This is a genomic window from Clostridium sp. BNL1100 (genome assembly GCF_000244875.1).
In the GTDB taxonomy this organism is placed as follows: Bacteria; Bacillota; Clostridia; order Acetivibrionales; family DSM-1351; genus Ruminiclostridium.
Genome location: NC_016791.1, coordinates 1,865,001 through 1,922,671 on the forward strand (window position 1 = coordinate 1,865,001; position 57,671 = coordinate 1,922,671).

The following is a 57,671-nucleotide window of genomic DNA, read 5'->3' on the forward strand; positions in this document are numbered from 1 at the left end:
ATCAAACTCCGAATGCCGTAATGATGTTACTTGGGAGTCAGACTATGAGAGATAAGTCCCATGGTCAAAAGGGAAACAGCCCAGACCATCAGCTAAGGTCCCAAAATCACAGTTAAGTGGAAAAGGATGTGGGCTTGCTAAGACAACTAGGATGTTGGCTTAGAAGCAGCCACTCATTCAAAGAGTGCGTAATAGCTCACTAGTCGAGTGAGCCTGCGCCGAAAATTACCGGGGCTAAACTGTGTACCGAAGCTATGGATCAGCGTACATCCAATAGTATTGCTAAATAAATTAAGAAGCGATGAGGTAATTTCACGAAATGTAACATATCAAAAATGATTCAAAACATTTCGTCAAATTCCCACAGCTAAACTTGTGCCGTTAGCAGTAGTATTGGATGTACGAGGGTGGTAGGGGAGCTTACTGTTGTAGGTTGAAGCAAGATCGAAAGGACTTGTGGACGAAGCAGTAGTGAGAATGCCGGAATAAGTAGCGAGAGTAAAGTGAGAATCTTTACCGTCGAAAACCTAAGGTTTCCTGGGGAAGGTTCGTCCGCCCAGGGTAAGTCTGGACCTAAGCTGAGGCCGAAAGGCGTAAGTGATGGACAACAGGTTGAAATTCCTGTACTACCGTTAATCGATATGAGAGAGGTGGGGACGCAGGAGGATAAGTCAAGCGATCAGCTGGAAAAGATCGTGCAAGCGAGGTAGATAGTCCGGTAGGCAAATCCGCCGGATGTTTCGAAGACGTGATGCGGAGGGAAAACAAGTACCGAAGTGACAGATTCCACACTGACGAGAAAAACCACTATCCAGATTAAAGGTACCAGTACCGCAAACCGACACAGGTAGGTGAGGAGAGAATCCTAAGACGAGCGGGAGAAGCGTTGTTAAGGAACTCGGCAAATTGACCCCGTAAGTTAGCGAAAAGGGGTGCCTCAAGAGATTGAGGCCGCAGAGAATAGGCCCAAGCAACTGTTTATCAAAAACACAGGTCTCTGCTAAATCGAAAGATGAAGTATAGGGGCTGACGCCTGCCCGGTGCTGGAAGGTTACGGGAATTGCTTAGCGCAAGCGAAGGCATGAACTTAAGCCCCAGTAAACGGCGGCCGTAACTATAACGGTCCTAAGGTAGCGAAATTCCTTGTCAGGTAAGTTCTGACCCGCACGAATGGCGTAATGACTTGGGCACTGTCTCAACAACGTACCCGGCGAAATTGTAGTACTTGTGAAGATGCAAGTTACCCGCGACTAGACGGAAAGACCCCATGGAGCTTCACTGTAGCTTGATATTGGGTTTCGGTATTTTTTGTACAGGATAGGTGGGAGACTGAGAAGTGGTGGCGCCAGCCATCATGGAGTCGACGTTGGGATACCACTCTAAAAGTACTGGAACTCTAACCTGAGACCATAAGCTGGTCTAGGGACACTGTCAGGTGGGCAGTTTGACTGGGGCGGTCGCCTCCCAAAGAGTAACGGAGGCGTCCAAAGGTTACCTCAGCGCGGTTGGAAATCGCGCAACGAGTGCAAAGGCATAAGGTAGCCTGACTGCGAGAGAGACACCTCGAGCAGGTACGAAAGTAGGGCTTAGTGATCCGGTGGTATGAAAGTGGAATTGCCATCGCTCAACGGATAAAAGCTACCCTGGGGATAACAGGCTTATCTCCCCCAAGAGTCCACATCGACGGGGAGGTTTGGCACCTCGATGTCGGCTCATCGCATCCTGGAGCTGTAGCAGGTTCCAAGGGTTTGGCTGTTCGCCAATTAAAGCGGTACGCGAGCTGGGTTCAGAACGTCGTGAGACAGTTCGGTCCCTATCTGTCGCGGGCGCAGGATATTTGAGAGGATCTGTCCTTAGTACGAGAGGACCGGGATGGACGAACCTCTAGTGCACCAGTTGTCATACCAATGGCACAGCTGGGTAGCCAAGTTCGGCAGGGATAAACGCTGAAGGCATCTAAGCGTGAAACCCACCTCAAGATGAGATATCCCACTAGCAATAGGTAAGACCCCATGTAGACTACATGGTTGATAGGTCAGGAGTGTAAGCATAGTAATGTGTTAAGCTGACTGATACTAATAGGTCGAGGGTTTGACCCAAAGAAAACAGGTATTCAAAAGTAGAAGGTCTTAAAACTAGACAATGAGAGAGCTTCACATCTTTTTAAAGGATAACATTAATCAGTTCTGAAGGTACAAAAGTACCTAATAAATCTTCTGGTGGAAATGACGAGATGGCCACACCCGTTCCCATACCGAACACGGCAGTTAAGCATCTCAGTGCCGATAATACTTGGCTGGAAACGGCCCGGGAAAGTAGGTCTCTGCCAGATTTATATGAAAACCTCAAGCTCATAGCTTGAGGTTTTTTTTTGTTGTACGAGCATCGTGCCAGTGTAAGTCTGGCTAAAGATTATCGGAAAGCCGTGTTCGATAAATCCCACGCAAGGTTTGATGCAGAGAAAAGTGCGAAAAAATTAATTTATGTTTACTAGTGCTTCAAGATCTAAAAGAGGAAAATTATATATAGCAAATAGTGGTGGCATGGAGTTTTTATAAAAATACAATGCGAATTATGTAAATAAATAATATTTAATTGTGAATAATCAAGTATTATGTCAAAAAATAAAATTAATTGTAAAATATAAGATATGATATAAAATTTGCCAAAACTATTGATTTATGGGACTTTCAGTGCTATAATAGTTTTTGTAGTTTTCATTTCTGTTCGATGATTAAGTTTAATCAATCTTAGAATGACATCCTCCTCGCAACAAAAATTTTTCTTGTTTTACGGTAGTATAGACATCCAGAAATTAAAATTTGGATAGGTAGTATTAGTATAGTTATGTTCACTTGACCTTCCATAACCTTGTCCTTTTGTGTCCTGCAAAAAATATCCCGACAAGCATAATATTCAAGTAGAGACGTGACAGATTCTAGCTTTACTACCGTAAACAGAAAAAATTAGCCATTTACTTAAAATCAAGAGTATTCCAAATTATCAAAAAAATTTAATATCTTTTTTTTGAAATATGGTCATTTTAATTATTTTTCTTCTGGTACGAGATGTCGTGTAACAAAGTAATACAGAGAAAAATTTAATTGAGGTGGCCTATTTTTCATAAATTCTTTAAACTGTTAACTCGGAATATACATAAATTATAGTTAATAGCAATGATTATGGAAATTAAATTTGAAATTAATACATATAAATGGTAAATTATTGGTATTGCAGCTAAAAATATGAAAGGGTTTGGTAATGTTGAAAAAGGCAGTAGTTTTATTATCAGGAGGTATGGACTCCACAACAGCTTTATACATAGCAAAATCTGAAGGATACGAAGTATATGCTATATCTTTTAATTATGGACAGAGGCATTATAAAGAGATTGAATACGCCAAGATAATTTCAGAAAAAGCTGGCGTTAAAGAACATATTATTGTCAATACAAATATGAATGCATGGGGTGGGTCTGCACTGACAGACACTAATATTAGTGTACCCGATAGCAACATAAATAAGGATAAAATTCCAATAACGTATGTTCCTGCACGAAATATGATATTCTTATCCTTTGCAGCATCATACGCAGAGGTAATCGGTGCTCAGGATATATTTATCGGGGTAAGTGAAGTTGACTATTCGGGATATGTAGATTGCAGACAAGAGTTTATTGATGCTATGGAAAATGCTATTAACTTTGGTACAGTATGTGCTGTAGAAAAAGGTAAAAAAATCAAAATTCATGCTCCTCTGGTATGTATGACTAAATCAGATGAGATAAAGTTAGGTATTAAATTAGGAGTAGATTATAGTCTTACATGGACATGCTATCGTGGTGAAGAATTGGCTTGCGGGACATGTGACAGTTGTTCTCTGAGATTAAAGGCATTTAGAGAGGCCGGAGAAAAAGACCCGATAAAATATAAAGGGCTTTAGGTGAAGGATTGGACATATGATATTATGTTAAAGTTAGGAGAGAAATGATTGGGAAAATATCAATAACTGAAGAATTTTCTTAGGATATGGCGCACATGTTATCAAACCACAGAGGCTTGTGCAGTAACCTACTGGTCATACATATAGAATGCAGGTTCAGATATCGAGAAAAAATAAAGGAGTACTTGAAGACACTCTTCACTCAGACGGAATGGTAATGGACTTTTCTGACCTTAAAGAAATAGTTCAGAGAAAAATAATTGAGCCTTTTCTGGTGCGATACGAATGATTCTGTAGAACGTCAGATAGCAGAATTATTAAAGAGTAGCGGCAAAAAAGTTGCAACAGTTAAATATAGACCTACTGCTGAGGAATGGCAGCAAGTTTTTTTGATGATCTGACTCAAGAACTAGTCGGTAGTGATATTGTGGTTGATAAAGTAAAAATATGGGAAACTACGACTAGCTTTGCTGAAGTTATCAGAGAGGTATAATATGAATGTACAGCTATTTTAACAGTGTTTCCGGCGAGGGTATATCTGCAGGTGCAGTTATGACATTTGTATGGGTGGCTGGCTGTAATTTGAGGTGTGATTATTGTGATACTAAGTATGTCACAACGAGTTTGGAAATGGTATTCAAGTAGTTAAAACAAATGAAATTGTTAATAAACTAGACAACTATAATTGCAAGAATGTTTTGTGCACTGGCGGAGAGCCTCTTGAATTAGATAAAGTCAAGAGGTAGCTTCCTTTATATCTAGCTTCAAAAGGATTTAAGGTAAGAATTGGACTAACGGAAGCTGCCAATTGTAAGTGATACCGTATTAAATGATTTTGTAGAAGATACTAACTTTTTAAAGCTAAACTATGCTTTAGATGTCAGAAATTAAATTTATAGTTGGAAGTCGGAGAGATTTAGAATTCACATTTGAATCTATTAAAGAACATAGAAATATTCTATCTCAAACAGGCGTTACTATTAATTTCTCGACTGTTTTTGGGAAACTGGATAGTATTGAAATAGTTAATATGTTAAAAGAAAATAATGCCTACTTTGAGGAATACAAATTAAATGTGAGGTTGAGCCTTCAAATTCACAAATTTATTTGGCCTCCGGAGGCAAGGAGAGTTTGAAGTATACAGTATTAATCTTCAATATTTCCCAGTATAAAAAATTAAGAATTATGCAAATAAATACTAAAAGCCTAGTACTTTTACAGTACTGAGCTTTTATGTTGTCTATAATAATAAAAAAACACTTAGAAGAATAAATCTTCTAAGTGTTTCCTTTTGGCAGGGGAGACAGGACTTGAACCCGCAGCCGACGGTTTTGGAGTGCGTGCCAGAGCTTTATATAAGTTTTTATAAAATCATATAATCGTTGATATAAGCACGTTTTGTGGAATTGGTGTTTTATAACTTTTTATAAGTTTTAGCGGAATTTGATAACTTATTCCGCTAAAATTCCGCTAGAAAAGAGTTGAATTAGTATACTAACTAATCAATTTATTTTTAATTTAATTTATACTATGGATATATTTACCTGTAATTATTTGTGTTATTATTATATTGTCATATATTTTAGAATTATAAATATTGGAAGGTGACCTATGCAGTTTCTAGATGAAAAGTTATTTGAATTTTTGAAATCAGAGAATTTATTAAACATTAATTTTTATTCTGATTCAGAAAAAATTGTATTTCATGATACAAAAATAAATAAGAAATTCTTATTAGTAAATAATTCTTTTCAAAAATTCTTTTCACAAAGTTTAGAAGAATACGGAAGAAAAATTGACAGGTATAATACACTAAAGGATTACATATTAGAATATTCACGACTCTGCGGGTTTATAGATGGTAATGACAAGCTTAAGATGTATAAAAACATGGGTTTCTTCCAGAATAGCTATGCAGAATTTGTTATTATTCAGAGGGATTATCAGATTGATATCGGTAACTTGGGTGAATTTTTTATTGGAAAGCAAAAGATTGAGATAAGTAATGCAAGTAGTATGTTTAAAGTTATTTTTAAATATTTGGAGGAAAATAATGATTTTAGATAATAATGTTAAAACTATAAAACTATTTAATATTGTCGAAGAAAATGTAAATGATTATTTGCAGGAGGTATTATTTCTATTAGAATACTATAATCCATGGGTATTTCAATTAGGGCATATATCTTCATTTGAATATATGTATGATAAGAATTTAATTAAAAAATTTAAATCTAAAGTAATTAAGCATTCAAAATATACTGAGCCGATATATTTCTTTAATGAAGCAATAAAAAGGTATTATTCAAATCCCGAAGATGAAACTGTTTTTCTTTATTTTTATAAAGTCATAGAATATTTCTTTTTTATTAATCGTAAAGCTGAAATCATCAAAATAATAAGTGATAATATTAGTGATATGGATAAGCTATTAAAGGGAATGAATGATATATATAAAACAGAAGAGCGGAGATGCCTTACTTATGTTTTAAGAAATGAATTAGTAGAGACTAATATTAACAAAATACTCTTGAAAGCTAAAAAAAACAAATTAATTTTAAAAAAAAATTCTGAATCACTTGCAAAAGGTATATATGATTACCGGAATTCTATTGTTCATGGTAAGGGAGATTCTAATTTAAAATTAAGAATACCCTGGTCTTTAGATGAGGATATAATACTAGTACTCTGGAATCAGATTATTAAGGAGTTAGCTATAGTCTGTATTTCTGTATTTTGCTATGACAATGTATTATTAACAAGTTAGTCCTAAAAATTATATAATCATTCAAATAATTATTCGCCTTTTTTTAACTTTTTGTTATTTGATAATAATGATTTTTCCAATAAATCAGCAGCCATATTATCAACGCTTTCCAAGCTTTTAATATAAATATCCATTGTCGTGCTTGTACGGGAATGGCCTAGCCTTTTGCTTATACTTGCTATTGGAAGTCCTGATGCTGACAGTAGTGTTGCACAGGTATGTCTTAGGCCGTGGGGAGTAATATGGGGTAGGTTATGCCTAGAAAGAAACTCAGGAAACCATTTAGTTAGTTCGTAAGTATATGCCGGTTCACCGTTCCATTTTACAAATAAATGATTAGAATTTTCTATCCATTGATCCCCGCATTTTACTTGCTGTTCAAGCCACCATTTTCGATAAGTCTTAAGTGCTTCAATAATTGCCTTAGGTACAGTCATTTTTCTATTTGAAGATTCGTTTTTAGTACTTTTTTCAAAAATACCGAGTGAAGGAAGGTACTGGCTTGCTTTATTTACTGTTATTATGCATGATTTAAAGTCTACATCATCCCAAGTCAACCCCATTAATTCCCCAATTCGTAACCCGGTAAATATGTCAAGCAACACCATTGTTTTATGTTTTATATCCTCTGTTTCAAGAGCAGCCAGTAAATCTTTTGTCTGCTCCTCTGTATAGTAGCTTATTTTCTTATTTTTAGTTTTAGGAGCTTTCATTCTGGAACATGGATTGGTAAGTATAACCTGGGATTGTACGGCATGGGTTAAGATAGAGCTTATTAGCCTATGATGATGAAGTATTGTTCTGTCTGATAATGCTTTTGGTTCACCTGAAAGAGTAAAATAATCATTTAACTTTAATCCCAGATTATCACATAAGGTATTGGCTGTTTTGGCTGAAACAGGATTTTTGGCAATTAGGCTTTCAATAGTTCTTAAAGCTACACAAGACTTTTCTGATATTTCTTGCTTTTTGTAAACTTTTAATGCAGAAATAAATTTATCTTTTGCGACATATTTATTATCTAGCCTTATTCCATCCTCTTTAAGATTTTTATAAAATTCCTCAAGGTGCAAAAGTTTAAGTTCCTTCAATTTTATATGGCCTATTGCCGGAATTATTCTGGTATTTAACATTTCCTTATATCTGTATAGTGTTTTGGGTTCTAAGTCCTGCAAAGGTATCCACCTATCAACGTAAGCTGCAAATGTTATTTTATTATCCAATACTAAACCATTTTTGACTTGGTCTTCAAATAGGGCTACTTTCGATTGTAGCTCTTTTTCCGCTTTTTGAGTGTTAGGTTTACTTTCAAGCTTTATTGTTGCAAATTTACGTAGTTTTTTGCCCTTAGAATCGACCCCAGTTAAGACCTCAACCTTGTACGTGGTATCGTTTATTTTGGTTACGGTAGCCATAATTATTAATCCCTTCTATTTATTTGTTTCATTTTCATTCAACACTAAAACTTCACTAAGTCCTTCAATCATAGCCTCCATGGCTGACTTATCATCATAAATAGATGTCTGTGCAATAACACTTTTGAGGTATGAACTATCAGAATCACCAATAAAACTAAACCTATCTGAAGTTTTTTCAAGGTCAGAACAGATTTTCTCTATGTGCGGTTTTATTTCTGAAAGATGTAATATTGCGGAATTATAATATGCTAAAAGTTGAAACAGATTATTGATAATGAATTTTCTTTCAGTTAAATTAAACCGATTATAAATATAATCTATAAATCGGAAAATCTCACTATTTAAAGCATACTCATTTTCTAATAATTCAATTAATTTGTTATAATTTTCATTTCTTTTCTTAATTTGATCATTATTTTTATGATCACTTACTCCAAGTAAATAATCAGTTGATACATTAAAATATTTAGCAAGTTTTATAAGCATATCATAGTTTGGTTCTCTACCATTAAAATAATAAGATAAAGTTTGAGGGGTTATTTCTAATTCACTAGCTATTTCAGCTTGTGTCTTCCCACATATCTCCTTTAAAAGTTTTAATCTCTCACGAAAAATACTCATATATTTATTTCTCCTTTTAGTATGGTAATTAAATTATACAACATAAGCAAACACAAATCAACACTTTGTTAATATGTACATTGACAAATCAATAAAAAGTGGATAATATTAATATAAACAATACGTTGATGTAAAATTATAAAATCAACAAAATATTTACAAAGGAGGTGTTTAAATTGACAACTATAGTGCCAAAGGGAAAGCAAATTAAAGAGTTAAGAATCAAAAGAGGGCTTAGCTTAAGGGGATTAGCAATTAAATCAAATACTCATTATTCTACAATATCCAATGTAGAAAATGCTAAATGTAACACTACACCTAAAACAGCTAAAGCAATATGTGATGCTTTAGGAAAAGCTTTTGATGATTTATTTGAGATAAAAGGGGAGGTTTAATATGCTAGAAAAAGTAAGAATGAGAACGGTCGATCAGCTGGTAGCAGATGCAAAAGCTAAAGACCCACAGACTGCAATAAATCCAACAATGATAAGAAGGCTTATAAAAGAAAATAGAATTAAGTATGTACAAATTGGAGCTAAATACTTGATTAATGTGGATTGGTTTGAAGAATGGCTTTTGAACCCTGTTGACATTAGTGAAAAACCAAAAACTACTGGGGTACTAAGAAAAATAATGTAGCCAAGCTCGTTTGAACTTTTAAATAGTAAGCAATTTATTAGGGGTGAGAGAGTGAGCGACAATAAAAAATACTATTATCTCAAAGTTAAAGAAAATTTTTTTGACAGTGAAGAAATGATAATTCTTGAATCAATGCCGGACGGTTATTTATACAGCAATATCCTTCTGAAATTATATCTAAGAAGCCTTAAAAATGAGGGTAAATTGATGTTTAATGACAGAATACCATATAACTCAACTATACTTTCCCAAGTAGTAAGGCATCCAGTTGGAGTGGTTGAAAAAGCTATTCAGATTTTTAAAGATTTTGGTTTGATAGATATTCTTAATAATGGTGCTATTTATATGCTTGACATTCAAAATTACATAGGTCAAAGCAGTACGGAAGCAGACAGACAAAGGGATTATCAGAAAAGAATAGCACAAGACAAAGGAATATTACCACTACCAGAATGTAAGAAATCTAACAGAAAATCTAATAAGAAATCTGACAATAAATCTAACAGGAAAACTACACCAGAGATAGAGTTAGAGATAGAGAAAGATATAGATATAGAGTTAAAGAAAAAATCAAAGACCGCACTTGAAAGTGCTATTGATGATTTTAAAGACTATAGAAAAAAAATTAGAAAGCCAATGACTGATAGAGCCGTTCAGTTATTAATTATTGAACTCAATAAACTGGCATCTGACGATGAAACTAAAATTCAAATACTAAATCAGTCAATAGTAAATGGTTGGCAAGGGGTATTTGAACTTAAGAAAAAAAATGAGGGCACTGTTAGCAATGCAACTGTTAAGGAATTTCCTGTATTCGATAAATCGAAATTCCTAGCTAAATAATTTAAGGAGGTATTACATATATGACAATGGGATTGTGTATGACAACTGATGATGGAATATATATGGCAGCAGACAAAAGGGCAAGTTATTATAGGCCGGATGGCACGTTTGAAAGGGTAGTATCTGACAACGAAAAGAAAATAATTATCCTTGGAGAACGTACGGCTTTATTTCTCGGAGGGTTAACAGCCATCACGGAAAAAATTAAAAGTGAACTTTTATCTATTCAGTATAATTCTTGTGATGAAATAGAACAAAGGGTTATGGAGCTATGCCGGGAAGGATATGAACAGCATAAGGATATGGCTAAAAACTTAAGTATAGGTAGTATTATAGCTATCCTTGCTACTTTCAAAAATGGCAGGCCAGTACAAATAGGGTTTATGTCAGAGTTTGATTTTAGACCTGTAGAGTATTACGACAATAATTATCTTAATCTTAAAAGCAGCAATGATAATCTGGCTGCAAATGTGATTCAGCAAGTTAATAAGGCTATGATTATAGGTGGTAAAGTTGATTCATTACAGCTTTTAAAAAGAACGTTTCAATTAGTTTCTATGTTTGAGAATTCTGTCAGCTCAGCTTGTGATATATATAAAATTTCTTCAACTGGAATAACTGAATTAACAAAAGGTACAGAGCAAGGTTTGATTGAATCCCACTTGATAACAGCCGGAATACTAAAAGGAATTTCAGTTCAACAGGTTTCCAATGACGGAAAGCTCTTAGCTGAGTTATATAAGGATTCTTATGGTGGAGTGTTAAAAGTATACGACATAAACGGCTTTCTAAATGCCAAAATAGGTGTTGAATCCGGGGTATCTGATAATCAGGCAGGTACTTTGATATTGTACAATGACAGTCCATATAGTTCGACACCGGGAAGTATTCCATATCAGAGGGTAGAGCTAGGCATCGTATCAGGAAATGGTGTACAGAACCTCAGAGACTTAAACGGTAAGGGCAGAATTTCATTCTATGCTGATAGTTCCAATCCATATATAGGTGTAAGAAATTCAAACGAGAGTTTAACAACATATCTTACAGCTGATGCCGGTTATATTAATTCCGTGCCAATAGCTACCATGAGTGATTTAGTACAAGCTTTTAATTCCCACATTCAACAGTACCATAGCCAACCATAGGAGGAAATACATTTATGAGTAAAAAGGAATGGGTTGACTACCCAATAAAAACGGTATCTTTCAGCGGATCTGATAAAAAGGAAGGTGAAGAAAGTAGTGGAGACAAACAAACAAATGCAGGACAGGAAGCAGGAAACAAACAAACATCAATATAAGTGTGATTTATGTCAGGACACAGAGTTTATATATATTGCCGAAACGAATACATGTCGTGAATGTAAATGCAAGCAAACAAATGCCTACAGGCATTTATATGATAAGTCAGGAATAACAAGGCTATTCACAACTAAAACCTTTGAGAGCTTTAAAACTGAGGGCAAGTCCAGAGAGGTACATAATGCAAAACGAGTAGCAGAAAATTATACAAACAAATTCTCCGGAGTTGAAAGCCTTGCATTTCTTGGGGAATCAGGAGCAGGTAAAACACATCTGTGTATTGCAGTTTCAAATGAACTACTTAAGCAGAATATAGGCGTTTTATATATGCAGTATAGAGATGTATTAACAAAAATGAAACAACACTTTGTTGCCACTGATGGCTATGGTGATTCTATTTATCAAAAAGAGATTCAAAAATATAAAGAAGCCCCGGTTTTATATATAGACGACCTTTACAAGGGGAAAATTTCTGAAACTGATATAAACATCATGTTTGAGCTAATCAACCACAGGTATATAAATATGTTTCCTATTATTGTTTCGAGTGAAATGTCATGTGAGAGATTGCTACAAGTAGATAAGGCTATAGGCGGTAGAATCCTTGAAATGTGTAGGGGGAATATAGTTGAGTTTGAAGGTATTTCACTAAATTACAGACTAATATAAAAAAAGAGCCTTTTCGGCTCGGAATACCCAAATACATTATACCGAGAAGGCTTTTAATATTACAACAGAGTTATTTTAATTCTGATTATATAAAGAGAAAAATTAAAAGGGGTGTTATTTATGAATTATGTAGAGCCAATAAGGGACTCGGAAACTGTAAGGAATATAGCTGATTACTTAAAAGCGAACAATACTAGAAACTTCATCATGTTTTTTATAGGTATTTACTCAGGCTTAAGGATATCAGACATATTAAAACTCAGGGTATCTGATGTTAAAGGTAAAGATCGCATCAACATAAGGGAAAAGAAAACAAATAAACAGAAGAACCTTTCCATCAATCCAGTATTAAAAAGAGAGATCAATATTTACTGTGAGGGAAAGAAGCAAAACGAATATTTAATTCCAAGTAGGGAAGGAATAAACAAACCATTAGGTAGATGTCAAGCCTACCTCATTATGAAAGAAATAGGCAAGAAGTTTAATATACCTGATTTAGGTACACATACCTTAAGAAAAACATTTGGGTACCATTACTACAAAAAATATAAAGATGTTGCAATGTTACAAGAGATATTTAACCATTCAAGCCCATCAATTACTTTAAAGTATATTGGTATAAACCAGGAAAGCATTGATAAAAGTTTTAAAGATTTTAAAATATTCTAATATTAATTAAACATAATTAATCAATGTTCAATTAATATTTAGAAAACCTTAAAACACTTTCATATAAAGGATTGCAAGATATAAAATAATTAAACACAATATAAGATAAGTTAAACTAAATATTTATACATTTTTAGTAAATTTCAAAGAAAAATATAAAATAAATAATATAAAAAGTCGCATAAATAAAGTGTTTGGAAGAATGTATATTTATAAATTTTTGTTTTGAATTGTGATAATTTTAAAAAACATCTTAGAGCTAATTTCAACCATAAGCTTGTACTTACTGATAGTAGGTGAGTGCATACCATTTAATCATATATACCCCCCATCAAATAAAAACGTATTTTAATTTGACTACTCTTGACTCGGGGATGGTCACGACAAAAGATATTTTTTTGAAATTCACGTGAGGGGGGTGGTATTAAAATACAATTGTTGTCCAGTATCAGGTTAATAAAAAAATATAAGGAGGATTTTCAAATGCAATTTCTAAAAAGAAGGAATGACAAAAAAAATGAACAGGCTACTGTTCATGATATGCCGAAGAAGAGGGGAGAGAAATTTTCATATGAAAACATTATTACCAAGAAGTACAAAGAGAAAGTTCGAAACCTTGAAAAGGAAGTTAATGAATTGAAGAAAAGCGAAAAGGAAGTAATAGAAAGTATCGAACAAGTTCGAGAAGTGGGGGGAGGAGATGGCGAACTGATTTCTATCATAAGAAAAATAAGAGGAGAAATAAATGCAAGCCAAATTCAGCTTGCAAATGCAAGAGAAGAATTTGAAAAACAGACTTTAGGGTTAAGACTATTGGCAATTAACCTAGACAATATTGATAGGAACAATACGCTAGTAGATCTTTATCAGTTTTTAGGAGTCAGAGTAAATGAAATGCTTGCAGTATTAAATAAGATCGAGATCGTATCAGGTGGAAACTACTACGCTCCTGCTAGTTGTGCAATGATAAAAGATGCGACTATAAAATATATTATTCCAAATTTAAATATTGAGTTATCCAAGTTGCATAAAACGGATGAGAAAAGCAAAAAGGAGCTTACAGATAAGTTTCACAAAGAAATAGAGCGTGTAGATGCCGAAATCGAAAAAACAAAAACTGTAAGTGAGAAATATAAGACTTTCTTAAATAAATAGGAGCAAAACGAAAGGGGATTAACGATGAGAAAGAGATTCATTGAAAGCAAGCAAGAAATGGAAAATATATTAGCAAAAAAAAGTGTTCAAACATTTTTTCAGAAAATATACGATGTAAGGAAAGGTAATGGAAATAATGTTGAAGCACCGGAAGACATATACACTATAATAATGGATACCGTTGAGTCATATTCAAAACTTTATCCACTTATAGAATATTTCTTCCCTATAGGAAATGTACCGGGGAAAATCATAATTGGTAAAGATGTAACAGCAGCAGAATTTAAGCCTGATAATGTTGCCTTAAGTGCTGAAAATTTTGCAATCAACGTTGAATTTGAATATGGTAATGGCTTTAAGGTTGCAAAAGTTATATTTATTTCTAATAATATGATTGATGCACAACCCGATCAGTACGAAGCATACATAGTAAAAGAACTTGCAAGAGCTATTGCTTTAGCACTCGATGATGCTATTTTGAATGGTCAAGGGAAAGATAGCTATCAATTGGAGGGTATTATAAAAAACTTGCCTGAACAAAATATAATTGGTATTACCCTTACGGAACTGAGTGATATTCTGGAGCCTATAAACTTGGTAGACAGTGGAGAGTATAACGACAATGAAATAGTGGCCATAGTGAACAGAAACACTTATTACAAAAAATTGTTAAAGCACGTGATAAGCTGCAGCAATCCAGGAGCATTACCCAAATTTATTTTTTGCTATGCTATGCAGGAAGATAAAATTCTGTATGCTGACTTATCAAAATATATTCTAATTCAAAGAGGTGGATTTTCTTTGGAAAGTTCAAAGAATGTCAGATTTATTGGGGATGAAACAGGCTATAAGGGAAAAATGTATTTTGAGGGTAAACCAGGAAGAGCCGAAGCTTTTGCACTTGTGAACCTACAATAACGGATTGTAAAGGATAATATTGCGAACCAAAAGGGAGTCATTAATTTGGCTCTCTTTTTGTTTTACAAAAATACATCATTGGGGAGGCTTGATAAATGGAAGTTAATTAGTAGCTATTAGTGTGGCAGGAACTATGAGTGCTATTATATTTAGAACATTGGCTATCGGAACGGGTTAAAAAAAGAAAGTACAGATACAGGTAAGAATTCCGGAACCTTGAAGAGCCAATCAAACCAAACCGGGTGTGTGGATCGGAGTTATTAAAACACTAAAATACTTTGACAGCTTTATTATGAACATAGTTAACAAGATGGGAGGTAGGTCATAGTGAAAGACTTTTTTATAAACAATTGGTTTGTTATTTTATTTCTTCTTTGTTTTTCCGGTTATATAGTCTATTTAATTGTAAAACACCGCTGGGCAAATCTCCGGGAAATGGCTTATGATTTAATACGTCAGGCGGAAAAGGCTGTTACAGGAACGAAGAAAGGGCAGGAGAGATTCGATATCGTACTAACCCAACTTTACAATCTAGTACCGGCGTGGCTAAGATTATTTATACCTCGTACATATTTCGAACAAAAGCTTCAAGAGTGGTTTGCATTGATTAAGGACAGTTTGGATGATGGAGAGGTGAATAATTGGACTAAGTTTCCAAAAATAAAATAAACTAAGCCTTTTGAACGGCCGATTTGGACAAGAGAACAAGCTTAGCTAACGCCATGAGCTACGATGTAGAGCTCTGTGTAAAACGTAGATGGATAACTTAAAAATGGTATCTAGGCGTGTTAGGAGCGGCATAAATTTATGCAATTTAATACTTCATATTTCTAAACCTCTTTGTTTATAAGGACTATAAGGTTTTCCGCTTATTTTTAGAAATAAGTTAAACATTTATTTTATTAATATAGTAACTTTTTACAATTAAATCATATAATGATAATAAAAGAGAGAGGGGCTAGCGAAGGATACTAGCCCCCAAAAATAAAGATTAGAGTTTAAGAGTTTAATAGGGAAAAAATTAAATATACTATTGCTTCGATAAATAATGCAATTGCATTATTTAAGTGAGGCTTATTCATCACATTCCCCTCCATTTTAATTTCATATTATAGGTTATGAAATATAATGCGAAATGTGATTATTTTATTGAGTCAAATTTACCTCCAGGGAGAAATCCTTGGGGGTACAATTTTTCCTTACAACATATTTTTGCATAATACGGAGGAATTTAACAAAAAGTGAAGAATATAGTTTTGTATAAAAAATAAGGAGTGTGGTAAGGATGGGTTCTTCAACAAGGAAAATTCAAGCTAAAATTAAGAAAATCTTAAGCCCTGGTAGTCATGATGATAGTTATACAGTTGAGCTAGATAAGGCAATTCCATTAGTAATGATTGAAACATTAAGAATGAGAAAAACAAGAAAATACTTTGGTGATAAAGATTTTTTAAATTTAATGACAGGTGGTGTTCAGAGTGTACAAGCTTTAGGCGGTGGAAAAGTTAAAGAATTTTTTAGTGACGAAGATTTTGATTTTAGTAAAGACATCGGTAATGATTTAGAAACTGAAAGAGTTTTAGAATCTATTCTTAATAAAATTGAAAATGATATCGAAGATATAGATTCTTCTTTATTATTAAAGGCATTTAAAATAACTATGACAAAAATATTGATGGAAAAGAATTTTGATTTGTATTACTTTGTTAATGATTTTTGTGTAAATGCTTTATTTCTTATTGTTATGGAAAACATTAATGAATCTGTAATAGATACATATGATGAAAAACAAGTTAAAGATTATGATTCTAAAATAAAATTAAAAGCAAACCAGTGGGTAGATAAAAACTTGAAAGATACAATACTAGAATATATTAACGAAAAAATTACTATAAATGAGCTTATAGATACCTTAACAAAAAAAGTTGAAAACTCAAAAGGGGATTTTGATGAATAACTTATTTATTAACACATTTAACTGCTACCCATATGAGTATTTTTTTGAGAATTCGGACAATATGCCTAAAATAGATAATTATATTGCATTTGATTTTTTTAACATCTTTTGTTCGATTTATTATTCAGATATAATGACATCAATTAGTGGGTCTGATGGAGGACATAGAAATATAAAAATAGATATACCCGTTTCTGATTTACAAACTTGGAATGATAATAAATCAATTATAGAAAAAATAGCAAAATTTATGTCTGAAGATAATTGGGACGTTACATTTTTGCAAGGAAATTATTCTTTTAAAGAATGTTTAAATATTAAAAAACCATTAGATTATAAAAATGTTTCTCTATACTCTGGAGGCTTGGATTCTCTGGCTGGAGCATATAATAATTTCGTAAATAACAAAAAAACAATTTATTGTGGATATAAGCTTAATACACATGAACAGCATTACCAACAAGAAACTATTAGTTATCTACAAGGCGATTTTGATAAGTTTTTATTTAATAAAATTAGTGGAAGAAAAATAACTCCAACCCAAAGAACCAGGTCTTTATTATTTTTTTGTCTTGCAACTTTAACGGCAATTTCATACAATATAAAAATCATATATTTGTATGAAAATGGTGTTTTGTCTCTTAATCCTGAGGGTTATTCCAGACAGACTACAAAAACTACACACCCTAAGACAGTATATTTATTTAATATGTTACTTAAGAATATTGGATTTGATGTAAAGATAGAACACCCCTTTTTATTTAAAACAAAGGGTGAAATAATAAAAATGCTCGATACTAATTATAAAAATATTATTAAACTTACATATACATGTGGAATGTCAAGATTAAATAGAAATTATAAATCAAGTTTACATTGTGGAGTTTGTATTCCTTGTACTTTAAGGAAAATATCACTAGCTGCATATGATTTGGAAGAATATGATCGCGAGTATGAAATTCCATATGGTATAAATGTCAATGAAACAAAGTACATTCATAGAGGTGAGTATAAATCATCCAATGAATATTTTAGATTAATAAAAAGAAAAATAGATAATAGAGAAATATTTAACGAAATCGATTTAAGACCTGAATATTATGAGGACTCAGACTACTTATCGTTGACTAAAGAGCTTCTTACAAGGTTTAGTGAAGAAGTAGATGTTTATTACAGTAAATATAATATTATTTAAAAGGTGGTGAAAAACAAATGGCATTTATTGATTTCCATGTTCATATTGATTTCTATGATAATCCATGGAAAATAATTAATGCCTACGAAGATAGGGGCATCTATGCATTATTTGTAACTAATTTGCCGGAAATATACGAAAAACATTTAGCCAATTACGGTAATTTTAAATACGTAAAATTGGCTCTAGGATATCATCCAGAAATTATTAGTGAATATCCGCTTAATGAGGAATGTTTTTATAAAAACCTTAGATATACTAACTATATAGGTGAGGTAGGGTTGGATTTTACAGGGTGTAATGAATTAGATAAAAAAAAACAAGTTCAGTACTTTAAATCAATTTGTGAAATTGTAAAAGGAAAATCAAAAATCTTGTCCATTCATTCTAGAAAAGCAGAAAATATTGTTTTGCAAATTTTGAAAGATAACGATATTGAATTTGCAGTATTCCATTGGTATTCAGGAAGTATTAGCCTTATTAAGTCAATAATTGATAATGGATATTACTTTTCAGTTAATTATGGCATGCTAAATAGTAAATCTGGACGAAATATTTTAAGTCATATTCCTAAAAATAAAATTTTGTTTGAGACGGATGGACCTTTTATCAGGAAGGATAAAAAAGTGGTTTCACCCGATGATATCCCCCAAATTTATAAAGAGTTTAATGAATTTTATGGAATTAATGATTTTGGAGATATTGTATATTACAACTTCAAAAAATTACTTCATGATAGAATGATCAAAGAAACTAAATCTAAATTTCTAATTGAAAACTAATTAAATAAAAACATATGTCAATCTAAGGGCATATGTTTTTATTTAATATAATCTAGGTTAAATGAAAAAGTAAATTCCAGTATGCCTTAAACGAATTTAATCTTGCAATCTGGACGTTAATCTTACACAACCGGAATTTACTTTTTCATTTTTATTAGTGATTTCTAAATATTTAGATCGCAATTGCCTGATTATACGAAACAGTAATCTGATTGCCTATTTTTTCATCAAGTTTGTCGACGTTTGTTTCAGGTTTCTTATCAGTTCGAAACTTTCCTGAAGTTACGGAGACAAAGATAGATACAGTTAAAGTTTTTAGCTCTAAATATATATTTACGAATTCTTGATATAGGATGAACTTGCAATCAACAGACTATCAAATTGATAGTCTGTTTTGTTCAATTCAGGTACAAGTGATACAATAAAATCAAATCACGAACTCGTGAAAAGTGTTCACTAACTCCTGAATAGAGATAAAGTGTCTTTGCATTTTTGGCTGAACCTAAATCAATTTGAGTTAGGTTAATAAATCCAGTTTTCGCTTCGCTTTCAAGAAACTGTCACTCCTATTACTTTATGATATTTATTTTATAACCCATCCAATATTAAATTGGGTAGGCAGTTTTTGTATCGGAAATTTATTTGATAATTTTGGATACTTATTATTGACATGTGTAGATACGTTGTGATATAGTTATATATGAAAGGAGGTTGTCTAATGGGTATTGATATGTTACCAGAAGTTTTAACGCCAAAACAACTTGCTGAATTTTTACAAGTTAGTGACCAAACAATTAAAAGAGCAATTAAGGCCGGAAAGTTGAATGCTTTTAAGGTGGGTAAGGATTGGAGAATTGAAAAGGAAGCAGTAAAACAATGGCTCACAGAAAAATAAACCGTACAATTGTAGTAGCCCCTGCAACCGTCCAAAGTCAGCAGGAGCTACAAGTGTAAACATATCCTTTTAAGGATAGCTCATATCTATTATACTATTTCTTGAGCTTCCTTCAAGGGCAAATAAAAAGGAGGAATATCTATGTTAGATGAAAGTATTTTAAATTGTATTTGAAGTTATTCACTTGTGTATACATTTTGTTTCTGTCTGCTTTTGAAGGCTGGACTGTGAGTCCGACCTTCGTATCTATAAAAAATAATAGGCATTAAACTAATGAGGAACTTATAAAATTACAAAAGCATAAGCAGGACAACCTGAATTAAATAAATTAATAAAAAATTTGAGGGGGCTTATGTATGTTAAATAATGAATGTAATATAGAACAGGCAATAATAACTTTAAGTGACGAAATAGTGGAAATTCAAGACAATGTAGAAAAAGTGTGTTTACTAACACAAACATTGGCGGATGAATACTTTGGAAAGTTTAATGAAAAGAAAGAAGAGGATAAATTGTGTATATGGTGGGAATTCCCAAGGTATGCAACTTATGCAGGAATAATTAGGGATTATATTTATAAAGTAAAAGATACAATTGATAAGCTATCAGAAATAGAGGATAAAGCTTATGAGCGTAGAAAAATAGAACGAATGAATAATTCAGAAGAAACCTTTGTATTACCCGAACTTTCGGAAATGATTAAGGAACAATCAAAGGAAAATCAAGAAATGTTATTAGCATTGGCAAAAGGGTTAATGAAAAATCAAAATATAGATTAAAAGTATAAAAGCAACGAAAAGGAGAAAAACACCCGATTTTGGCAACTAGTATTAGAAAAATAGTATTCCGCTAAAATTCCGCTTTTACATAACAATAGCCACTTCCGAGAAACCTCGAAAGTGGCTATTTACTTGGCAGGGGAGACAGGACTTGAACCCGCAGCCGACGGTTTTGGAGACCGCTACTCTACCAATTGCGCTACTCCCCTAAGACGAATATTAGTATACAATAGACTATATAATTTTGTCAATGAAAAAGTTAAAAAATAAGTAAAAATGTTTTTTCCTTGAAAAAACTGTGTATAAAAAGTAAAATTATATAAAGAGGGAACCAAGGAGAAAATAATAAAGTATACAAAAGAGGCTATAATGAAGGTAAAAGACAATTTTATTATTCTATTTATCATATTTGCCATTTTTGGTATGCTAGTTACAGTACAAATAAGAAGTACTGTCAGCATGCAAAAACAGTCTGCTCTTACACTTGATTATAATAGGCTAAAAAGTCAACTGGATACAAGAGTTAAGGAAGGAGAGCAGTATAAGGCACAGATAGAAGAACTGGAACATAAAAAGGAAGATTTTCTGAAAGCTTCTCCTGAAACGAATTCCAGTAACAGTTTAAAAAATGAGCTGGATTATCTTAAATTCATATCAGGATTAACAGATGTGACCGGGGATGGTGTAATAATAACCTTAAATGATGCAGAAAACCCAGACCCTTCAAGTCAAATGAATTATATAATTCACGATTACGAGGTTTACGGTATTATAAATGATTTGAGAGATGCCGGAGCACAGGCCATAGCAATAAATGATGAAAGGCTTATTGCAACCAGTGAGCAGATTTGTGCAGGCCCTACCATAAAAATAAATAAAAACAGGTATGCAGTTCCGTTTGAAATAAAGGCAATTGGCGACCCTGACAAGTTGTATTCTGCAATAAAGGATAGTGACGTGGTAAGTGGACTTATTCAATATAAAAAGCGTGTTACTGTAGAACAGAAAAATAACATTGTTATACCAAAATTCATGAATGACATCAATGGATTGATTTCCAAGCTGGAGGTAGCAGAGAATGAAAGCAAAAAGGAGCAGTAGAAACATATCCATAGCATTAGTATGTGTAATTCTTGGACTTGCACTGTCATGGCAGTTTCAAAGTATACGAAATAATGCAAAGGTAATGACATTGGAAAATCAGAAGAAAGATGATCTGGTCGTAAAAATACTAAATGAGCAGAAAAATAATGAAAATTTAAGAGCAAAGCTTAATGAATTACAAACCCAATTATCCAAGTTTGAGAATGCAAGAGGTAATTCAGATGAAAATCTAAAACTTTTGTCGGATGAAATACAAAAGCTGAAAACAGTTGCAGGGTTATCCATGGTTAAAGGAAGAGGGGTTGTTGTTACCTTCAGCAAAGATGATGCTTTAAGCGTTGAGGATGATGATCTTCTATTCGTGTTAAATGAGCTGAGAGCTACAGATGCCCAGGCACTTGCAATAAATGACCAAAGAATAATTGATACAAGTGAAGTCAGAGGAGCAGGCGGATACATAAATGTTAATGGCAGGCATGTACTTCCACCATATGTTATAAAGGCTATTGTTGATCCTGATGACGCAGTGAATGCGTTAAATATGGTCGGTGGGGTTTTTGAACAAATTAAAGTATTCGTCGACGTCAGTGTTCAGAAATCAGATAATGTTGAAATTCCTCCAATAGGTGAAGAATTAATAAAGACAGATAAACTTAAAATAGTAGAAAATAGTAAATAGACATAAGACTCACATTGTAAGAATCCTTAGAGAGTGATGTAACTCACTTCTTTGAGGATTTTTTTGTTATAGGTAAAAGTTGTTCTAAAAAGATAGACGAACTATATATAAATATATGAGAAACATTTTATTTCGGATTTTAGAACAACTGCGATGACGGAGGTAATAAGATTGAAAAAAAATAAGGCGATTACCGTAATGGCTTTAATAGTAGGCGTAGCTTTGATTTTTGTATTTTTTACAATAAAGAAATATAGGGATTCAAATTCGGATTCCGGGTTTTCTGATATTGGAGGAGTATACAGTGCAAGCAGTAACAAAGTTGATTTTTCTACTGAACTGACAGGAAGACTTGTTGAAGGAAATAGCTCAGCCACAGAAGGAGAAGTATCCGATAAAAGTTCATATCCAAACGATAAAAAAAGATGCTGGGGCATGGCAAGGCAGTCAAATAATCAAACACCCAGAGCCGATCCGGGAACTCCTGAGTTGCTTTCAAAATATGGAGCCAAATATCTTGGAGATATAAGTAAAAAGATAATTTACCTTACATTTGATGAGGGCTATGAAAATGGCTATACAGGGCAAATTCTTGATACGCTAAAGGACAATAATGTAAAGGCAGCTTTTTTTATAACAGGTCCGTATCTTAAAGAGCATCAGGATTTAGTACGCAGGATGGTTGAGGAAGGACACACCGTTGGAAACCATACAATACACCACCCAAGTCTGCCGGAAAAAAGTGATACCCAAATTGAAGAGGAAGTGGTGGGCCTGGAGCGTGCTTTTACAGAAAAATTCGGTGTAAAAATGAATTTTCTCAGGCCACCAAAAGGCGAATACAGTGAACGTACCCTGAGTATTACAAATAAGCTTGGATATTGCAACCTTTTCTGGAGTTTTGCATATGATGACTGGTACAGGGATAAGGTAAGAGGTCCTGAATATACATATAAGGTAGTAATGCGTAATCTCCATAATGGTGAAATTATGTTGCTTCATGCGGTGTCTAAAGATAATGCAGATGCGTTAGGCATGATTATCAAAGGTGCACGTGAAAATGGCTATGAGTTTGGTAACGTTCAGGAGCTGGCAAATTAAACGATTAGAGGGTTGGATATGGCGGGGAGAATGAGTTCGGCAGGTAAAAACAAAAATAAGAAAAACACAAAAACTCCTACGGTAAAAAGTAACAAACCTAAGTTCAGAGAAAAAATTACGGAGATGCTTGAGTTACCAAAAGAGATTGTATTAAATATGCCTAAACTTGTTATGCTGGGCAACGGGGATGTTATTATCGAAAACTACAAGGGAATTGTAGAGTATGCGGAAGGAGTAATACGTGTAAATACTACGTCCGGGATTATTAAATTAACAGGTACCGATATTTATATCAAAGAGATTACTGCAGAAAATATAATGGTATACGGAAACATACTGTCACTTGAATTCCTCAAGTAATTACTTTCAAGGGAAAATACGGGGGTAACGAAAATGTTAATTTGGAGGTTGTGGAATTATATACTTGGATATGTTATTATAGTAGTTGAAGGATATTTTTTGGAAAAATTTATTAATATATGTACTCATCGTCAGATTAGACTATGGAATGTAAAATGGAACAGCAGCAGCAAACTGACTATGAAAATCAGTATAAAAGATTTTAGAATGTTGCGGCCTGTTGCAAAGAAATCCCGGTGCAGAGTACATATTAACAGAAAAAAAGGTCTTCCTTTTTTAATATACAAATACAAAAACCGAAAGGCATTTATTATCGGTTCAGCTGTATGTATAATTACTTTTTTCATAATATCTTCATTTATATGGGATGTGTCAGTTACCGGAAATGACAAGGTTTCCACAGAAGTTATATTAGAAAAGCTCTATGAAAATGGAATAAAACCCGGGGCATTTAAATTCAGCATAAACCCTGATAACATAGTAGACAATATAATGCTTGGGATAAATGACCTCTCAAGGATCAGTGTTTCGGTTCGGGGGACAAGGGTTTTTGTTAATGTTTCTGAAAGGGTGAAACCTCCGGATTTAATAGATAAAAATATACCATGCAATTTGGTTGCAGCAAAGGATGGTGTTATATACTCAATAGTAGCAAAAGAAGGCCTTGAAACAGTAAAAATTGGTGATACAGTAACAAAAGGCCAGCTACTTGTTACCGGAACAATAGAGAACGTAAAAAATCCTGAAGCCCCTCCGCTTATGGTTCACTCAATGGGGTCTGTAAAAGCCAGGACATGGTATGAAGCCAGTAGTCAGGTAGAGCAAACGCTTGTTAAAACCAGAAGAACGGGTTTCGAGAAAGAAAGGTATTCTCTTGTTTTTTTTACAAAAAAATTCAAATTATTTCATAGAAAAATTCCATATAATAATGCAGAGCACATAGAGGTAAAAAAGAAACTTTCTTTAGGTAAGAATCTTGCTTTACCTGTAGAATGGGTTGTTGATAAATACTATGAGTACGAATTGATACAGGAAAAGCTTGATATTGACAGAGCAAAACAATTAGCAGCCGAAAAGGCATTTAAACAGGTACAGGAACAGATACCGCAAGGAGCAGAGATAGCTAAAAAGAATGTATACTATACCGAAAATGATGATGGTAAAATAACTGCCACAGTAACGGTAGAATGTATAGAAGACATTGGAGTTACACAGATGATAGGAGGCTAATAATACTTGGCGGATATAACTGAGAGAAGTGTAGAGTTTTATACAATTGAACATGCAATGAATATCTTTGGAAATTATGATGAAAACATAAAAATTATAGAAGAAGCATTTAAGGTAAAAGTTTTAACACGGGGTACATCCATCAGGATAAGCGGTCAGACAGAGAGCGTAAGTAAGGCTGAAACAGTTCTTAACAAGCTTCTTGACATTGCTAAACAAGGACAGTCCATTACCCGACAAAATGTGCTCTATTTGGTAGGTTTGTCTAATGAGAAACAGATAGAAAAGGCGGATGAAATTCTTACAGATTATGTTTGCCTTACCGCAAAGGGTAAGCAGATAAAATATAAAACCCATGGTCAAAAAATCTATGTGGATGCCATTAAAAAGAATGACATAGTCTTTGGTATCGGTCCTGCCGGAACTGGGAAAACTTTCCTTGCCGTAGCTATGGCTGTAACGGCATTCAGAAATAAGGAAGTGGACAGGATTATTCTGACAAGGCCGGCAGTGGAGGCTGGAGAAAAACTGGGCTTTTTACCGGGGGATTTGCAGAATAAGGTAGACCCATATTTAAGACCTTTATATGACGGTTTGTATGAGATTATGGGTGCTGACCTTTATTTAAAATATTTGGAGAGAGGTATGATTGAGATAGCACCTCTTGCATATATGAGAGGAAGAACACTGGACAATTCCTTTATAATACTGGATGAAGCCCAGAATACAACACCTGAACAGATGAAAATGTTTCTCACAAGAATCGGGTTTAATTCAAAGGCAGTTATTACCGGTGATATTACACAGGTCGATTTGCCGGGGGACAAGAAATCAGGCCTCAGGGAGGTCACCAATATACTTTCAGATATAGAAGGAATATCATTTGTTAACCTTACAGAAAAGGATGTTGTGAGGCATGAATTGGTGCAAAAGATTATAGTCGCATACGAAAAACACGATTCAAACAAAAAGTGAGCTTGGATTCGGGGGAAAGCCAATGATAAAAAAGAAGAAAGGTAATGGCAGGCTGAAAAAGATTGCGAGAAATTTCGCTTTTCAGCGTGCTTTTCTTGTTATTATTACAGTAGTGATTGCATTCATAATAATTCAGACGGGGGCACTGCCTAAAAAATACAGATTAAGTGTAGGGGATGTGTCCACTTATGATATTACAGCACCTAGAGATTTGGTTAACGAGGTCCTGACAGAAAAAAACAGAATATCTGCAAGAGAAAGTGTTGAGCCTGTTAACAAGGAAGATACAAAAGCTTTTGTAGAGGTTATTTATAAGAAAGATGATTTTTTCAAGGCAGTTTCATCTGCCAGAGATAGTATTGATAAAAATTTAAAGCAGCTTGGTGTAGGTACAAATACCCGGGATTATGATGTGTATTTGAAACAGGCCCGTGATGAAGCAATAAGCAGCCTCACACAGCATGTATCCCAGCTAAATATACCGTTATCAACAGACCAGATAAATTATCTTGTATCCAAAATTTCAGATACAGAACTTGATAATTTTGAAGAGATTACCCGTCGGCTAGTTTCGGATGCCATGTCTGAAGAGGTAACTGAAAGCAATCTTGCTATTCACATACATAGGCTGCAGAACAGTTATCAAAGTGAACAGGGAATAAGCCAGGAACTTAAAAATATTGGTAATCAGCTTGTAAAAGCAATATTGAAGCCAAACAGGGTTATAGATGAAGCGGCTACTTCAAAGAAACAGCAGGAAGCCTACAATAATGACGCAAATATTGTAAAAATCAAAAAGGAATCAAGGATTATTAGCTTTGGTGATGTGGTAACAGAAGACAAGTTACAGCTTCTTGAAGAGTTAAATTTGCTGGAAACAAAAAGTAAATATGATTACCTTTTCTCAATAGGTACTCTTTCAACTATTTTATTTCTTGCGGGTTTGGTTATAGTGTTCCTTAAAAAATACAACAAAAAAATATACAACGACAGAAAGGACTTGTTATTATTATCCTTAATAGTTGTTATAATACTTGTTTTGGCTAGATGCCTCTATCCTTACTACGAGGGTCTTGTAATACCGGTTTTTGTAGGTACAATGCTGGTTTCTATACTTTTAAATATGGAGCTTGCCGTTGTAATAAACTGTGTACTTACAGTCGGTATTTCAATTATGATTAAGGGTGACAATAAGTTTTTGTTTATGGGCCTAATTTGTGGGGTTATTTCTGCTTTTCTTGTAACCAAAGCAAGCCAACGCAGCAAATTATCCATGAATGGAATACTACTTGGATTGATAAATGTCGTTCTTGTAGTTGCACTGAACTTTATATATAAAAGTGACGTACAAACAATTATTACGGACAGTATAGCCGTCTTTCTAAACGGACTGATTTCAATGGTACTTACTATAGGTTTATTGCCATTTTTGGAAAGTGTTTTCAATATTGTGACGCCATTAAAGCTATTGGAAATTTCCAACCCAAATCATCCTTTGTTAAAAAGATTACTGATAGAAGCACCGGGAACCTATCATCACAGTCTAATGGTAGGGAATCTGGCAGAGATAGCTACGGAGGATATTGGAGGGAATGCTTTATTGTCCAGAGCAGGTGCTTATTTTCATGATGTTGGAAAATTGAAAAGGCCGGACTTTTTCAAAGAAAATCAGTTGAACGAAAATCCCCATGACAGGATGACTCCAAACCTAAGTACTCTTGTCATAACATCACATGCCAAGGATGGAGTAGACATTGCTATAAAGTACAAGCTTCCTACTGCAATCAGAGATATAATAAAACAGCACCATGGCACAACTCTGGTAGCTTACTTTTTTCATAGGGCAATGAAAGCCGGAGGGGATGAAGAAATAAAGCAGGAGAATTTCAGATATGAAGGCCCAAGGCCCCAAACAAAAGAAGCAGCTGTTGTTATGCTGGCTGATTCAGTAGAAGCAGCCGTAAGATCAATGACAGACAAAACGGAAGGAAAAATAGAAGGCTTGATAAGAAAAATAATCAAGGATAAGCTTGATGACGGTCAGCTGGATATGTGCCAGCTTACGCTTTCAGACCTTGATACTATAGCTAAATCCTTTATGAGAGTACTCAGCGGTTATTTTCATGCAAGAGAACAATATCCTGAAATAAAAGACGCATTAAAAAAGGATATTTTTATAGAGGAAAAGGGAGAGTATAATAAGGAGAAGGATTCGGAAGATAAAAGAATAGGTGGAGGAACAAAACTTGATAATAATTGAAAATGAGCAGAATAAAGTTATAGTAGACAAAAAAATAGAAAGCCTTATAGAAAAGACAATAAAACTGTGTATGAAGTCAGAGAAGCTTGACAAAGATTACGAAGTAAGTGTTTTAATTGTAGATGACGACGAGATAAGAGGTATAAACAAAGAACATAGGGATATAGATAAATCAACAGATGTTCTATCCTTCCCTATGGTAGATTTTAAGGACGGTAAGCTTATATCGGATGAAGGGGACTATGATCTTGAAATGGGCGAGTTAATTCTGGGAGATATAATTATTTCTGCTGAAACTGCCAAGAGACAGGCGGAAGCCTACAGCCACAGTTTTGAAAGAGAGATGGCTTTCCTAACAGCACATTCATGCTTCCACCTTTTAGGATATGATCATATGGAAAAGAATGAGGAAGAGATAATGTTCAAAAAGCAGGAGGCCATTTTGAAGGAAATCGGACTTCCCAGAGAATAAGGAGTACTATGAAGAATAGAAATCTTATAGAAAGCTTTAATAATGCTTTTCAGGGCATTTGGTATACTATTGTAAATGAAAGAAACATGAAAATCCATTTGATAACAGGGACTATTGTAATATTACTGTCGCTGTGGGTTAGGGTTAGCAAAATTGAGCTTACTATACTATGTCTTACAGTATCAATGGTAATTTGTTTTGAATTAATTAATACAGCTGTAGAAGTTGTCGTTAACATAATAGTTGATGTTTACCACCCCAAAGCCAAGATTATTAAGGACGTTTCAGCCGGTGCCGTTTTTGTATCGGCAATTTTTAGTATTATAATAGGATTACTTATTCTGTGGGATAAAATTATACATAAATTGACTATTTTACTAGCATAGTTATAAATAAAAAGGAGGCTTCAAGATGAATGATATGGAGCTAGCATCTTATGCGAGAAAGGCCATGGATACAGCGTATGCCCCTTATTCAAAATTCAAGGTGGGTGCTGCACTATTAACCGCTTCAGGTAAAGTATATACGGGCTGTAACGTTGAAATAGCTTCTTTTGGTGCAACAAACTGCGCAGAGAGAACGGCTATATTCAAGGCTGTTTCAGAAGAGGGCAGGATAAAGATTGATAGAATTGCTATAGCCAGTGAGGATGAGGACTACATATATCCTTGCGGCATTTGCAGGCAAGTAATGGCTGAATTTGCAGATGATGAAATGGAATTGATATGCACTAAAAAAAATGGTGAATATATAAAAATAAGGTTTGGGGATTTACTTCCAAACGCATTCAGAACTTTTTAATAATATATTGGAGGAGAAAATGTCATATAAATCAGGTTTTGTATCAGTAATAGGAAGGCCTAATGTAGGAAAATCAACACTTTTAAATACGATAACAGGTCAGAAAATTGCAATAATGTCGGACAAGCCCCAGACTACAAGAAATACTATAAGAGGTGTTATAACAAATAAAGAATGCCAACTTATATTAATAGATACTCCGGGTATTCACAAGCCAAAAACTAAGCTTGGAGAATATATGGTAAACGTTGCTTCCGAGACAATAAAGGAAGTTGATTTGGTTCTGTTTCTGGTTGAAGCGAATGCGCAGCCGGGAGCTCAGGATATTAACATTATTCAGCAGTTAAAGCAGGTAAAAACTCCTGTTTTTCTTATATTAAATAAGGTTGATCTGATTAGCAAGGATAAATTGTTGGCAATAATAGACAGCTACAGCAAACTTATGGATTTTAAAGCGATTATTCCGATTTCGGCATTAAAAAATGACGGTATTGATATAATATTAAAAGAGGCATTGGATTATATACCGGAGGGGCCGCAGTTTTTCTCGGAAGATATGCTGACAGACCAGCCTGAAAAAGTAATTGCTGCTGAAATGATAAGGGAAAAAGTGCTGCTTAATCTTGATGACGAGGTTCCTCACGGTGTTGGTGTAGAGGTTACATCCTTCAAGGAAAGGGAAGACGGGCTTATAAATATTCAGGCCACCATATACTGCGAAAAAAGCTCTCACAAGGGCATAATCATAGGTAAGCAGGGTAATATGCTTAAAAAAATCGGAAGTGCTGCCAGATACGAAATTGAGCGCCTGCTGGACACAAAGATATTTCTGGAACTCTGGGTAAAGGTAAAGCCGGACTGGAGAAACAGCGACAATATGCTCAAAACACTTGGTTATAAAACAAATAAGAATTAATCGGGTATACTCTTGGCGAATTGTGAGAGAATATATGATGTAGAGAAAATATAGTTCTAAACAAATTTTTAAGCCAAGGGGGCTGACATTTATGTTACTGGACTTTGTATGGAATGTTTTTAAAACAACAGGAAGTATTGATTCTTATGTTCTAATGAAGGAGATCGAAGAAAAGTTTAAGTCTGAAACAGCAGAGAATGTCATGCGAGAGGAAACAGAAGTCTAGGTAATTATCGGGGTTAAGAATGAGTTATGTTAATTATAAGGGGTTAGTTATAAAAGAAGTAAATACTGGTGAAGCAGATAAGATTATTACGGTACTTACTGCTGAAGAAGGTAAAATTTCAATAGCTGCAAAAAATGCAAGAAGAGCGAAAAGCTCATTGAGCGCAGGGTCACAGCTTTTTGCCTATAGTGAGTACATGCTGTTTAAAGGAAAAGAACTTTACAATATGTCAAGCTGTCAGGTACTAGAGCCTAATTATGAAATAAGAAACGATATAGAAAAACTGACATACTGCTCTCATATACTTGAGTTGATTTCGGATAATGTTCAGGAGGGAGAACCATCAGAAGAGGTCCTTCGGCTTCTTCTGAACACACTCTATGTCATTTCCAAAACCAACCGCCCGCTTAAACTTATAACTGTAGTTTTTGAGTTAAGGCTCATGTCCCTGCTGGGATATGAGCCGCATGTTATAAGTTGTGTAAACTGCGGGAAAGCACAGGATGAGAATATGTACTTTGATTTTGACAGCTCAGGTCTTGTTTGTAAAAATTGCTTAAATCCAAAGTCAAGGTCTATATCGCTACTACCAGGTACTGTCAAGGCTTTGAAGTACATAATATTCATTAGCCCTCAAAAACTGTTTAATTTTTCACTTTCCCAAGAATCTATAAAAGAATTAGGGGAAATATCCAAAAGATATATAAAGGAGCACATCGGAAAAGAGTACAGAAAACTTGATTATCTGAAACAATTAAAGCTGGAGTGAGACATGAATACAAACTTATATTCAGCACTTTCATTAATTATAATAATATCAAACAGTATTTTCGTTATTACAGCACTCTTTTTTGAAAGAAAAAAGCCTGTTCGTGCTTTGAGTTGGATTTTAGCACTCACTCTATTGCCTGTAGCAGGTTTTTTACTATATTTGATATTTGGCAGACCATTAAATTTGAAAAAGAAAAAATTTCATATAAAAAATCATAAAGATGTTGAGTACAGTAGAGAGATTTATCAAACGTTAGGTACTGTTTCTTATGATGAAACCATGTTCAAGGAATCCTATAATCATTATGTGAAGCAGCTAATAAATTTTAATATAAATCTGCCCCAAAGCCCTTTTACCAATGATAATAAAGTAGAAATATTCACCAAAACTAAGGAAAAATACGATTCCTTGTTAAGAGATATAGAAGGTGCTGAAACTTCTATTCATATGCTGTATTTTATTATAAAAAATGATAAAATCGGTACACTGGTAATAAATACTCTTGCTAAAAAAGCAAAACAGGGTGTTACTGTAAGGGTACTCTTTGATCACGGACAAAATCTATTTCTCCCGTATAAAGCTTTTAAAACCATTATAGATAATGGAGGAGAGGTATTAAGCTTCTTTTCAAATTCAATAGATAACTACCTTAAAGCAAACTATAGAAATCACAGGAAGATAGTGGTTATTGACGGAAAAGTAGGATATGTAGGAGGAATTAATATCGGTGATGAGTATCTGGGACTGCACAAAAGAATCAAGCCGTGGAGGGATACTCATCTTAAAGTAACAGGAAGCAGCGTTTACTGCCTTCAACTCAGGTTTATGACAGATTGGCTGTATGCTTCCAAAAAAGAAGTAGACTTCGGAAGGTTGGATAAATATTTTAGGCCAATCAACAGAGAAGAAAGAGGAGATGTAGCTATTCAAATGGTATCAAGCGGACCCGATACCAATGCAGAGGAGATCAAGAGGGGCATGATAAAAATGATTAATTCTGCAAAATGCTCTATTCTTATTCAGACCCCTTATTTTGTTCCGGACGATTCATTTCTTGAAGCTTTACAAAATGCTGCAATGTCGGGTGTAAATGTGGTTATCCAGATACCTGAAGTACCTGACAAAAGACTTGTCTACAAAGTAACAACATCCTTTATTGAAGATGTCATGGATTTTGGAGTAAAGGTTTACTTGTATCCGGGTTTTTTACATTCAAAAATGATAGTAATAGACGACACTTGCTGTTCCATAGGTTCTACAAATATGGACATGAGAAGTTTTTCACTGGATTTTGAAATCAACGCTTTTATGTATGGTCATGACATTACTCATAAATGTTCAACTATATTTTACAATGACCTAAATATATCCAAAGAGGTAACCGAAGAAAATTATAAAAACAGAGGTGTACTGTCAAAAATACTGGAAAGCATTTGTAGACTGTTATCACCGCTTCTCTAAATATATATTCCTTTAGAAAAAGTTACAAATATGACACAAATAAAACACATTTATTATTTATACTTAAAGACGTAAATGTGTTTAGAAATCTTTGTATACTTTAGAGGAGGTAGTATTCTTGAATCGAAAGATGCTTGGAATAATTATAATGCTTCTTGCAGTAGTATTTCTTCTTTGGGGATGGAATAATATGGCCTGATACAAGTAAAGTAGCTATATCAAATATTTTCTTACAAGAGGAATCTTAGATAAAATGATGTAAACTAAAAGACTTATCCCGAGATTAATTAAAGTAAGAAAAGGTATAGAAATAACAGGATTGGCAATAGTACTCTCAATTTTAAGTTCCCTGTAAGCTATATTTATGAAATCATGAAAAAGATAAACACAAAAGCTCCCCTGAGAAATAAAGCCAAACAATTTCAGAACTTTATCGGATTTAAAAATAACGTTTATGTTTCTTGCAAGTAAAAATATCGCACAAGCCATAAGAACAACGTTAGGAGACATACCTTCAAGGAAAAGTGTATTTAGTGTATTTGATGATTCTGACCTATAAATAGTTCCTGCCAAAGTTGTAGCAAATCCTGCAGCTCCCAGTAAATACATAATGTAGTTTGTTTTTTTAGATAAAGTGTATTTATGTAAATAATGTCCTAGGATAAAATATCCGACGGAGGAGTATGCCATTGCTATTTTATACTGAACTACTATTCCTTTAAGCATATTAAATGGATAGAACTTTACAATAAAGGGGTATACAATTCCAAGAACAAACCATGCACATAGGGCGTATTCAATCTGACGCCTGTCCGCTGCATTCGTAAATACACGGATAATAGGAATAAGAGCATATATAAGAATGATTATATACAAATAATATAAATGAAAATGTGTATTACATGTAAGAAGATTTTTTACTGACTCCTTCAATACGGATAATTCTATAAATCCGGTATGTACATAATTCAAATAAACGTCACATGCTTCATACAATACAGCCCAGAAAACAAGTGCTACTATAAGTCGTGGTAAGTACTTACTAAATATCCGTTTTATGGAAACATTTTTATCGGAATTAAGAAATAATACTCCGCTACACATGAGAAAGACAGGAACACTCCATCTTACCACTGCTCCCCAGAAAACCGAAAGGTTCCAGTTTACAGAGGCAACTTCATAATTTATTAATGCTCTGGATGAAACATGAATAATTATAACGCCTAATATAGCTATAGTTTTTAGGAAATCAATAAACGGAATGCGTAGTTTCATTGTGAACCCTCTTTATGATATAAGAATATTAACTTTCCTTATTGTATCATAAAATTTCTGCTATCTGCATTGTTTTTCAAATATCAATGCAATATAATTGATAGAAATGAATAAAATCCGAAATAAAGGAGTGTAATATGACAATAAATTCAGACAAAATAATAAAGGAAATGATAAACTATTTCAATAAAGATGTTAAACGTATTAACCATGCTTTAAAGGTTTATAGCTTTTGTAATACTATAGGTACATTAGAGCAGCTTAATGATAAAGAATTGCTGATTGTAAGCCTTTCGGGAATTCTTCACGATATAGGAATCAAAGAGGCCGAAAAAAAGTACAATTCGTCTGCGGGACCGTATCAGGAAAAGGAAGGGCCTGCAATAGCAAAAGAGATAATGAATAAATACGATATCGATAATGATACTATTGAACGAGTTTGTTATATAATAGGGCATCACCACAGCTATAATAAAATAGATGGAGTAGATTTTCAAATACTGGTTGAAGCAGATTTTCTTGTGAACATATATGAAGATGAAATGGACAAAAATGCTATAACTACTGTCAGAGGTAAATATTTTAAGACAAAAACGGGTTCATCAATACTTGAAGACATGTATCTTTAGTTAGTTGCAACATTAGTAAAATAAGTTAACGTAAAATTGGAGGAAGTTATTGATTGTTTAAATTAATAAAATATTTAAAGCCATACCAGAAACAAGTTATTTTAGGTCCGGCATTTAAATTATTTGAAGCAATACTTGAATTGACAATACCTTTATTAATGGCAAAGCTTATTGATAATGGTGTAAAAGCAAACAATCCATCATATGTATACATGATGGGAGGGATAATGGTTGCAATTGCAATAACCGGAGCCGGCTCCGCATATATATGCCAGTATTATGCATCTATAGCTTCACAGGGGTTTGGAACGTCAATGAGAAACCTTTTATTCAAAAGGATACAAGGATATTCCTTTAATGAACTTGATAAAATAGGAACTCCTTCTCTCATAAATAGAATAACCAGTGATGTAAACCAGCTCCAGCTTGCAGTGGCCATGCTGATAAGACTTGTAGTCAGAGTTCCTTTTCTTTGCATTGGCGGTTTGATAATGGCAATGACCATCAACTTGAAGCTGTCTGTAATACTATTTATAACAATGCCGTTGTTTGCACTGGTTATATATTTTATAATGTCAAGAACAATACCACTGTATAAAACAGTACAGAAAAAGCTTGATACATTGTCGGTAATAGTACGTGAAAATTTGTCCGGAGTAAGGGTAATACGTGCGTTTGCAAAACTGGACAAGGAAAGAGAGCGTTTTTCAAAAGGCAACAGGGAATACGCAGATATGTCTATTAGTGTAGGTAAGGTTTCGGCACTTCTAAATCCTGCTACAACAGTTATAGTAAACCTCGGTGTTGCTGCGATACTGTGGTTTGGCGGAATACAGGTATATCATGGTACAATGACTCAAGGTGAAATAATTGCTTATATCAACTATATAAACATGATTCTTTCCGCACTTATTGTACTTGCTAATCTAGTCGTCACCTTCACAAAGGCGGCAGCTTCAGCAAACAGGGTCAATGAGATATTGGAAACTCAGCCGTCTGTAATGGACAGGGCTGATAGTGTCACAGATGTAAAGGCTGCTGTCGATGTTTCGGCAGGAATGCCTTTGATTGAGTTTAGAAATGTACGATTTACATACGATGGAGCCTCAGAGTACGCTTTGAAAAATATATCATTCGGAATCAAAAGTGGACAAACTGTAGGCATAATAGGTTCTACCGGGTCAGGAAAATCCACTCTTGTAAACCTTATTGCCAGGTTTTACGATACTACTGATGGTCAAATTCTGATAAACGGAACAGACATTAGAAATATCAAGCAACAGGATTTAAGACAGAAAATAGGACTTGTTCCTCAGAAATCAGTTCTATTTTCAGGAACTATCGAGGAAAACATAAAGTGGGGAAATGAACTGGCACAGGAAATTGATATTTATTGGGCTGCCGAAATTGCTCAGGCAACAGAATTTATCAAGCAAAAACCTGAAGGCATTAAGGCTCACGTTACTCAGGGCGGAGCGAATCTTTCAGGAGGTCAGAAACAAAGGCTTGCAATTGCAAGGGCTGTGGTCAAAAGGCCGGAAATACTTATTCTGGATGACAGTACCAGTGCCTTGGATTATGCTACAGATGCAGCTTTAAGAAGACAAATCAAGGATAATCTTAAAAGGCTTACAGTAATAATGGTAACACAAAGAGTAGCTGCAATCAGAGACGCAGATTTAATAGTAGTACTCGATGATGGAGAAATAGTAGGAATAGGCAGAAATGAAGAGCTGCTGGAATCCTGCCCTGTCTATGAGGAAATATACTATTCACAAAGAAAAAGCGAGGTAGCTCAGACATGAAAAGTGATGCAGTTAAACGCCTCGGCAGATACATTTTAGCCAATAAGCCATATCTGCTGGGAGCTGTACTATTTGCAGCATTAAGTAATATCCTTATGGTGGCAGGTCCATTTATAATAGGTAAAGGTGTTGATGCTATTGTCGGAAAAGGACAGGTTGATTTCAAAAGTATTCTTAATATTGTTATAGTTATATTAATATTGTATTTAGTAAGTGCATTTTTTCAATGGAGTTTGCAGGTAATTACGGCTGTACTGTCAAATAGAATAGTAGAGAGGTTGAGAAAAGATGTATTTGACCATATTCTTGAAATGCCTTTGAGGTTTTTTGACCAAAAGCCTCATGGTGATATAATGGGCAGGCTTACAAATGACATGGAAAATATAGGTGAAGGAATTTATCAGTCTGTTACTCAGTTTTTTACTGGTATAATATCCATTGTTGGTTCACTTGTTTTTATGTTTGTTTTGAATCCTTGGATTACACTTATAGTAATTGTAATGACACCTGTTACATTTTTAATTGCATCATTTATAACAAGACGTTCATCAAAAATGTTTAAGGAACAGTCAAAGGTAAATGGTGAGCTAAATGGTTATATTGAAGAGATTATAGGCAATCAGAAGGTTGTAAAAGCATTTAATTATGAGGAAAGGGCTCAGAAGAAATTTGAGGAAATAAACGGACGTTTGTATAAATGCGGAAGATGGGCGCAGTTCTATTCATCTCTAGTAAACCCGTCTACACGTCTGGTAAATAATATAACATATGTTTTGCTTGGAATGACTGGTGGTATTGCGGCACTTGCCGGCAGGTTAAGTATAGGTTATATCTCCAGCTTTCTAACCTACTCAACCTACTTTTCACAACCCATAAACAATGTAACAAGTGTAACAACCCAGATACAAAGTGCTGTTGCTTCTGCGGAAAGGGTTTTTGCAATAATGGACGAGGAAATTGAGAAACAGGCGGATATTAATGATATTGAATTAAAGAAAACTAACGGGAATGTCAGATTCGACGACGTATCATTTTCTTATGTTCAGGAAAAGCCTTTGATACAGGACTTTAACCTTGATGTTAAGGAAGGACAGAGAATTGCGATAGTTGGCCCAACCGGTTCAGGGAAAACTACTCTTGTTAATCTGTTAATGCGTTTCTATGAAACAGATAAAGGGTACATATATATTGATGATAAAAGTATAAGTAAAATATCCAAAGACAGTCTTAGGCAGTCTTTTGGAATGGTTCTTCAGGACACATGGCTTTTTGCGGGGACAATTCGTGAAAATATAGCATACGGGAATCCGAAAGCTACTGATGAAGAAGTAAAAAAGGCTGCGGTCTCCGCAAATGCACACAGTTTTATAAAGAGACTTCCGAAAGGTTATGATACAGAGCTCACAGAAGGTGGAAGCAACTTGTCACAGGGCCAAAGACAGTTATTGACTATTGCAAGAGTTATGTTGGTTATTCCGCCTATGCTAATATTGGATGAGGCTACCAGCAGTGTTGATACAAGAACAGAGTTAAATATACAGAAAGCTTTTTTGAAGATGATGGAAGGAAGGACAAGTTTTGTTATAGCTCATCGCCTTTCCACCATTAAAGAAGCGGATGTTATACTTGTTATGAATAATGGTAGGATTGTTGAACAGGGAAGTCATGAAGACTTACTGAAAAAGAATGGATTTTATAAAAAATTATATTTAAGTCAATATGAGAATACTTGAATAAATGAAGATTGACTAAATAAAAAAGACAGGTGTTGCTAAATGAATAAGTTAATTGAGAAATATACATTAAACAGGAGGCTTTTGGCAGAAGCCCTGGTTGAAAAGGATTACATGGAGCTGTATGAGGCTGAAATCCTTAAAAATCAATTTGTAGCCAAACTTGGCGAACCAAGATATGAGCTTCATAAGCTTGAGCTTGCTATAGCCAGAACCAAACTTAAACTTGAAATGATTGAAACTTGTGAAAAATTCAAGATACCAATAGACTATTCCTATATCGACAGAGAATTAGAAAAAGAGTTTGAAAAACACTATGAAGTACTTAAAAAAATGAGACTGGAAATAGAGTATGTTCATTCAATAGACTACGCTATGGAGAAGAAGAAACGTGACAATGAATTGGAAATGAAGGATGTGTATCTTGAAATAGCAAGCTATATTCATCCTGAATTGACAATAAATCAGGATATAAGCAAACGAACCTGGAAAACAGTAGAAAAAGCATATCAGCAGGGAGACATAGAAAAATTAAAAAGGCTTCGTAAAAAAGTTATTAAAGATTTTGGCAATATAAGCGAAAAGCATGAAGACTTAAAAAAACAGCTTACTGCAATAAAAGAGCGAAAAGCAGCTGTTCAGAACGAAATACAGGCTATGAAGAAAAGCTTTCCTTTTTCAGAATCGGATATGCTTGATGATGAAGTTGCTGTTATGAAATTCAGGGACGATATGGACACGGATATAAGAACCGCAAAAGAGGTACTGGACAAATTGGAAAAACAGGTACTGGAAAAGCTGCCTCCCGTGGGGAGATATAAAAATTAAAGCCTACAGGACATAAAATAAACCGGGAAAGGTGTTAGCAGACCTGTTCCCGGTTTATTGCTTTTAAACCGGCATATTTCAGGATTTAGTTGTCCTTTCTGAGACTTCTTCTGTTTCCGTCAGCATCTACAATAACTGTGTTGTCCAGTGTAGCCTTTAAATTTGCCCGAAATGCTTCGATATATTCTTTTCTTAGCTTATCTCTTTCAGCTAGCTCAGAACTCGTAAGAGAACCTGATTTCGCTTTTCTTGCCAGTTCATTCAATCGTTCAATTCTATTCTTCTCCATAAATATAACCAATCCTTATCAATCATTTTGCATAAAACACATGAGTATTATAACAAAAAACATTTGATTGTAAAAGAAACTGTCAATATTTCTTTAAAAAGCTTATCCGGTATGATAATATAAATATGCAAAGTTAATTTATTCTTCGGGAGGTTGGAGATATGAATGATATACAGGTTGTAGTTTTTGATTTGAACAATGAGCTTTGTAGTGTGGAGACTTCAATTGTCTATAAAATAGAGAAATATGGATCAATATCACTTGTTCCACAAATGCCCGATTATATTAAAGGAATATATAATCTAAGGGGGAAAGTTGTCCCTGTGGTAGACCTTAATAAAAGGTTTAATTTAGGAGAATCAGAAGTAACAAAAAAGACAAAGATTATAATAACTGAAAAGGATGATCAATTGTACGGATTTATGGTAAACAATGTTACTGAAATAATAAATCTTAATGAGAATTCTGTTGACAGATCCGAGGCAGTAATAAAATTAAACAACAAGAAATACATAAAAGGCATAGGTAAGAATGACGGGAAGCTTTTCTCAATAATTGATTTAAATGAAATTTTACATAATGAAGAGATAGAAGAGGTAACAATGGCACTTTCAGAAAACATAAATTAATGTCTGGTTATTTACATAATATAAAAACCCGAAAATAATAACTTTCGGGTTTTTTGTTTTTTCTAATACTAATATCATACTAAAAGTGTAACAAAAAGAAATATGTAAACATAAAATATTATCAAGCGGTTAATCAATGTAATCTTGTCCGCATATGAGTTATAAAGGAGGGAAATAAGGTAATATGGAAAATAAGCTTCACTCACATAGCTTTGCGGGAAAGACTTCAAATATTGAAGATCACATTCATCAATATTCCGGCAAGACTGATAAAACCAGTGACCAGATAGGGCATAAACACTATATTGAAGGATCAACTACGTTGGAAGATGGTCATGTTCATTATTATAGAATTGCTACTAGCCCTGCTATTTATGTAAACGGTGGACATTATCACGTTTATATGGGAAATGCAAATTTTGCAAAAAATCATGTTCAGGTTATAGCAGGCGACACATCCTTCTTTAAGAAAGATTAATGTTTACAGGGGACTTATCCGGTGCATAATAAATGACGGTGAATATAAAATATAAAACCTGCTGTTCTTGGTCAACAGCAGGTTTTATCATTATCATTGAATTAAGCTAAATTATACATTAAATCTGAATAATGTAACATCTCCGTCATGCATTACATATTCCTTACCTTCGGACCGAACCAGGCCCTTTTCCTTCGCAACCGTATATGAGCCACAACTAATTAAATCGTCATAAGCTACAATTTCAGCTCTGATAAAACCCCTTTCAAAGTCGCTATGGATTTTACCCGCAGCCTGAGGTGCTTTAGTTCCGTTTGTAATAGTCCATGCTCTTACTTCCTGTGGGCCGGCAGTCAGATAGCTTATAAGCCCCAGAATTTTATAACTTGCTTTAATGAGCTTGTCCAGACCGGATTCTTCCAGTCCCATAGCCTCAAGGAAGTCAGCCTTTTCTTCATCATCCAGCTGAGCAATTTCTTCCTCAATCTTTGCACAAATTACCATAACTTCTGAATTTTCTTCAACAGCCACTCCTTTAAGCTCTGCAAGAAATCTGTTACTATCCAGAGAAGATAGGTCTTCTTCGGAAACATTTGCAGCATAAAGAACAGGTTTTAATGTTATAAGAAATAACTGGTCAACAAGCTGCTGTTGCTCTTGGTCAAAAGACATTGACCTTACAGGTCTTCCGCTTTCAAGGTGAGCCTTTATGGATTCGTATAGCTCCATTTCAATCTGGAACTTCTTGTCTCCTGATTTAAGCATTTTTTTCGTTCTGTCGATTCTTCTCTCTATCATTTCGAGGTCTGAGAAAATCAATTCCAGGTTAATTGTTTCAATGTCTCTTTTTGGACCAATGGAACCGTCAACATGAACAATATTGCTATCCTCAAAACATCTTACAACATGAACAATTGAATCAACTTCCCTTATGTGAGAAAGAAATTTATTTCCCAACCCTTCACCTTTGCTTGCACCTTTAACAAGGCCTGCGATATCAACAAATTCAATTACAGTAGGGGTTATTTTTTCAGGGTTATACATTTTTGCAAGCATGTCCAGTCTTTCGTCAGGAACAGCTACAATTCCTACATTTGGTTCAATAGTACAAAACGGATAATTTGCACTTTCTGCACCTGCTTTTGTTATAGCATTAAAAAGAGTGCTTTTGCCTACGTTAGGTAGTCCTACAATTCCTAATTTCATTTATATATCTATCCTCTCATGGTTTGTAACATCAAAAAATACCATAAAAATTATATACTATATGATTTTTCATTGCAATAATATTAAGTTTATGCGTTGTATTATTGATTTTATTTTTTTATTAAATTAATATATAAAGCGAGAAAAAATAATCAGACATACAATATTCATAATCGTATACTAGAATGTAAATACAATAAGAAATTTGTATGTTCAGTAATAAATATTATTAACCATATATTTTTGAAAAAATCAGGAGGTATATTTATGTATTGTAGAAATTGCGGAAACGTTGTGAATGATCAGGCTGTTATATGCGTTACGTGTGGAGTCCCTACAGGAAAAGGGAATAACTTCTGTCCTTTATGTGGAGAAGCAACCGATTCAATGTCTCAGGTATGTATGAAATGCGGTTTTAGTTTAAATAATTACGGACAGCAAAAATCAAAGCTTGCTGCGGGATTGTTCGGAATTTTCCTTGGCGCATTTGGTGTTCACAGATTTTATCTGGGTTATATAGGGATTGGTCTGGCACAGTTGTTACTGACTGTTTTATCTTGCTTTATATTCTCACCAATCATTTGGGTATGGGGACTGATAGAAGGAATTTTGATTCTTGCCGGTTCTATTAACAAGGATGCTAAGGGTGTAGCATTAAAGGATTAAAACATAAAGTTTTTAGCAGATAGGAATTACAAATTCCTATCTGCAGGTTGGAAAGAGGATCACCTATTTTCCGATGAGTTTTTTCAGTTTACCTGCGAGAGTTGTGTTTTTCCGTTCTCTCCAACTGGTAATATACCTGTCTACCTCCTGAAAATGCTTGTCCATTTTGATTTCAAGTTTACGGGAACTATTTTCAACACAAGCTCCAAGTTCTAGCTTGGAGCTATGAATTTCTTTTGAAATATGTTCTCGAGTACTTATAAATTCTGCGGCAACATTATTAAAAAGCTGCTCTTTTATACCGTTTAAGGTTTCCATTATCATGGTCAGCTCAGCACTGCTCAATTCTTCCAATCTCTTTGAAACTACGGCAGGAAGCTGTTCTGTCGAAATTGGGACACTGATGTCTTTAGGCTTAATAATATTTTCATTCTCAAGAATTTTTCTTATAGCTTTTAGCTCAAGACCTTGATCCCGCATTGCTTTAATCTGATACATTAAATTTGCAAGGTCAGTAGTATAATATCGTCTGCCTCTGTTGTCCTTGGGGATATTTAACCCAAATTCCTTTTCATAAAATCTTAAAGCATGATCTGTTATATTCAAACATGTGCTAAGCTCTGTTATAGAATATCTTTCTTTGAGTACTTCCATGGAACCATCTACCCCCTGTAACTATATCTATAAATACTTACAATGCAATTTGATAGTACCATAAGACATTATTCGTGTAAAATATTTACATATTTATTGGCTTAGTATTTCCAGTAGCCCGGCTATATCAGAAGGAAGCTCAGCCGTGAATATAACTTCTTTTCGGGTAACAGGATGAAGTATCTCGGTTCTATAGGAATGAAGGGCTTGCCGGGAAATGAATAAATTTGTATTATCTGAGTACAAAGTGTCACCATAGATAGGAAAACCCATTGCCTGACAATGAACTCTTATCTGGTGTGTCCGTCCTGTCTCGAGCTTAAAACCCAGCAAGGCTGAATTATGTAAAGGAAAACTCTTAAGAACATTATAATGTGTTATTGATGGTGCTCCGTCCTCCGAGATGTGCCTTAGCATAATACTGCCAGGCTTTCTGGCTATGGGTAGATTTATAGTACCTTCACACTTTTCAGGTATACCTTGTACAACACCCAAATATTCCTTTTTAAACAAATTGGTATGCATTTGCTGGATGAGTATTTCCTGAGTAAACTGGTTCTTTGCAAAAATGATTATACCCGAAGTTTCTCTGTCAAGTCGGCTGACAGGGCGTACCTTTTTGGTAACACCTTTCTGTTTCAGATAATAAACTATACCGTTGGCTATGGTATTATCAGGATGGTAACTGGTAGGATGGACCACAATTCCCGGCTGCTTGTTGAGAACCAGCATACATTCATCTTCAAATATAATATCAAGAGGTATGTCCTGTGGCTCTATATTCTCACACTCTTCCTCAAGATCAAGTATTACCTTGAGCCTGTCCTCCGCCTTTACAACATAATTAACTCTTTCAGGATGTTCATTTACATAAATCTTCTGCTGTAATTTTAGCTTTTTTATTAATCTTTCAGAAAGCTGAAGTCCGTTTTTCAAAACATATTTAAGAGTTTTTCCGGCTTCATTCTCACTGACTATCCTCTCTAATAACATTAAAATCCTCCTGACAATATTGGAAACAATAAATGTATATAGTATATGCTGCTTGATATATTGTACTATAAATGGAATTTGATACGCAAAAGTTTTATAATTAACTTGATAAACCAAAACAAAGTAGATAAAATCATGTATATATAAACTACGAAAGAGGAATTTTACCAATGGATTTACAAACAAGAGAATTTTTAAAACAGAAATTTGAAATAGATGATAAGATTATTGAATTGGCTGAACAAGCTGAAAAAGATGCACAAGAGGTATTTGCACGAATTGACGGAACAAAGCAGCTGAACCAGATGAAAGTAATAAAGGCAATGCAGGAAAACAAACTAAGCGATTCACATTTCAACGGAACAACCGGCTATGGCTATGACGACAGGGGAAGAGAAGTTCTAGACAGTGTTTATGCAAATATATTTCAAACCGAGGACGCTCTTGTGCGCCATCAGATTGTTTCGGGTACCCAGGCACTTGCACTTTGCCTTTTTGGAAATCTCAGACCAGGAGATGAGCTGGTAGCTGTTACAGGTAAACCCTATGACACTCTGGAAGAAGTAATCGGAATAAGAGGGGAAAACTGCGGTTCCCTAAAGGAGTTCGGGGTAACTTATAAACAGGTTGATTTAACGGATGGAAAACCGGACCTGAAAAAAATTAAAGCAACTGTGTCCGAGAAAACTAAAATGGCAATGATTCAGCGTTCAAGAGGTTATTCATGGAGAGATGCACTGTCCATTCAGGATATAAAAAATGTAATAGACGCAGTTAAAGAAGTTAACAGTAACATAATTGTAATGGTTGATAACTGTTACGGGGAGTTTGTTGAGGTATTAGAGCCTACACAGGTGGGAGCGGATATAATAGCAGGTTCGCTTATTAAAAACCCCGGTGGCGGACTGGCACTGACCGGCGGTTATATAGCCGGGAAGAAGCACCTGGTAGAGCAGGCAGCATACAGACTTACATCTCCGGGCCTTGGCAAAGAGGTTGGCGCTTCTCTGGGAAACAACAGGCTTATGTTCCAAGGCTTATTTATGTCACCTCATGTGGTGGCGGAAAGCCTCAAGGGTGCTGTATTTTGTGCTGCACTTATGGAACGGGCGGGATTTGAGACAATGCCTTCTGTAAAGTCACACAGAAGTGATATAATACAATCAGTAAAATTTAATAATAAAGAAAGCCTTATTGCATTTTGTCAAGGTATACAGAAAGGGTCGCCTGTAGATTCTTATGTTACACCACAACCATGGGACATGCCGGGATATGATTCACCGGTTATCATGGCAGCCGGAGCATTTGTACAGGGGTCATCCATTGAACTCAGTGCTGATGCACCTATCAAAGAACCTTATGTGGCTTACATGCAGGGCGGTCTTGTATATGAACATGTTAAGCTGGGGAATATTATTGCTTTGCAGAAACTGCTAGATCAGGGGATGGTAAAGTAAAAGCGAGATGAAACAACACTAAAGAAAAGGTAATAGGTGGAGGGAAACAAATGGGGAATGTATTCAAAATCAAGGGCATTAAGATAGGCACACTGATTATGGGAATCTTTCTACTGATATATCTACCATCATTGCTTTACATAACATTTGGCAATACTATTGAAAAAGATATATTGAAAAACGGCAAAATAGAAGTAATTCAAAATGTTGATGGTATTCTGATAAGAAATGAAAAGGTTATAGATTCTCCGGATGATGGTAATTGTGTTATGGATGCGGTAGAGGGTGAAAAGGTTCCTGCTTTTTACAGGATAGCTACTATAGTTAAAAATGTACCCGTTTCAACTTATGAGGAACTTAAAAAAAAGGAAATGCAAATTAGCAGTGCACAAAAAGCTCAAAAAGAGAATTTGGGAGTTTTCTCCGGTGACATAATTAAACTTGACTCCGAAATAATTGAAAAGGTAAAAAATTTGGGGCAGCAGTCAGTAAGAGGAAGCTTGGTTGAAAGCTATGATACCGTGTCTGATATTGACAGCGTTGTGTACAGAAAATCCGATATATTTGGCGACAACAGTAAATCTGAAAAATATATAAACAGGCTAATCAGTGAAAAAGCCGAAATTGAAAGCAGACTAAACAATAATGTCAAAGAGGTAAGGGCCGGTTCCGCGGGATTGATATCTTTTGCGATAGATGGTTATGAATCACTGCTGACTCCGGGTTTTATAAAAAAGGCTACACCTCAAGACTTAGAAAATATCACCGTTAAAAATACAAACAGGGACTTTAATGTTGTTGATGTAAAAAAAGGAGAGCCTATTGCGAAGATAGTAAAAGATCTGGATAATTATATGGTTACTGTAGTTGACCAAAAAACAGCAAAGGATCTGACAGAAGATAAGCTCGTAACCCTCAGAATTAATGATATAGGCTACAGTATGGAGGCAGTAATAAATTACAGCTCAGATATCATTAACGGAAAAAAAGTCATTTCGTTTAAATATGATACCGGTTTAGATGAAACTATAGGTATGCGTAGGATAAATGTTGATGTAGTATTATCCAGCTATAGTGGTTTGAAGGTTCCTCGTAGCTGCCTTCAGAATATTAATAATCAAACTGCCAAAATATGTTTATTAAAGGGGAATACAGCTACTTTTAAAGAGGTAAAAATAGTAGGGATGAATGACGATGCAGCAATAATTGATAATCCCGATGGGGAGTCATCAGTAGCACTTTACAACACATACATTCTAAATCCCAAAAACATACAGGAGGGACAGATAATTGATTGATGAAACTATAAAGCAAAATCTGGACGACATATATTCCAGAATAAAAGCCGCCGCAGAAAAAAGCGGGAGAAAAGCAGAAGACATAAAGCTTATTGCAGTTACTAAAACTGTTGAGGTTGATAGAATAAGAAATGTTAGTGAATACGGAGTCCCGGACTTCGGTGAAAACAGGGTACAGGAGCTGTTGGAAAAGTACGAAAAGTTTGATGAATCAATAAAATGGCATTTGATTGGGCATTTGCAAACAAATAAAGTGAAATATATTATTGATAAAGTTCATATGATACATTCCGTAGACAGCTTTGAACTGGCAAAGGAGATTGACAACCGTGCTGGTAAAGCAGGCAAAAAAATGAACGTACTTTTACAGGTAAACGTTTCAGGTGAAGAAACGAAGTTTGGAATTAGGCCGGAAGAAGTTAATGCATATGTGGAGTATATTTCCCAATTAGAGAATTTATCTTTAAGGGGAATGATGACTATAGCCCCATTTGCGGATAATACCCAGGAAATAAGACCTATATTTAAGAATCTTTACGACATTTTTATTGACATAAAGAATAAAAGAATAGATAATGTTAGTATGGATTATCTTTCCATGGGTATGAGCAACGATTTTGAGGTTGCTATTGAAGAAGGAGCAAATCTTGTCAGAATCGGAACAGGTATTTTTGGAAAGCGAAATTATCCTCAAAAGTAGTAAAAATGAACAATAGACAAAAAATATATTTACTAAAGACTCAGGGGGTATTTGGAAATGTCAAAACTTCTTAACAAGGTGTTTAATTTTGTAGGCTGGGAAGCTGTTGATGAGGATGAAGATGAATTTGACGAGCAGGAATTGAGTACAAAGGAAGAAGTAAAAGAAGAACCTATTCAGACACACTTCTTTAATAGCTCAAAAAAGCAGCAGTCAGGTAAGGTTGTAAATATTCATACCGGTAATCAATTTAAAATGATTGTAGCACAGCCGAATACTTTTGATGATGCACAAGATATTTGCGATCACTTAAAGAGCAAAAAACCTGTAGTTATAAATCTTGAAGGCATTGAAAAGCAGGATGCTCAGAGAATAATTGATTTTTTAAGCGGTTCAGTATATGCACTTGACGGAAGTATTCAAAAAGTTTCCTGTGATATTTTTGTTATAGCTCCAAATAATGTAGATGTTAGTGGCGATTTAAAGGATGAACTGAGAAACAAAACCGTTTTTCCATGGGCTAAATAGTTTTGTCTCTTACATTGGAGGAGTAATTTAGATGGATTCAGTTTATAGAGCTATAAATGGTGTATTGTTTGCCTTTGAAATGGTTTTGGTAGCCAGAGCAGTTCTTTCTTGGCTTCCGATATCAAGGAATAACAAATTTGTAGATTTGCTACATGCTATTACCGAACCGGTACTTTCACCTATACGTAATATGCTTAGCAGATCAAGTATATTTAATAATTCCATGCTGTCTATGATGGATTTTTCTCCAATTGTTGCATTTCTGCTTATTGAAGTAATTAGAAATGTGGTTTTCAGTATATTTAGAATGTTTGTATATTAGGAATTTATGGATAAAAACGAATTATTCAAGATGGTTTCAAAACTAGAGGATAGGGTGCTTGTTTCACGTTTATTGGACAAGGTTGAACAGTGCCGTTATTCCTCTTTTGCATATTCGGATTTTCTTTCTCCTTATGAAGCTTCTGTTGCTAAAAAGGTTTTGGACAGGGTAAAAGATGTTTTTTATAAATTAACAGGCGGGTACGAAGGAGCAGAACGAGCTATAACTGTAATAAGCAGTGATTTTATCGAGGAAGATATTCCTTATAACACTCCCGTAGGCTTATTGAGAATAACACCTGTAATTGAAAATAAGCTTTCCCATAGGGATTATCTTGGGTCATTACTGGGATTAGGAATCAAGAGAGAAAAAATCGGAGATATACTTGTTAATGAAACATTCGCAGATGTTTTTGTTATTGATAAAATAGCAGAATATATATTATACAATTTGGACAAAATTGGTAATGTAAAAGTGCAATGTGAATTGTGTGATATATATCAATTTACTCCGCCCCAAAAGAAGGAGCGGAGCATAAATACCACGGTAGCTTCTCTTCGTGCCGATTCCGTTGCATCCAGCGGGTTTGGTTTGTCCAGAACAAAGGTAATGGACTATTTTAAAGCACAAAGAGTAAACGTAAACTGGGAATTGGTTCAAAGCCCGTCAAAAATGTTGGATGAGGGAGACGTAATATCAATAAGAGGAATGGGAAGAATTGTTCTTGAAAAGGTTTTGGGAAACACCAGAAAGGACAGAATTAGCATTGTTATAAAACGTTTCGAATAATATGATGTCTCAAGAAAGGATGACCATTTATGAATTATACGCCGAATGATCTTGATAATATAAAATTTAAGAAAAATTTTATGGGATATAATGAAGATCAGGTTAACGAAGTATTGGACAGTGTAATACAGGATTATGAGCTTTACATAAAAGAAAATATAGAGCTTAAAGATAGAATTTCAGTATTAAATGAAGGTATTCAACATTATAAAAATATTGAGGAATCCCTTCAAAATACACTGATAGTAGCACAGCAAACCGGTGAGGAAATTAAGAAAAATTCTTATGAAAAGGCAGAAAACATTATCAAAGAGGCGGAATTAAAGGCTCAAAGGATAATCAACGATGCTAATCAGGAAGTTATCAAGATTCGTTTTGAATATGAAGAAATGAAGAAAAGACTCCACCTTTTTAAAACCAAGTCGGAAACACTTTTATTGTCTCAGTTGGAATTGTTGAAACAATTGTTTAACACAGACAATGGTGAAGAATAAGCAAATACAGTACTAAAACTTTTAAGCCCTTAGAAACAAGGTAAAAAACTTGTTTCCAAGGGTTTTGTGTGTTAATGGAATAATAATAGAAAATATGATATAATTACAAACATATTTTTAAGTAAATTCTATCATTTAACAATAACTGTGGGGTGTTATTTTTTGCAGGTCAAAAAGGTAAAAAAGAAGAAAAAATATAAACGAGTTGAAAGCGGTTTTTCAAAATATAAAAATGAAATTTTAGGCCTTATTTTATTTGCTTTCGGAGTACTGGCTTTTTTCAGTTTTATATTTACAAAATCCATGGGTGTTTTCGGCAAAGGCATAACAAATGTTATGCTTGGTTTTCTTGGTGTAGCAGCATATGTGGTTCCCGTTGTTCTCATAGTATACGGTGTTGCTATGATATTTAAAATGGATAGTCATAATTTCAGACGCCGCTTGTTATATTTTGGTGTACTTTTGGTATTGCTTTCTGCATTTATTCAAGTATCGGTATTTAATTACGATGAATTTTCAGGCAGAGGTTTGTTTTACAGTATTTCAAAATTTTATGGAGACGGTAAAGTATTGTCAGGTGGAGGTATACTCGGAGGGCTTTTGAGTCTGCCGTTTTTGATGACATTTCAGGTTTTAGGAACTGTCATAATTCTTACAACAATATCTATTATTGATGTAATATTGCTTACTAATGTATCAATGGCGGCTTTCCTTAAAAATGTTTCGCTATACTTCTCCAATAAAATGAAAGCAGTGAATGAAAATAGAAAGATAAAGAAGCAGGAAAGAATGGAAGCCCAGGAAGAGTCTGTAAATGAAGTTGAAGTTGCTGAAGTTAATGAGGAAAAACCAAATAAAAAGCAAAAAATAATTAACTTTAAAATAGAACGTGAGAACAGAGGGAAATCAGCTCATAAGCTTGAACCAGAACCCGAAAATCAGGAGTCAGAGGTTGAAGCTGTTGAGGACGAGATGGAAGAATTCACTGTAAGCCTTACAGGGTTTAATGATGCTGCAGATGAGCTTGTAATATCTGATATAAAGGATGCGGGATTGTGTCCTGAAACCAATTCTTTTGCTGATTTGGAGAATCAGCATATCCCTGATGAAAATACAGAGGGTCAAACAAGTCAGCCCTTAGATACAGAAGCGGTTGCAGCTGACGAAAGTAATCAGGAGGAGCTTGTTATACCTCAGACAGAGATACAGAAACCTATGATTTATAATTATCCTTCAACGGATTTACTGGATTCAAATAAGGACGATCTCAATGTTAAGGCATTAAAAAATGTTGCACTTGAAGGTGCCAAGAAGTTAGAGGATACATTAAAGAGCTTTGGAGTTGATGCACGTGTTATAAATATCAGCCGTGGGCCTGCTGTAACAAGATACGAAATACAGCCAAGTCCCGGAGTAAAAGTTAGCAAGATTGTAAATTTGTCTGATGATATAGCCCTTAACCTTGCAGCAGCAGGTGTAAGAATTGAAGCTCCGATTCCGGGGAAAGCCGCTGTAGGCATAGAAGTACCAAACAAGGAAATGTCGGCCGTGCTTTTAAAGGATATTATTGAATCAAGAGAGTTTTCAAATCACTCCTCAAAACTTGCTTTTTCGGTAGGAAAAGACATTTCAGGGGAAACTGTTGTTGCGGATATCGGCAAAATGCCTCATATGCTGGTTGCAGGTGCTACGGGTTCGGGAAAAAGTGTATGTATCAATAGTTTGATAATGAGCATTTTATTCAAGGCATCACCCGAAGAGGTTAAGCTTCTGATGGTTGACCCAAAAGTCGTTGAGCTTGGAATTTATAACGGTATTCCTCATTTGCTGATACCCGTAGTTACAGACCCAAAGAAGGCTGCCGGAGCGCTTAATTGGGCCGTACAGGAAATGGTAAACAGGTACAAGTTGTTTGCCGACAAGGGAGTAAGAGATTTAAAGGGATACAATGCAATGTTAAAGGCAAATAACGAGCAGGGCATATTGCCCCATGTTGTAATTATAGTAGACGAACTTGCGGACCTTATGATGGTTGCTCCTAATGATGTTGAGGATGCAATATGCCGTCTGGCACAGATGGCAAGAGCAGCCGGAATGCACTTGGTAATTGCAACACAAAGGCCGTCTGTAGACGTAATTACCGGTGTTATAAAGGCCAATATTCCTTCGAGAATTTCTTTTGCAGTATCGTCACAGGTGGACTCAAGGACAATACTTGATATGAGTGGGGCAGAAAAACTTCTTGGAAAGGGAGATATGTTATTTTATCCGGTTGGAGAGCCAAAGCCTTTGAGAGTAAAGGGATCATTTGTATCTGATACGGAAGTTGAAAGAGTAGTAGAATTTATTAAAACACAGGGTTACACCTCATATGATGAAGATATAATTGAAAAAATAAATGACCAGGCTACGGGAAAAGATGATAACCCCGGAGATAACGATGAACTTTTGAATCAGGCTATAGAAATGGTAGTTGAAGCCGGACAGGCATCCGTTTCACTAGTTCAGAGGAAGTTCAAAGTGGGTTATTCAAGAGCCGCAAGAATAATAGACCAAATGGAAGCACGAAATATAGTTGGCAGGTTTGAAGGTAGTAAACCAAGGCAGGTACTGATTTCTAAACAGCAGTGGATGGAAATGCAAATGAATCAGAAGGACAGGCAAAATTCAAATCAGTAATATTACATATAATTTAATATAAAAATATTTTATTGCAAAATGTATGAATTGCTTAAAACTGATTCATACATTTTTTTGTAAATTGATTATTTCCCGGGATGGTATAAATACCTGCATTTCTTCATAACTATTTTATAAATACACACTTATATTGGACTAGCTAAAGAAAATTTATAAAATACGTGGGGGTGCAAAATGTTTATTTTAACTACATTTAATGCTTTTTTAATGGTTTTACTTCTTACTTATGTATTTTACAGACTTTTAAAAACTAAAAAGGCTGTAACACTTGTTTCTTTCACAGTTCAGCTTTCAGCATTAACGATAGTAATTCTGTCTCTTGTGAATGATGTAAAAATCAGTAATAGTATAGAACTTTTTTATATTGGATTTGGGATATTAATTCCGTCATGTTTTATTTTATGGGATTACAGGTTAACAATAAAAAGTCACAGAACTACAACAAGACACCAGGATTTTATAACAGTTGAAGATAAAATATTACCGCAAGTTGAAAATAGCTTGCCGGAATCCTCATCCGTCAGTACTGCCAAGATATGCCAAAGGGTTATGGATGTATTAGAAAATGAAGATTTTGTTGATGACACTATTGCAGAATTAAATTTACTGAAAGATGATTTATTTTTGGGAATTAAAAAGAAGTTAATTCAAGCCGAGAACGGGTATAGTCAGGGAAATTTTGATTTTGCATACGAAATATATAAAAGTATGCTGGACATTACACAAACTCCGGGGAATCTATTTTTTAACTATGGAAATGTATACTTTAAAAAAGGAATGTTCAGAGAGGCAGTCTCTTGCTATAGAAAAGTACTGGAGTTGAACGAGCAATTCGAAAAAAAATATCTTATTTATGTAAACTTGGGTATAACATACTTTAATATGGAAAAAACAGAACTCGCGCTGGAAAACTTCTTTAAGGCTCTGGAAATAAATCCTGAGTGTCCGACTGCAAAAGAAGGTATCGGCAGGATTTATACAACTACAGGTCGGCAAGCAGATGCGGTCATGTATTATGAAGATTTGCTGAAAAATGATGATAGCAATTATGAACTCTCATTATCACTGGGAAAACTTTTAGTTGAACTGGGCAATATTGATGAGGCGAAAGTACGTTTTGAAACATGTATTAAGAACAACCCCCAGCAGGCAGATGCCTATATCCTTCTTGGAAAGTTATTTATGACGGTGGGACAGTATTCTGAAGCTATTAAGGTTTTTAAAACATATATTACAATTAATGACGTTGATTATATAGGACATTATAACCTTGCAGAATGTTATTTTCAAAATAAAGAGTACAAAAATGCAATTGCTGAATATATGCAGACCATAAGTCATAACCAGAAAAGTCACGAAAGTTTGTACAAGCTGGGTTTAATCTATGATGAAATTGATGAAATAGAAAAAGCAATAGATTGTTACAGAGCTGCAATTCAGTTAAAATCGGATTTTATAGATGCATATAACAACCTTGGAATAGTGTTTGCGAAAAGTCAAAGGCATGTTGAGTCTCTTGCCGCATATACTGCGGGAATAAAGCTGAATCCTGACAATTTCAGACTTTATTTTAACATGGGTGTTGTATTGTTTGAGCTGAAACGATATGAGGACTCTGCAGATGCATTTGTAAGAGCTGTTGAGTTGAATCCGGAGGACAAGGATGTTTATTACTATCTGGGTGCCTCATTAACCGAATTAAAGCAGTATGATGAAGCAATCAAGGCATATGGAAAAGCACTTGATGACAGAATGCAGGAGGGCGAATTGTATTATAATATAGCAGCTGTTTATGCATTAATGAAAAAGCAGGATATTGCATTAGATAATCTAAAGAAGGCAGTATGCAAGGATTCAGACATAAAACGGGAAATTACCCGGAACAGCGTTTTTGATTACATGAGAACAAATTCTGATTTTATAGAACTGGTTTCGTAATTATTGTTTACTATAACCTTATTTGTGTTAAAATAACATAGAAAATATCAAATAACAAATAAGGTGGTACTAACAGATATAACCGTTAGTATAAGGTGAATAAATGAGTTTTTTACCCATAAGTTTTGAAGACATGAATGAAAAAGGCTGGGATCAGCTTGACTTTCTATATATAAGCGGGGATGCTTACGTGGATCATCCCAGTTTCGGACATGCAATAATAACCAGAATCTTGGAAAGCGAGGGCTTCAAGGTTGGAATAATAGCCCAGCCCGACTGGAAAAACAGCGAGGATTTCAAAAAATTGGGAAGACCAAAGTATGGTGTACTTATATCCTCAGGGGTTATAGATTCAATGGTAAACCACTATACGGCCAGTAAAAAGAAAAGATCAACAGATTTGTATTCTCCGGGAGGAAAAGCCGGATACAGACCCGACAGGGCTGTCATAGTATATGCAAATAAGATTAAAGAGATATTTAAGGATACACCCGTTATAATCGGAGGACTTGAAGCAAGTCTTAGAAGATTTGCACATTATGACTACTGGGATGATAAAGTAAGGAGATCAATTCTTGTAGATTCGAAAGCTGACCTTCTGATATACGGAATGGGTGAAAAGCCTATAACTGAGATAGCCAGATTGCTGAAAAAAGACGTTCCTGTCCATAGCATCAAGAATTTGCGTGGCAGCGCATACCTTGCAAGATACGAAGAACTTCCGGCTGAAGTCAGGGAGGCAATCGATTCAAATGGAACTAAGAAAGTAGCTTTATTGCCCTCATTTGAAGCGGTACAGGAAAGTAAAAAAGTATATGCAGAAGCTTTCAAAATACAGTACAACGAGCAGGATGCGATAAGCGGAAGGACATTAGTACAACCCCACGGCGACAGATATTTGGTTCAGAATCCTCCTACAATGCCTTTATCAACCGCTGAATTGGACAGGGTTTATGCTCTTCAATACGAAAGGACATACCATCCGGTTTACGAAAAGTATGGAGGAATTCCTGCAATTAATGAGGTGGAGTTCAGCATAACAAGTCACAGAGGCTGCTATGGCGGATGTTCTTTTTGTGCCTTGAATTTTCATCAGGGAAGGGTAATTCAAAAAAGGAGCCAGGCATCAATATTAAATGAGGCAAAGAAGCTCACCTGGACACAGGGGTTTAAGGGCTATATACACGATGTCGGCGGTCCTACAGCTAACTTCAGGAATGTTGCCTGCGAAAAACAGGTTAAAAGCGGCATCTGCAAAGAGAAACAATGTCTACATCCTGAACCTTGTAAAAACCTGATAGTCGATCATTCTGAGTATCTGGAACTTTTACGTAAACTCAGGGCACTTCCTGATGTTAAGAAAGTATTTATCCGCTCAGGAATACGTTACGACTACCTAATGCTTGACAAAAATGACGACTTTTTTACTGAATTATGTGAGCATCATGTCAGCGGTCAGCTTAAAGTTGCACCGGAACATGTAGTGGACAGGGTTTTAGAGAAAATGGGAAAACCAAAAAGACAGCTATATGATCGATTTGTAAAGAAATTTTATGATATAAATGAAAAAATTCATAAGGAACAGTATCTCGTTCCATACTTGATTTCAAGCCATCCGGGGAGTGATCTTAATGCTGCCGTGGAATTGGCGGAATATCTAAAGCAGCAGGGATATATGCCTGAACAGGTTCAGGATTTTTATCCGACACCAGGAACACTTTCAACATGTATGTTCTATACAGGTTATGATGCAAGGAACATGAAGAAGGTATATGTGCCAAAAACACCGAAAGAAAAAGCCATGCAAAGAGCCCTGCTACAATACCGTAAAAAGGAAAATTACCATCTTGTAATAGAGGCGCTAAAGGAAGCACATAGGGAAGACCTTATCGGATTTGGCCCGAATTGTCTTGTAAAACCTTTAAGAGGCAAGCAGTATGGTAATACACCCAATAAAGGAAAAACAGCGGGTGAAGGCGGCAAGGGAAGAATTTCAAGAGGAGAAAATAAAGCGAATACTGGAAAAGGTGGAAAATCTACAAAGCAAACATTTAGGGAAAATAGTAACAAAAATAGAAAACAAAGTAGTAAGACAGCCTATACAAATGCTAAATCAAAATCGGGTGACATGAAAAATTTGACAAGAAAAAAACGATAAAATAAAATGTAATAGTTATAAAAAATACTTAGGAAAAAGGAAAGGAAGAAACCATGTCTGCCAAAGTTTTGAATGGAACTGAGCTTGCGGCAAAAGTCAAGTCTGAGCTAAAAGCAAAAATAGACAAATTGAAGTTAAAGGGTATAAATCCCGGACTTGCAGTTATTATTGTAGGCGATGACCCTGCGTCAAGGGTATATGTAAACCACAAAAAGAACGATTGTGCTGAAATCGGTATTAAATCATTTGAATACGCACTTCCTGCAAGTACCTCAGAAGAAGAATTACTGAGTTTAATAGAAACATTGAACAATGATGCTACTGTAAATGGTATACTTGTTCAGTTGCCGCTACCAAAGCACATAAATGAAGATAAGGTTATTGCAGCAATAAGCCCCGATAAGGATGCCGATTGTTTCCATCCTATGAATGTTGGAAAGCTCATGATTGGAAAACCTGAATTCCTACCATGCACTCCGGCTGGGGTTGTGGAATTGCTGGAAGAAAATAATATAGAAATATCAGGAAAGAACTGCGTTGTAGTTGGCAGGAGCAATATTGTGGGAAAGCCACAGGCGATTTTGCTTCTTGCCAAAAATGCAACCATAACCATATGCCACTCCAAAACTGCCAATATTCAGGAAGTCTGTAGAAGTGCAGATATTCTGATAGTTGCCATTGGGAAATCGGAGTTTATCAAACCCGAATTTGTAAAACCGGGTGCAATTGTTATTGATGTAGGCGTGTCAAGGGGAGCAGACGGAAAACTGGTTGGGGATGTTCAATTTGCGGAGGTTTCGGAAATAGCATCTGCAATTACAAAGGTAACAGGCGGAGTTGGCCCTATGACCAGAGCCATGTTGATGAAAAATACATATAAGGCAGCATTGTTACAAAACAGTCTATAATTTCCTTGGTCAATAATAACAAAAACTAAGGAATAGCGTTTGTACTTTTCATTCTTGACATAAAAATTAAATAAGTTTACAATTAAATTGATTATGGAGTAAGAGCCAGTTCGTATTGTAGAGTTATATTAATTGATTATTAAGCTATTTAGGCTAATATATATATGCAGGTTTGTTTTATTAATGTTAAAAAAGCTTCAGCTGGGATTATTGTAAAAATTCTGGTATTATGCGTAGTTTAAATGACATATTTAGTAAAACGTCTCATATGTTTGAGTTTTATACAT

General features: G+C 34.8%; 59 protein-coding genes, 1 tRNA gene and 2 rRNA genes (1 of these 62 only partly in view). 54 read left to right on the top strand and 8 right to left on the bottom strand.

Features of this window, described 5'->3' with window-relative positions:
• The 7 genes from CLO1100_RS07725 to CLO1100_RS07755 all read left to right on the top strand — a co-directional run.
• Positions 1 to 2,099: ribosomal RNA gene (locus tag CLO1100_RS07725) — 23S ribosomal RNA — on the top strand (it extends 953 nt beyond the left edge of the window).
• 116 nt (positions 2,100 to 2,215) lie between these two features.
• A 5S ribosomal RNA gene (rrf, locus tag CLO1100_RS07730) occupies positions 2,216 to 2,332 on the top strand.
• A gap of 932 nt (positions 2,333 to 3,264) precedes the next feature.
• Complete coding sequence (gene queC, locus CLO1100_RS07735; RefSeq protein ID WP_041700402.1) at positions 3,265 to 3,942, top strand: 7-cyano-7-deazaguanine synthase QueC; 678 nt, start codon at positions 3,265 to 3,267, stop codon at positions 3,940 to 3,942.
• A gap of 148 nt (positions 3,943 to 4,090) precedes the next feature.
• A complete protein-coding gene (locus CLO1100_RS21010; RefSeq protein ID WP_242836705.1) occupies positions 4,091 to 4,231 on the top strand; it encodes a hypothetical protein in 141 nt (46 codons plus the stop codon).
• Positions 4,232 to 4,440: 209 nt separating this feature from the next.
• On the top strand, positions 4,441 to 4,587 hold the full coding sequence (locus CLO1100_RS21015; protein ID WP_242836706.1) for a hypothetical protein: 147 nt from the start codon (positions 4,441 to 4,443) through the stop codon (positions 4,585 to 4,587).
• A 966-nt stretch (positions 4,588 to 5,553) separates the two neighbouring features.
• Positions 5,554 to 6,009 carry a hypothetical protein gene (locus CLO1100_RS07750; protein WP_014313200.1) on the top strand — a complete coding sequence of 152 codons (456 nt, stop codon included), beginning with the start codon at positions 5,554 to 5,556 and terminating at the stop codon, positions 6,007 to 6,009.
• Positions 5,996 to 6,709, top strand: coding sequence for a hypothetical protein (locus tag CLO1100_RS07755; RefSeq protein WP_014313201.1), 714 nt, complete (start codon positions 5,996 to 5,998; stop codon positions 6,707 to 6,709). Before CLO1100_RS07750 ends, CLO1100_RS07755 begins: the two co-directional genes overlap by 14 nt.
• A 29-nt stretch (positions 6,710 to 6,738) precedes the next feature.
• Here the strand turns inward: CLO1100_RS07755 and CLO1100_RS19975 are convergent, their stop codons facing one another.
• Both CLO1100_RS19975 and CLO1100_RS19980 read right to left on the bottom strand, forming a co-directional pair.
• Entirely contained in the window at positions 6,739 to 8,124 is a 1,386-nt protein-coding gene (locus CLO1100_RS19975) for a site-specific integrase (protein WP_014313202.1), read from the bottom strand.
• Between the two features lie 15 nt (positions 8,125 to 8,139).
• Complete coding sequence (locus CLO1100_RS19980; protein WP_014313203.1) at positions 8,140 to 8,748, bottom strand: helix-turn-helix transcriptional regulator; 609 nt, start codon at positions 8,746 to 8,748, stop codon at positions 8,140 to 8,142.
• Positions 8,749 to 8,924: 176 nt separating this feature from the next.
• Here CLO1100_RS19980 and CLO1100_RS07770 point away from each other — a divergent pair, with 176 nt between their 5' ends.
• From CLO1100_RS07770 to CLO1100_RS07830, 15 genes are all read left to right on the top strand, one after another.
• Positions 8,925 to 9,143: a helix-turn-helix transcriptional regulator gene (locus tag CLO1100_RS07770; protein ID WP_014313204.1), complete on the top strand. Its 219-nt coding sequence runs from the start codon at positions 8,925 to 8,927 to the stop codon at positions 9,141 to 9,143.
• 1 nt (position 9,144) lies between these two features.
• A complete protein-coding gene (locus CLO1100_RS07775) occupies positions 9,145 to 9,387 on the top strand; it encodes a helix-turn-helix domain-containing protein (protein ID WP_014313205.1) in 243 nt (80 codons plus the stop codon).
• Between the two features lie 51 nt (positions 9,388 to 9,438).
• The gene (locus CLO1100_RS07780) at positions 9,439 to 10,230 is read left to right on the top strand and encodes a phage replisome organizer N-terminal domain-containing protein (RefSeq protein WP_014313206.1); all 792 of its coding nucleotides are present in this window, start codon (positions 9,439 to 9,441) and stop codon (positions 10,228 to 10,230) included.
• Positions 10,231 to 10,250: 20 nt separating this feature from the next.
• Positions 10,251 to 11,375 carry a hypothetical protein gene (locus CLO1100_RS07785; protein ID WP_014313207.1) on the top strand — a complete coding sequence of 375 codons (1,125 nt, stop codon included), beginning with the start codon at positions 10,251 to 10,253 and terminating at the stop codon, positions 11,373 to 11,375.
• Positions 11,376 to 11,389: 14 nt separating this feature from the next.
• A complete protein-coding gene (locus CLO1100_RS20765) occupies positions 11,390 to 11,530 on the top strand; it encodes a hypothetical protein (protein ID WP_014313208.1) in 141 nt (46 codons plus the stop codon).
• Positions 11,490 to 12,200, top strand: coding sequence for an ATP-binding protein (locus CLO1100_RS07790; protein ID WP_014313209.1), 711 nt, complete (start codon positions 11,490 to 11,492; stop codon positions 12,198 to 12,200). Before CLO1100_RS20765 ends, CLO1100_RS07790 begins: the two co-directional genes overlap by 41 nt.
• Before the next feature lie 120 nt (positions 12,201 to 12,320).
• Positions 12,321 to 12,869 carry a site-specific integrase gene (locus CLO1100_RS07795; RefSeq protein ID WP_014313210.1) on the top strand — a complete coding sequence of 183 codons (549 nt, stop codon included), beginning with the start codon at positions 12,321 to 12,323 and terminating at the stop codon, positions 12,867 to 12,869.
• 483 nt (positions 12,870 to 13,352) lie between these two features.
• On the top strand, positions 13,353 to 14,024 hold the full coding sequence (locus tag CLO1100_RS07800; RefSeq protein WP_014313211.1) for a hypothetical protein: 672 nt from the start codon (positions 13,353 to 13,355) through the stop codon (positions 14,022 to 14,024).
• A gap of 24 nt (positions 14,025 to 14,048) precedes the next feature.
• On the top strand, positions 14,049 to 14,942 hold the full coding sequence (locus tag CLO1100_RS07805) for a phage major capsid protein (RefSeq protein WP_014313212.1): 894 nt from the start codon (positions 14,049 to 14,051) through the stop codon (positions 14,940 to 14,942).
• A 327-nt stretch (positions 14,943 to 15,269) separates the two neighbouring features.
• Positions 15,270 to 15,611: a hypothetical protein gene (locus CLO1100_RS07810; RefSeq protein ID WP_014313213.1), complete on the top strand. Its 342-nt coding sequence runs from the start codon at positions 15,270 to 15,272 to the stop codon at positions 15,609 to 15,611.
• 616 nt (positions 15,612 to 16,227) lie between these two features.
• A complete protein-coding gene (locus CLO1100_RS07815) occupies positions 16,228 to 16,899 on the top strand; it encodes a hypothetical protein (RefSeq protein WP_014313214.1) in 672 nt (223 codons plus the stop codon).
• Positions 16,892 to 18,094, top strand: a complete 1,203-nt coding sequence (locus CLO1100_RS07820; protein WP_014313215.1) for a 7-cyano-7-deazaguanine synthase — start codon at positions 16,892 to 16,894, stop codon at positions 18,092 to 18,094. Before CLO1100_RS07815 ends, CLO1100_RS07820 begins: the two co-directional genes overlap by 8 nt.
• Positions 18,095 to 18,111: 17 nt before the next feature.
• Positions 18,112 to 18,876: a TatD family hydrolase gene (locus CLO1100_RS07825; protein WP_014313216.1), complete on the top strand. Its 765-nt coding sequence runs from the start codon at positions 18,112 to 18,114 to the stop codon at positions 18,874 to 18,876.
• 718 nt (positions 18,877 to 19,594) lie between these two features.
• A complete protein-coding gene (locus CLO1100_RS20215; protein WP_014313217.1) occupies positions 19,595 to 19,771 on the top strand; it encodes a helix-turn-helix domain-containing protein in 177 nt (58 codons plus the stop codon).
• Positions 19,772 to 20,127: 356 nt separating this feature from the next.
• Positions 20,128 to 20,550, top strand: a complete 423-nt coding sequence (locus CLO1100_RS07830; RefSeq protein WP_014313218.1) for a hypothetical protein — start codon at positions 20,128 to 20,130, stop codon at positions 20,548 to 20,550.
• Positions 20,551 to 20,683: 133 nt separating this feature from the next.
• Here CLO1100_RS07830 and CLO1100_RS07835 read toward each other — a convergent pair.
• A tRNA-Trp gene (locus CLO1100_RS07835) sits at positions 20,684 to 20,759 on the bottom strand.
• A gap of 160 nt (positions 20,760 to 20,919) precedes the next feature.
• On the opposite strand from CLO1100_RS07835, the gene CLO1100_RS07840 reads away from it, so the two are divergent.
• The 14 genes from CLO1100_RS07840 to cls all read left to right on the top strand — a co-directional run bounded on the left by CLO1100_RS07840 (position 20,920) and on the right by cls (position 32,907).
• Entirely contained in the window at positions 20,920 to 21,651 is a 732-nt protein-coding gene (locus tag CLO1100_RS07840; protein ID WP_014313219.1) for a DUF881 domain-containing protein, read from the top strand.
• Positions 21,629 to 22,333 carry a DUF881 domain-containing protein gene (locus tag CLO1100_RS07845; RefSeq protein ID WP_014313220.1) on the top strand — a complete coding sequence of 235 codons (705 nt, stop codon included), beginning with the start codon at positions 21,629 to 21,631 and terminating at the stop codon, positions 22,331 to 22,333. Before CLO1100_RS07840 ends, CLO1100_RS07845 begins: the two co-directional genes overlap by 23 nt.
• Positions 22,334 to 22,504: 171 nt before the next feature.
• On the top strand, positions 22,505 to 23,434 hold the full coding sequence (pdaA, locus tag CLO1100_RS07850; RefSeq protein WP_014313221.1) for a delta-lactam-biosynthetic de-N-acetylase: 930 nt from the start codon (positions 22,505 to 22,507) through the stop codon (positions 23,432 to 23,434).
• Between the two features lie 18 nt (positions 23,435 to 23,452).
• Entirely contained in the window at positions 23,453 to 23,794 is a 342-nt protein-coding gene (gene yqfC / locus CLO1100_RS07855; RefSeq protein WP_014313222.1) for a sporulation protein YqfC, read from the top strand.
• 33 nt (positions 23,795 to 23,827) lie between these two features.
• Positions 23,828 to 25,024 carry a sporulation protein YqfD gene (gene yqfD, locus CLO1100_RS07860; protein ID WP_014313223.1) on the top strand — a complete coding sequence of 399 codons (1,197 nt, stop codon included), beginning with the start codon at positions 23,828 to 23,830 and terminating at the stop codon, positions 25,022 to 25,024.
• Positions 25,025 to 25,030: 6 nt separating this feature from the next.
• Entirely contained in the window at positions 25,031 to 25,999 is a 969-nt protein-coding gene (locus CLO1100_RS07865; protein ID WP_014313224.1) for a PhoH family protein, read from the top strand.
• Positions 26,000 to 26,021: 22 nt separating this feature from the next.
• Positions 26,022 to 28,259, top strand: coding sequence for an HDIG domain-containing metalloprotein (locus CLO1100_RS07870; RefSeq protein ID WP_014313225.1), 2,238 nt, complete (start codon positions 26,022 to 26,024; stop codon positions 28,257 to 28,259).
• Positions 28,246 to 28,731: an rRNA maturation RNase YbeY gene (gene ybeY, locus CLO1100_RS07875; RefSeq protein ID WP_014313226.1), complete on the top strand. Its 486-nt coding sequence runs from the start codon at positions 28,246 to 28,248 to the stop codon at positions 28,729 to 28,731. Before CLO1100_RS07870 ends, ybeY begins: the two co-directional genes overlap by 14 nt.
• An 8-nt stretch (positions 28,732 to 28,739) precedes the next feature.
• A complete protein-coding gene (locus CLO1100_RS07880) occupies positions 28,740 to 29,117 on the top strand; it encodes a diacylglycerol kinase family protein (RefSeq protein ID WP_014313227.1) in 378 nt (125 codons plus the stop codon).
• A gap of 25 nt (positions 29,118 to 29,142) precedes the next feature.
• The gene (gene cdd, locus CLO1100_RS07885; protein ID WP_014313228.1) at positions 29,143 to 29,532 is read left to right on the top strand and encodes a cytidine deaminase; all 390 of its coding nucleotides are present in this window, start codon (positions 29,143 to 29,145) and stop codon (positions 29,530 to 29,532) included.
• Positions 29,533 to 29,551: 19 nt separating this feature from the next.
• Entirely contained in the window at positions 29,552 to 30,448 is an 897-nt protein-coding gene (gene era, locus CLO1100_RS07890; protein ID WP_014313229.1) for a GTPase Era, read from the top strand.
• A 91-nt stretch (positions 30,449 to 30,539) separates the two neighbouring features.
• The gene (locus CLO1100_RS20220) at positions 30,540 to 30,674 is read left to right on the top strand and encodes a YqzL family protein (RefSeq protein WP_004620214.1); all 135 of its coding nucleotides are present in this window, start codon (positions 30,540 to 30,542) and stop codon (positions 30,672 to 30,674) included.
• A gap of 19 nt (positions 30,675 to 30,693) precedes the next feature.
• Positions 30,694 to 31,443, top strand: a complete 750-nt coding sequence (recO, locus tag CLO1100_RS07895; RefSeq protein ID WP_014313230.1) for a DNA repair protein RecO — start codon at positions 30,694 to 30,696, stop codon at positions 31,441 to 31,443.
• Between the two features lie 3 nt (positions 31,444 to 31,446).
• On the top strand, positions 31,447 to 32,907 hold the full coding sequence (gene cls / locus CLO1100_RS07900) for a cardiolipin synthase (protein WP_014313231.1): 1,461 nt from the start codon (positions 31,447 to 31,449) through the stop codon (positions 32,905 to 32,907).
• A gap of 213 nt (positions 32,908 to 33,120) precedes the next feature.
• Here cls and CLO1100_RS07905 read toward each other — a convergent pair whose 3' ends face one another.
• Positions 33,121 to 34,182 (bottom strand): acyltransferase family protein, encoded by a 1,062-nt coding sequence (locus CLO1100_RS07905; RefSeq protein ID WP_014313232.1) that lies wholly within the window; start codon positions 34,180 to 34,182, stop codon positions 33,121 to 33,123.
• A 137-nt stretch (positions 34,183 to 34,319) separates the two neighbouring features.
• Between CLO1100_RS07905 and CLO1100_RS07910 the strand changes: the two genes are divergently transcribed.
• Genes CLO1100_RS07910 through CLO1100_RS07925 form a run of 4 tightly spaced genes read left to right on the top strand, consistent with a single transcriptional unit; the run spans position 34,320 to position 39,177 of the window.
• Complete coding sequence (locus CLO1100_RS07910) at positions 34,320 to 34,811, top strand: HD domain-containing protein (protein WP_014313233.1); 492 nt, start codon at positions 34,320 to 34,322, stop codon at positions 34,809 to 34,811.
• A 53-nt stretch (positions 34,812 to 34,864) separates the two neighbouring features.
• The gene (locus CLO1100_RS07915) at positions 34,865 to 36,616 is read left to right on the top strand and encodes an ABC transporter ATP-binding protein (RefSeq protein ID WP_014313234.1); all 1,752 of its coding nucleotides are present in this window, start codon (positions 34,865 to 34,867) and stop codon (positions 36,614 to 36,616) included.
• On the top strand, positions 36,613 to 38,349 hold the full coding sequence (locus CLO1100_RS07920) for an ABC transporter ATP-binding protein (protein ID WP_014313235.1): 1,737 nt from the start codon (positions 36,613 to 36,615) through the stop codon (positions 38,347 to 38,349). Before CLO1100_RS07915 ends, CLO1100_RS07920 begins: the two co-directional genes overlap by 4 nt.
• Before the next feature lie 42 nt (positions 38,350 to 38,391).
• Positions 38,392 to 39,177, top strand: a complete 786-nt coding sequence (locus tag CLO1100_RS07925) for a hypothetical protein (protein ID WP_014313236.1) — start codon at positions 38,392 to 38,394, stop codon at positions 39,175 to 39,177.
• Positions 39,178 to 39,262: 85 nt separating this feature from the next.
• Here CLO1100_RS07925 and CLO1100_RS07930 read toward each other — a convergent pair whose 3' ends face one another.
• Complete coding sequence (locus CLO1100_RS07930) at positions 39,263 to 39,466, bottom strand: DUF896 domain-containing protein (RefSeq protein WP_014313237.1); 204 nt, start codon at positions 39,464 to 39,466, stop codon at positions 39,263 to 39,265.
• A gap of 161 nt (positions 39,467 to 39,627) precedes the next feature.
• On the opposite strand from CLO1100_RS07930, the gene CLO1100_RS07935 reads away from it, so the two are divergent.
• Both CLO1100_RS07935 and CLO1100_RS07940 read left to right on the top strand, forming a co-directional pair.
• Complete coding sequence (locus CLO1100_RS07935) at positions 39,628 to 40,095, top strand: chemotaxis protein CheW (RefSeq protein ID WP_014313238.1); 468 nt, start codon at positions 39,628 to 39,630, stop codon at positions 40,093 to 40,095.
• 184 nt (positions 40,096 to 40,279) lie between these two features.
• The gene (locus CLO1100_RS07940; protein ID WP_014313239.1) at positions 40,280 to 40,573 is read left to right on the top strand and encodes a YmaF family protein; all 294 of its coding nucleotides are present in this window, start codon (positions 40,280 to 40,282) and stop codon (positions 40,571 to 40,573) included.
• Positions 40,574 to 40,684: 111 nt separating this feature from the next.
• Here CLO1100_RS07940 and ychF read toward each other — a convergent pair whose 3' ends face one another.
• On the bottom strand, positions 40,685 to 41,779 hold the full coding sequence (gene ychF / locus CLO1100_RS07945) for a redox-regulated ATPase YchF (protein WP_014313240.1): 1,095 nt from the start codon (positions 41,777 to 41,779) through the stop codon (positions 40,685 to 40,687).
• A gap of 267 nt (positions 41,780 to 42,046) precedes the next feature.
• On the opposite strand from ychF, the gene CLO1100_RS07950 reads away from it, so the two are divergent.
• Entirely contained in the window at positions 42,047 to 42,445 is a 399-nt protein-coding gene (locus CLO1100_RS07950; RefSeq protein ID WP_014313241.1) for an NINE protein, read from the top strand.
• 63 nt (positions 42,446 to 42,508) lie between these two features.
• Here the strand turns inward: CLO1100_RS07950 and CLO1100_RS07955 are convergent, their stop codons facing one another.
• Positions 42,509 to 43,099 carry a MerR family transcriptional regulator gene (locus tag CLO1100_RS07955; protein WP_014313242.1) on the bottom strand — a complete coding sequence of 197 codons (591 nt, stop codon included), beginning with the start codon at positions 43,097 to 43,099 and terminating at the stop codon, positions 42,509 to 42,511.
• Positions 43,100 to 43,192: 93 nt separating this feature from the next.
• Positions 43,193 to 44,092, bottom strand: a complete 900-nt coding sequence (locus CLO1100_RS07960; RefSeq protein ID WP_014313243.1) for an RluA family pseudouridine synthase — start codon at positions 44,090 to 44,092, stop codon at positions 43,193 to 43,195.
• A 170-nt stretch (positions 44,093 to 44,262) separates the two neighbouring features.
• On the opposite strand from CLO1100_RS07960, the gene CLO1100_RS07965 reads away from it, so the two are divergent.
• The 11 genes from CLO1100_RS07965 (at position 44,263) to folD (ending at position 57,384) form a co-directional block, all read left to right on the top strand.
• Positions 44,263 to 45,549, top strand: coding sequence for a methionine gamma-lyase family protein (locus CLO1100_RS07965; RefSeq protein WP_014313244.1), 1,287 nt, complete (start codon positions 44,263 to 44,265; stop codon positions 45,547 to 45,549).
• Between the two features lie 50 nt (positions 45,550 to 45,599).
• On the top strand, positions 45,600 to 46,847 hold the full coding sequence (locus tag CLO1100_RS07970) for an HlyD family efflux transporter periplasmic adaptor subunit (RefSeq protein ID WP_014313245.1): 1,248 nt from the start codon (positions 45,600 to 45,602) through the stop codon (positions 46,845 to 46,847).
• Entirely contained in the window at positions 46,840 to 47,547 is a 708-nt protein-coding gene (locus tag CLO1100_RS07975; protein WP_014313246.1) for a YggS family pyridoxal phosphate-dependent enzyme, read from the top strand. The genes CLO1100_RS07970 and CLO1100_RS07975 overlap by 8 nt, the downstream gene beginning before the upstream one ends.
• Before the next feature lie 57 nt (positions 47,548 to 47,604).
• Positions 47,605 to 48,075 carry a cell division protein SepF gene (gene sepF, locus CLO1100_RS07980; RefSeq protein ID WP_014313247.1) on the top strand — a complete coding sequence of 157 codons (471 nt, stop codon included), beginning with the start codon at positions 47,605 to 47,607 and terminating at the stop codon, positions 48,073 to 48,075.
• 31 nt (positions 48,076 to 48,106) lie between these two features.
• Positions 48,107 to 48,397: a YggT family protein gene (locus tag CLO1100_RS07985; protein WP_014313248.1), complete on the top strand. Its 291-nt coding sequence runs from the start codon at positions 48,107 to 48,109 to the stop codon at positions 48,395 to 48,397.
• A 6-nt stretch (positions 48,398 to 48,403) separates the two neighbouring features.
• Positions 48,404 to 49,186 (top strand): YlmH/Sll1252 family protein, encoded by a 783-nt coding sequence (locus CLO1100_RS07990; protein WP_014313249.1) that lies wholly within the window; start codon positions 48,404 to 48,406, stop codon positions 49,184 to 49,186.
• Positions 49,187 to 49,215: 29 nt separating this feature from the next.
• Positions 49,216 to 49,680 (top strand): DivIVA domain-containing protein, encoded by a 465-nt coding sequence (locus CLO1100_RS07995; protein WP_014313250.1) that lies wholly within the window; start codon positions 49,216 to 49,218, stop codon positions 49,678 to 49,680.
• A 162-nt stretch (positions 49,681 to 49,842) separates the two neighbouring features.
• Positions 49,843 to 52,359, top strand: a complete 2,517-nt coding sequence (locus CLO1100_RS08000) for a DNA translocase FtsK (RefSeq protein ID WP_041700192.1) — start codon at positions 49,843 to 49,845, stop codon at positions 52,357 to 52,359.
• 195 nt (positions 52,360 to 52,554) lie between these two features.
• On the top strand, positions 52,555 to 54,318 hold the full coding sequence (locus CLO1100_RS08005) for a tetratricopeptide repeat protein (protein ID WP_014313252.1): 1,764 nt from the start codon (positions 52,555 to 52,557) through the stop codon (positions 54,316 to 54,318).
• 103 nt (positions 54,319 to 54,421) lie between these two features.
• On the top strand, positions 54,422 to 56,476 hold the full coding sequence (locus CLO1100_RS08010; protein WP_014313253.1) for a YgiQ family radical SAM protein: 2,055 nt from the start codon (positions 54,422 to 54,424) through the stop codon (positions 56,474 to 56,476).
• 53 nt (positions 56,477 to 56,529) lie between these two features.
• Complete coding sequence (folD, locus tag CLO1100_RS08015; RefSeq protein ID WP_014313254.1) at positions 56,530 to 57,384, top strand: bifunctional methylenetetrahydrofolate dehydrogenase/methenyltetrahydrofolate cyclohydrolase FolD; 855 nt, start codon at positions 56,530 to 56,532, stop codon at positions 57,382 to 57,384.
• Positions 57,385 to 57,671: the final 287 nt, after the last annotated feature.

What these genes read in the sequence shown, in the direction of transcription:
- CLO1100_RS07800 (WP_014313211.1), top strand. Translation starts at nt 13,353, where the DNA reads ATGCAATTTCTAAAAAGAAGGAATGACAAAAAAAATGAACAGGCTACT.
- CLO1100_RS07910 (WP_014313233.1), top strand. Translation starts at nt 34,320, where the DNA reads ATGACAATAAATTCAGACAAAATAATAAAGGAAATGATAAACTATTTC.
- CLO1100_RS07755 (WP_014313201.1), top strand. Translation starts at nt 5,996, where the DNA reads ATGATTTTAGATAATAATGTTAAAACTATAAAACTATTTAATATTGTC.
- sepF (WP_014313247.1), top strand. Translation starts at nt 47,605, where the DNA reads ATGTCAAAACTTCTTAACAAGGTGTTTAATTTTGTAGGCTGGGAAGCT.
- yqfC (WP_014313222.1), top strand. Translation starts at nt 23,453, where the DNA reads ATGGCGGGGAGAATGAGTTCGGCAGGTAAAAACAAAAATAAGAAAAAC.
- CLO1100_RS07775 (WP_014313205.1), top strand. Translation starts at nt 9,145, where the DNA reads ATGCTAGAAAAAGTAAGAATGAGAACGGTCGATCAGCTGGTAGCAGAT.
- folD (WP_014313254.1), top strand. Translation starts at nt 56,530, where the DNA reads ATGTCTGCCAAAGTTTTGAATGGAACTGAGCTTGCGGCAAAAGTCAAG.
- CLO1100_RS20765 (WP_014313208.1), top strand. Translation starts at nt 11,390, where the DNA reads ATGAGTAAAAAGGAATGGGTTGACTACCCAATAAAAACGGTATCTTTC.
- CLO1100_RS07905 (WP_014313232.1), bottom strand. Translation starts at nt 34,182, where the DNA reads ATGAAACTACGCATTCCGTTTATTGATTTCCTAAAAACTATAGCTATA.
- CLO1100_RS19975 (WP_014313202.1), bottom strand. Translation starts at nt 8,124, where the DNA reads ATGGCTACCGTAACCAAAATAAACGATACCACGTACAAGGTTGAGGTC.
- CLO1100_RS07940 (WP_014313239.1), top strand. Translation starts at nt 40,280, where the DNA reads ATGGAAAATAAGCTTCACTCACATAGCTTTGCGGGAAAGACTTCAAAT.
- CLO1100_RS07845 (WP_014313220.1), top strand. Translation starts at nt 21,629, where the DNA reads ATGAAAGCAAAAAGGAGCAGTAGAAACATATCCATAGCATTAGTATGT.
- CLO1100_RS07960 (WP_014313243.1), bottom strand. Translation starts at nt 44,092, where the DNA reads ATGTTATTAGAGAGGATAGTCAGTGAGAATGAAGCCGGAAAAACTCTT.
- CLO1100_RS07925 (WP_014313236.1), top strand. Translation starts at nt 38,392, where the DNA reads ATGAATAAGTTAATTGAGAAATATACATTAAACAGGAGGCTTTTGGCA.
- CLO1100_RS07970 (WP_014313245.1), top strand. Translation starts at nt 45,600, where the DNA reads ATGGGGAATGTATTCAAAATCAAGGGCATTAAGATAGGCACACTGATT.
- CLO1100_RS07785 (WP_014313207.1), top strand. Translation starts at nt 10,251, where the DNA reads ATGACAATGGGATTGTGTATGACAACTGATGATGGAATATATATGGCA.
- CLO1100_RS07955 (WP_014313242.1), bottom strand. Translation starts at nt 43,099, where the DNA reads ATGGAAGTACTCAAAGAAAGATATTCTATAACAGAGCTTAGCACATGT.
- CLO1100_RS08010 (WP_014313253.1), top strand. Translation starts at nt 54,422, where the DNA reads ATGAGTTTTTTACCCATAAGTTTTGAAGACATGAATGAAAAAGGCTGG.
- CLO1100_RS07870 (WP_014313225.1), top strand. Translation starts at nt 26,022, where the DNA reads ATGATAAAAAAGAAGAAAGGTAATGGCAGGCTGAAAAAGATTGCGAGA.
- cdd (WP_014313228.1), top strand. Translation starts at nt 29,143, where the DNA reads ATGAATGATATGGAGCTAGCATCTTATGCGAGAAAGGCCATGGATACA.
- CLO1100_RS07995 (WP_014313250.1), top strand. Translation starts at nt 49,216, where the DNA reads ATGAATTATACGCCGAATGATCTTGATAATATAAAATTTAAGAAAAAT.
- CLO1100_RS07815 (WP_014313214.1), top strand. Translation starts at nt 16,228, where the DNA reads ATGGGTTCTTCAACAAGGAAAATTCAAGCTAAAATTAAGAAAATCTTA.
- CLO1100_RS07935 (WP_014313238.1), top strand. Translation starts at nt 39,628, where the DNA reads ATGAATGATATACAGGTTGTAGTTTTTGATTTGAACAATGAGCTTTGT.
- CLO1100_RS07840 (WP_014313219.1), top strand. Translation starts at nt 20,920, where the DNA reads ATGAAGGTAAAAGACAATTTTATTATTCTATTTATCATATTTGCCATT.
- yqfD (WP_014313223.1), top strand. Translation starts at nt 23,828, where the DNA reads ATGTTAATTTGGAGGTTGTGGAATTATATACTTGGATATGTTATTATA.
- CLO1100_RS07990 (WP_014313249.1), top strand. Translation starts at nt 48,404, where the DNA reads ATGGATAAAAACGAATTATTCAAGATGGTTTCAAAACTAGAGGATAGG.
- CLO1100_RS07825 (WP_014313216.1), top strand. Translation starts at nt 18,112, where the DNA reads ATGGCATTTATTGATTTCCATGTTCATATTGATTTCTATGATAATCCA.
- CLO1100_RS07880 (WP_014313227.1), top strand. Translation starts at nt 28,740, where the DNA reads ATGAAGAATAGAAATCTTATAGAAAGCTTTAATAATGCTTTTCAGGGC.
- CLO1100_RS07805 (WP_014313212.1), top strand. Translation starts at nt 14,049, where the DNA reads ATGAGAAAGAGATTCATTGAAAGCAAGCAAGAAATGGAAAATATATTA.
- CLO1100_RS20220 (WP_004620214.1), top strand. Translation starts at nt 30,540, where the DNA reads ATGTTACTGGACTTTGTATGGAATGTTTTTAAAACAACAGGAAGTATT.
- era (WP_014313229.1), top strand. Translation starts at nt 29,552, where the DNA reads ATGTCATATAAATCAGGTTTTGTATCAGTAATAGGAAGGCCTAATGTA.
- cls (WP_014313231.1), top strand. Translation starts at nt 31,447, where the DNA reads ATGAATACAAACTTATATTCAGCACTTTCATTAATTATAATAATATCA.
- CLO1100_RS07920 (WP_014313235.1), top strand. Translation starts at nt 36,613, where the DNA reads ATGAAAAGTGATGCAGTTAAACGCCTCGGCAGATACATTTTAGCCAAT.
- CLO1100_RS07830 (WP_014313218.1), top strand. Translation starts at nt 20,128, where the DNA reads ATGTTAAATAATGAATGTAATATAGAACAGGCAATAATAACTTTAAGT.
- recO (WP_014313230.1), top strand. Translation starts at nt 30,694, where the DNA reads ATGAGTTATGTTAATTATAAGGGGTTAGTTATAAAAGAAGTAAATACT.
- CLO1100_RS19980 (WP_014313203.1), bottom strand. Translation starts at nt 8,748, where the DNA reads ATGAGTATTTTTCGTGAGAGATTAAAACTTTTAAAGGAGATATGTGGG.
- CLO1100_RS07795 (WP_014313210.1), top strand. Translation starts at nt 12,321, where the DNA reads ATGAATTATGTAGAGCCAATAAGGGACTCGGAAACTGTAAGGAATATA.
- CLO1100_RS07930 (WP_014313237.1), bottom strand. Translation starts at nt 39,466, where the DNA reads ATGGAGAAGAATAGAATTGAACGATTGAATGAACTGGCAAGAAAAGCG.
- CLO1100_RS08005 (WP_014313252.1), top strand. Translation starts at nt 52,555, where the DNA reads ATGTTTATTTTAACTACATTTAATGCTTTTTTAATGGTTTTACTTCTT.
- CLO1100_RS21015 (WP_242836706.1), top strand. Translation starts at nt 4,441, where the DNA reads ATGTACAGCTATTTTAACAGTGTTTCCGGCGAGGGTATATCTGCAGGT.
- CLO1100_RS07950 (WP_014313241.1), top strand. Translation starts at nt 42,047, where the DNA reads ATGTATTGTAGAAATTGCGGAAACGTTGTGAATGATCAGGCTGTTATA.
- CLO1100_RS07965 (WP_014313244.1), top strand. Translation starts at nt 44,263, where the DNA reads ATGGATTTACAAACAAGAGAATTTTTAAAACAGAAATTTGAAATAGAT.
- CLO1100_RS07750 (WP_014313200.1), top strand. Translation starts at nt 5,554, where the DNA reads ATGCAGTTTCTAGATGAAAAGTTATTTGAATTTTTGAAATCAGAGAAT.
- CLO1100_RS07985 (WP_014313248.1), top strand. Translation starts at nt 48,107, where the DNA reads ATGGATTCAGTTTATAGAGCTATAAATGGTGTATTGTTTGCCTTTGAA.
- CLO1100_RS07790 (WP_014313209.1), top strand. Translation starts at nt 11,490, where the DNA reads ATGCAGGACAGGAAGCAGGAAACAAACAAACATCAATATAAGTGTGAT.
- CLO1100_RS07820 (WP_014313215.1), top strand. Translation starts at nt 16,892, where the DNA reads ATGAATAACTTATTTATTAACACATTTAACTGCTACCCATATGAGTAT.
- CLO1100_RS20215 (WP_014313217.1), top strand. Translation starts at nt 19,595, where the DNA reads ATGGGTATTGATATGTTACCAGAAGTTTTAACGCCAAAACAACTTGCT.
- CLO1100_RS21010 (WP_242836705.1), top strand. Translation starts at nt 4,091, where the DNA reads ATGCAGGTTCAGATATCGAGAAAAAATAAAGGAGTACTTGAAGACACT.
- ychF (WP_014313240.1), bottom strand. Translation starts at nt 41,779, where the DNA reads ATGAAATTAGGAATTGTAGGACTACCTAACGTAGGCAAAAGCACTCTT.